Annotated in this window: 55 protein-coding genes (2 of these 55 running past the window's edge); 42 read left to right on the forward strand and 13 right to left on the reverse strand. The window is 67.7% G+C overall.

All coding sequences use genetic code 11. The annotated features are described in order from the left end of the window. From ASG64_RS15830 to ASG64_RS15895, 14 genes are all read left to right on the forward strand, one after another. On the forward strand, positions 1–542 hold the 3' end of the coding sequence (locus ASG64_RS15830) for a GcvT family protein (protein ID WP_056074545.1). Its footprint begins 1,942 nt before the window's first position; the window shows 542 of its 2,484 coding nt (coding positions 1,943–2,484); its start codon lies off the left edge, out of view; the stop codon is at positions 540–542. Then, positions 539–1,711 carry an N-methyl-L-tryptophan oxidase gene (solA, locus tag ASG64_RS15835; RefSeq protein ID WP_042572585.1) on the forward strand — a complete coding sequence of 391 codons (1,173 nt, stop codon included), beginning with the start codon at positions 539–541 and terminating at the stop codon, positions 1,709–1,711. The genes ASG64_RS15830 and solA overlap by 4 nt, the downstream gene beginning before the upstream one ends. Further along, the gene (locus ASG64_RS15840; RefSeq protein ID WP_056074547.1) at positions 1,708–2,856 is read left to right on the forward strand and encodes an aromatic ring-hydroxylating oxygenase subunit alpha; all 1,149 of its coding nucleotides are present in this window, start codon (positions 1,708–1,710) and stop codon (positions 2,854–2,856) included. Before solA ends, ASG64_RS15840 begins: the two co-directional genes overlap by 4 nt. A gap of 65 nt (positions 2,857–2,921) precedes the next feature. Further along, positions 2,922–4,415, forward strand: a complete 1,494-nt coding sequence (locus tag ASG64_RS15845; protein ID WP_156388460.1) for an aldehyde dehydrogenase family protein — start codon at positions 2,922–2,924, stop codon at positions 4,413–4,415. Positions 4,416–4,493: 78 nt separating this feature from the next. Then, on the forward strand, positions 4,494–6,053 hold the full coding sequence (locus ASG64_RS15850; protein ID WP_056074548.1) for an APC family permease: 1,560 nt from the start codon (positions 4,494–4,496) through the stop codon (positions 6,051–6,053). Further along, a complete protein-coding gene (locus ASG64_RS15855) occupies positions 6,050–7,567 on the forward strand; it encodes a GMC family oxidoreductase (RefSeq protein ID WP_056074550.1) in 1,518 nt (505 codons plus the stop codon). Before ASG64_RS15850 ends, ASG64_RS15855 begins: the two co-directional genes overlap by 4 nt. Further along, positions 7,545–9,428, forward strand: coding sequence for a DUF294 nucleotidyltransferase-like domain-containing protein (locus ASG64_RS15860; protein WP_056074553.1), 1,884 nt, complete (start codon positions 7,545–7,547; stop codon positions 9,426–9,428). The genes ASG64_RS15855 and ASG64_RS15860 overlap by 23 nt, the downstream gene beginning before the upstream one ends. A gap of 24 nt (positions 9,429–9,452) precedes the next feature. Then, the gene (locus ASG64_RS15865) at positions 9,453–10,241 is read left to right on the forward strand and encodes an IclR family transcriptional regulator (protein ID WP_056074555.1); all 789 of its coding nucleotides are present in this window, start codon (positions 9,453–9,455) and stop codon (positions 10,239–10,241) included. 108 nt (positions 10,242–10,349) lie between these two features. After that, positions 10,350–11,099, forward strand: coding sequence for a hypothetical protein (locus ASG64_RS15870; RefSeq protein ID WP_056074557.1), 750 nt, complete (start codon positions 10,350–10,352; stop codon positions 11,097–11,099). Continuing rightward, positions 11,096–13,837 carry an MGH1-like glycoside hydrolase domain-containing protein gene (locus tag ASG64_RS15875; RefSeq protein WP_231568546.1) on the forward strand — a complete coding sequence of 914 codons (2,742 nt, stop codon included), beginning with the start codon at positions 11,096–11,098 and terminating at the stop codon, positions 13,835–13,837. Before ASG64_RS15870 ends, ASG64_RS15875 begins: the two co-directional genes overlap by 4 nt. A 9-nt stretch (positions 13,838–13,846) precedes the next feature. Next, complete coding sequence (locus tag ASG64_RS15880; RefSeq protein WP_056074559.1) at positions 13,847–14,953, forward strand: zinc-binding dehydrogenase; 1,107 nt, start codon at positions 13,847–13,849, stop codon at positions 14,951–14,953. Positions 14,954–14,990: 37 nt separating this feature from the next. Then, positions 14,991–15,752, forward strand: coding sequence for a 4-hydroxy-tetrahydrodipicolinate reductase (dapB, locus tag ASG64_RS15885; RefSeq protein WP_442970423.1), 762 nt, complete (start codon positions 14,991–14,993; stop codon positions 15,750–15,752). Next, positions 15,749–16,210: a hypothetical protein gene (locus ASG64_RS15890; protein ID WP_056074560.1), complete on the forward strand. Its 462-nt coding sequence runs from the start codon at positions 15,749–15,751 to the stop codon at positions 16,208–16,210. Before dapB ends, ASG64_RS15890 begins: the two co-directional genes overlap by 4 nt. After that, complete coding sequence (locus ASG64_RS15895) at positions 16,207–16,659, forward strand: flavodoxin family protein (RefSeq protein ID WP_231568547.1); 453 nt, start codon at positions 16,207–16,209, stop codon at positions 16,657–16,659. Before ASG64_RS15890 ends, ASG64_RS15895 begins: the two co-directional genes overlap by 4 nt. On the opposite strand, the gene ASG64_RS15900 is transcribed toward ASG64_RS15895, so the two are convergent. Next, positions 16,660–17,313, reverse strand: coding sequence for a DUF3105 domain-containing protein (locus ASG64_RS15900; RefSeq protein WP_042572712.1), 654 nt, complete (start codon positions 17,311–17,313; stop codon positions 16,660–16,662). Between the two features lie 202 nt (positions 17,314–17,515). Here ASG64_RS15900 and ASG64_RS15905 point away from each other — a divergent pair, with 202 nt between their 5' ends. The 4 genes from ASG64_RS15905 (at position 17,516) to ASG64_RS15920 (ending at position 22,581) form a co-directional block, all read left to right on the forward strand. After that, on the forward strand, positions 17,516–18,745 hold the full coding sequence (locus ASG64_RS15905; RefSeq protein ID WP_056074562.1) for a winged helix-turn-helix domain-containing protein: 1,230 nt from the start codon (positions 17,516–17,518) through the stop codon (positions 18,743–18,745). 9 nt (positions 18,746–18,754) lie between these two features. Continuing rightward, a complete protein-coding gene (gene thyX / locus ASG64_RS15910; RefSeq protein WP_056074564.1) occupies positions 18,755–19,501 on the forward strand; it encodes an FAD-dependent thymidylate synthase in 747 nt (248 codons plus the stop codon). A 72-nt stretch (positions 19,502–19,573) separates the two neighbouring features. Further along, positions 19,574–20,533, forward strand: a complete 960-nt coding sequence (gene dapA / locus ASG64_RS15915; protein WP_082042796.1) for a 4-hydroxy-tetrahydrodipicolinate synthase — start codon at positions 19,574–19,576, stop codon at positions 20,531–20,533. Continuing rightward, the gene (locus tag ASG64_RS15920) at positions 20,530–22,581 is read left to right on the forward strand and encodes a ribonuclease J (protein WP_056074566.1); all 2,052 of its coding nucleotides are present in this window, start codon (positions 20,530–20,532) and stop codon (positions 22,579–22,581) included. Before dapA ends, ASG64_RS15920 begins: the two co-directional genes overlap by 4 nt. A 40-nt stretch (positions 22,582–22,621) precedes the next feature. Here ASG64_RS15920 and ASG64_RS15925 read toward each other — a convergent pair whose 3' ends face one another. Continuing rightward, a complete protein-coding gene (locus ASG64_RS15925) occupies positions 22,622–23,452 on the reverse strand; it encodes a sulfite exporter TauE/SafE family protein (protein ID WP_082518548.1) in 831 nt (276 codons plus the stop codon). Between ASG64_RS15925 and ASG64_RS15930 the strand changes: the two genes are divergently transcribed. The 3 genes from ASG64_RS15930 to ASG64_RS15945 all read left to right on the forward strand — a co-directional run bounded on the left by ASG64_RS15930 (position 23,451) and on the right by ASG64_RS15945 (position 28,228). Then, a complete protein-coding gene (locus tag ASG64_RS15930; protein WP_042572599.1) occupies positions 23,451–24,080 on the forward strand; it encodes a TIGR03085 family metal-binding protein in 630 nt (209 codons plus the stop codon). The genes ASG64_RS15925 and ASG64_RS15930 overlap by 2 nt on opposite strands. 71 nt (positions 24,081–24,151) lie before the next feature. Then, entirely contained in the window at positions 24,152–26,860 is a 2,709-nt protein-coding gene (locus tag ASG64_RS15940; protein ID WP_200933488.1) for a DNA translocase FtsK, read from the forward strand. Positions 26,861–27,121: 261 nt separating this feature from the next. Then, the gene (locus ASG64_RS15945; protein ID WP_082518549.1) at positions 27,122–28,228 is read left to right on the forward strand and encodes a TerC family protein; all 1,107 of its coding nucleotides are present in this window, start codon (positions 27,122–27,124) and stop codon (positions 28,226–28,228) included. Between the two features lie 75 nt (positions 28,229–28,303). Here ASG64_RS15945 and ASG64_RS15950 read toward each other — a convergent pair whose 3' ends face one another. Both ASG64_RS15950 and ASG64_RS15955 read right to left on the reverse strand, forming a co-directional pair. Then, complete coding sequence (locus ASG64_RS15950) at positions 28,304–28,588, reverse strand: YciI family protein (protein WP_027505116.1); 285 nt, start codon at positions 28,586–28,588, stop codon at positions 28,304–28,306. A gap of 39 nt (positions 28,589–28,627) precedes the next feature. Beyond that, positions 28,628–29,206: an amino-acid N-acetyltransferase gene (locus ASG64_RS15955; RefSeq protein ID WP_082042785.1), complete on the reverse strand. Its 579-nt coding sequence runs from the start codon at positions 29,204–29,206 to the stop codon at positions 28,628–28,630. A gap of 155 nt (positions 29,207–29,361) precedes the next feature. On the opposite strand from ASG64_RS15955, the gene pgsA reads away from it, so the two are divergent. From pgsA to ASG64_RS16000, 9 genes are all read left to right on the forward strand, one after another. Further along, positions 29,362–29,949: a CDP-diacylglycerol--glycerol-3-phosphate 3-phosphatidyltransferase gene (gene pgsA / locus ASG64_RS15960; protein WP_231568554.1), complete on the forward strand. Its 588-nt coding sequence runs from the start codon at positions 29,362–29,364 to the stop codon at positions 29,947–29,949. Between the two features lie 300 nt (positions 29,950–30,249). Further along, a complete protein-coding gene (locus tag ASG64_RS15965) occupies positions 30,250–30,612 on the forward strand; it encodes a helix-turn-helix domain-containing protein (RefSeq protein ID WP_056074572.1) in 363 nt (120 codons plus the stop codon). A gap of 152 nt (positions 30,613–30,764) precedes the next feature. Beyond that, positions 30,765–31,574, forward strand: a complete 810-nt coding sequence (locus tag ASG64_RS15970) for a PspA/IM30 family protein (protein ID WP_042572604.1) — start codon at positions 30,765–30,767, stop codon at positions 31,572–31,574. Between the two features lie 54 nt (positions 31,575–31,628). Continuing rightward, positions 31,629–32,432, forward strand: coding sequence for a phage shock envelope stress response protein PspM (pspM, locus tag ASG64_RS15975; protein ID WP_235579632.1), 804 nt, complete (start codon positions 31,629–31,631; stop codon positions 32,430–32,432). Between the two features lie 160 nt (positions 32,433–32,592). Continuing rightward, a complete protein-coding gene (locus ASG64_RS21920) occupies positions 32,593–32,766 on the forward strand; it encodes a hypothetical protein (protein ID WP_042572718.1) in 174 nt (57 codons plus the stop codon). A 30-nt stretch (positions 32,767–32,796) separates the two neighbouring features. Next, positions 32,797–33,960: a glycosyltransferase gene (locus tag ASG64_RS15985; protein ID WP_056074573.1), complete on the forward strand. Its 1,164-nt coding sequence runs from the start codon at positions 32,797–32,799 to the stop codon at positions 33,958–33,960. Positions 33,961–34,015: 55 nt separating this feature from the next. Next, positions 34,016–34,210 (forward strand): DUF3046 domain-containing protein, encoded by a 195-nt coding sequence (locus tag ASG64_RS15990; protein ID WP_042572719.1) that lies wholly within the window; start codon positions 34,016–34,018, stop codon positions 34,208–34,210. 150 nt (positions 34,211–34,360) lie between these two features. Continuing rightward, positions 34,361–35,410: a recombinase RecA gene (gene recA / locus ASG64_RS15995; protein WP_042572606.1), complete on the forward strand. Its 1,050-nt coding sequence runs from the start codon at positions 34,361–34,363 to the stop codon at positions 35,408–35,410. 2 nt (positions 35,411–35,412) lie between these two features. After that, complete coding sequence (locus ASG64_RS16000; protein ID WP_042572607.1) at positions 35,413–36,057, forward strand: regulatory protein RecX; 645 nt, start codon at positions 35,413–35,415, stop codon at positions 36,055–36,057. A gap of 4 nt (positions 36,058–36,061) precedes the next feature. On the opposite strand, the gene ASG64_RS16005 is transcribed toward ASG64_RS16000, so the two are convergent. The 4 genes from ASG64_RS16005 to gluA all read right to left on the reverse strand — a co-directional run bounded on the left by ASG64_RS16005 (position 36,062) and on the right by gluA (position 39,351). Next, positions 36,062–36,985 (reverse strand): amino acid ABC transporter permease, encoded by a 924-nt coding sequence (locus tag ASG64_RS16005; protein ID WP_082042786.1) that lies wholly within the window; start codon positions 36,983–36,985, stop codon positions 36,062–36,064. Continuing rightward, positions 36,982–37,662, reverse strand: a complete 681-nt coding sequence (locus ASG64_RS16010) for an amino acid ABC transporter permease (protein WP_042572608.1) — start codon at positions 37,660–37,662, stop codon at positions 36,982–36,984. The genes ASG64_RS16005 and ASG64_RS16010 overlap by 4 nt, the downstream gene beginning before the upstream one ends. An 89-nt stretch (positions 37,663–37,751) precedes the next feature. Beyond that, a complete protein-coding gene (locus ASG64_RS16015; protein ID WP_042572609.1) occupies positions 37,752–38,585 on the reverse strand; it encodes a glutamate ABC transporter substrate-binding protein in 834 nt (277 codons plus the stop codon). Positions 38,586–38,622: 37 nt separating this feature from the next. After that, complete coding sequence (gluA, locus tag ASG64_RS16020; RefSeq protein WP_027505130.1) at positions 38,623–39,351, reverse strand: glutamate ABC transporter ATP-binding protein GluA; 729 nt, start codon at positions 39,349–39,351, stop codon at positions 38,623–38,625. Positions 39,352–39,536: 185 nt separating this feature from the next. On the opposite strand from gluA, the gene miaB reads away from it, so the two are divergent. Both miaB and ASG64_RS16030 read left to right on the forward strand, forming a co-directional pair. Next, a complete protein-coding gene (miaB, locus tag ASG64_RS16025) occupies positions 39,537–41,057 on the forward strand; it encodes a tRNA (N6-isopentenyl adenosine(37)-C2)-methylthiotransferase MiaB (protein ID WP_056074576.1) in 1,521 nt (506 codons plus the stop codon). Then, positions 41,045–41,626: an Rv2732c family membrane protein gene (locus ASG64_RS16030; RefSeq protein ID WP_056074578.1), complete on the forward strand. Its 582-nt coding sequence runs from the start codon at positions 41,045–41,047 to the stop codon at positions 41,624–41,626. The genes miaB and ASG64_RS16030 overlap by 13 nt, the downstream gene beginning before the upstream one ends. 7 nt (positions 41,627–41,633) lie before the next feature. Here ASG64_RS16030 and ASG64_RS16035 read toward each other — a convergent pair whose 3' ends face one another. Then, positions 41,634–43,097, reverse strand: coding sequence for a DUF349 domain-containing protein (locus tag ASG64_RS16035; protein WP_056074580.1), 1,464 nt, complete (start codon positions 43,095–43,097; stop codon positions 41,634–41,636). A 193-nt stretch (positions 43,098–43,290) separates the two neighbouring features. Between ASG64_RS16035 and ASG64_RS16040 the strand changes: the two genes are divergently transcribed. From ASG64_RS16040 to ASG64_RS16065, 6 genes are read left to right on the forward strand one after another with little or no spacing between them, the layout of a single operon-like run. After that, positions 43,291–44,004: a hypothetical protein gene (locus ASG64_RS16040; protein ID WP_235579633.1), complete on the forward strand. Its 714-nt coding sequence runs from the start codon at positions 43,291–43,293 to the stop codon at positions 44,002–44,004. Further along, positions 44,001–44,918, forward strand: coding sequence for a tRNA (adenosine(37)-N6)-dimethylallyltransferase MiaA (miaA, locus tag ASG64_RS16045; RefSeq protein ID WP_056075083.1), 918 nt, complete (start codon positions 44,001–44,003; stop codon positions 44,916–44,918). The genes ASG64_RS16040 and miaA overlap by 4 nt, the downstream gene beginning before the upstream one ends. Then, a complete protein-coding gene (locus tag ASG64_RS16050; protein WP_056074584.1) occupies positions 44,915–45,745 on the forward strand; it encodes a TrmH family RNA methyltransferase in 831 nt (276 codons plus the stop codon). The genes miaA and ASG64_RS16050 overlap by 4 nt, the downstream gene beginning before the upstream one ends. Before the next feature lie 20 nt (positions 45,746–45,765). Continuing rightward, the gene (gene dapF, locus ASG64_RS16055) at positions 45,766–46,638 is read left to right on the forward strand and encodes a diaminopimelate epimerase (protein WP_056074586.1); all 873 of its coding nucleotides are present in this window, start codon (positions 45,766–45,768) and stop codon (positions 46,636–46,638) included. A 40-nt stretch (positions 46,639–46,678) separates the two neighbouring features. Then, on the forward strand, positions 46,679–48,145 hold the full coding sequence (gene hflX / locus ASG64_RS16060; protein WP_042572615.1) for a GTPase HflX: 1,467 nt from the start codon (positions 46,679–46,681) through the stop codon (positions 48,143–48,145). Next, positions 48,142–49,194, forward strand: coding sequence for a hypothetical protein (locus tag ASG64_RS16065; protein WP_056074588.1), 1,053 nt, complete (start codon positions 48,142–48,144; stop codon positions 49,192–49,194). Before hflX ends, ASG64_RS16065 begins: the two co-directional genes overlap by 4 nt. Positions 49,195–49,251: 57 nt before the next feature. Here ASG64_RS16065 and ASG64_RS16070 read toward each other — a convergent pair whose 3' ends face one another. From ASG64_RS16070 to ASG64_RS16085, 4 genes are all read right to left on the reverse strand, one after another. Continuing rightward, positions 49,252–49,509, reverse strand: a complete 258-nt coding sequence (locus ASG64_RS16070) for an HPr family phosphocarrier protein (RefSeq protein WP_042572616.1) — start codon at positions 49,507–49,509, stop codon at positions 49,252–49,254. Positions 49,510–49,582: 73 nt separating this feature from the next. Then, positions 49,583–51,619 (reverse strand): PTS fructose transporter subunit IIABC, encoded by a 2,037-nt coding sequence (locus ASG64_RS16075; RefSeq protein WP_056074594.1) that lies wholly within the window; start codon positions 51,617–51,619, stop codon positions 49,583–49,585. 35 nt (positions 51,620–51,654) lie between these two features. Next, a complete protein-coding gene (locus tag ASG64_RS16080; RefSeq protein ID WP_056074596.1) occupies positions 51,655–52,638 on the reverse strand; it encodes a 1-phosphofructokinase family hexose kinase in 984 nt (327 codons plus the stop codon). Further along, a complete protein-coding gene (locus tag ASG64_RS16085) occupies positions 52,635–53,402 on the reverse strand; it encodes a DeoR/GlpR family DNA-binding transcription regulator (RefSeq protein WP_042572724.1) in 768 nt (255 codons plus the stop codon). The genes ASG64_RS16080 and ASG64_RS16085 overlap by 4 nt, the downstream gene beginning before the upstream one ends. Positions 53,403–53,583: 181 nt before the next feature. On the opposite strand from ASG64_RS16085, the gene ASG64_RS16090 reads away from it, so the two are divergent. From ASG64_RS16090 to ASG64_RS16105, 4 genes are all read left to right on the forward strand, one after another. Then, positions 53,584–55,275: a phosphoenolpyruvate--protein phosphotransferase gene (locus tag ASG64_RS16090; protein WP_042572619.1), complete on the forward strand. Its 1,692-nt coding sequence runs from the start codon at positions 53,584–53,586 to the stop codon at positions 55,273–55,275. A 57-nt stretch (positions 55,276–55,332) separates the two neighbouring features. Continuing rightward, a complete protein-coding gene (locus ASG64_RS16095; protein WP_056074598.1) occupies positions 55,333–56,616 on the forward strand; it encodes a uracil-xanthine permease family protein in 1,284 nt (427 codons plus the stop codon). Between the two features lie 173 nt (positions 56,617–56,789). Then, positions 56,790–57,074 (forward strand): hypothetical protein, encoded by a 285-nt coding sequence (locus ASG64_RS16100; protein WP_156388439.1) that lies wholly within the window; start codon positions 56,790–56,792, stop codon positions 57,072–57,074. 9 nt (positions 57,075–57,083) lie between these two features. Then, positions 57,084–57,243, forward strand: the 5' portion of a protein-coding gene (locus ASG64_RS16105; RefSeq protein ID WP_056074602.1) for an IMPACT family protein. 464 nt of this gene lie beyond the right edge of the window; the window shows 160 of its 624 coding nt (coding positions 1–160); the start codon lies at positions 57,084–57,086; its stop codon lies beyond the right edge, outside the window.

Raw genomic sequence — 57,243 nt, forward strand, 5'->3', positions numbered from 1 at the left:
TCCGCGTGTCGTACGTCGGCGAGTTGGGGTGGGAGATCTACACCGACGCCGAGTACGGCGGCGCGCTGTGGGACCTGTTGTGGGACTGCGGGACACCGCACGGCGTGATCGCGGCCGGCCGTCTGGCATTCGACAGCCTGCGGCTCGAGAAGGGCTACCGGGCCTGGGGCCACGACATGACCTCGGAGCACACTCCGATCGAGGCGGGCGTGGAGTTCGCCGTGAAGTCGTCGAAGGACTTCGTAGGCAAGGCGGCGCTCGCGACGCGCGAGGCCACGCAGCGACTCCGCACCCTGGTGTTCGACGACGCCGACTCCGTGGTCCTGGGCAAGGAACCGGTCTCGATCGGCGACTCGGTGGTGGGATACGTCACCAGCGCGGGATGGTCGGCGACGATCGGTCGGTGCATCGCCTACGCGTGGCTGCCGATCGGCGCCGAGCCGGGCGCCGCGGTGACGGTGTCCTATTTCGACAGACAGTACGACGCGGTGGTCGCCGAGGACGCCGTCGTCGACCCCGCCGGCCACCTGATCAGGAGATGAGCACCGTGAGTTACGACGTCATCGTCATCGGCCTCGGCGGCATGGGCAGCGCCGCCGCCTTCCACCTCGCCGACCGTGGGCAACGCGTCCTGGGCCTCGAGAAGTTCACACCCGCGCACGACAAGGGCTCGAGCCACGGTGGGTCGCGCATCATCCGCCAGTCGTACTTCGAGAACCCGGCCTACGTCCCGTTGCTGCTGCGGTCCTACGAGTTGTGGGAGCAGTTGAAGCAGGAGTCGGCCCGTGAGGTCTACCGGGTGACCGGGGGACTGTTCATCGGGCGGGAAACGTCCGTCACGTTCGCCGGGTCGCTGCTCGCCTCACGCCAGTGGTCGCTGCCGCACGAAATTCTCGACGCCCAGCAGGTGCGCGATGCATTCCCCACCTTCGATCCGAACTCCGACGAGGTGGCGCTGTACGAGGCCGCCGCGGGATTCGCCCGGCCCGAGCTGACCGTGCAGGCTCACCTCGATCTGGCGGAGAACCGTGGGGCCACGCTGCGGTTCGGGGAGACGGTGCTGTCCTGGGAGGAGTCCGGGGGAGGCGTCACCGTCGTCACCGACAAGGGGACCTACACCGCGGGGCAGGTCGTCATCTGCCCCGGCGCCTGGGCGCCCGGCCTGCTCGAGCAGTTCTCCGTCCCCATCGTCGTGGAACGGCAGCTCCTGCACTGGTTCGGTCCCTCCGCGGGAACCGCCGCGTACGAGAAGAATCCGATCTTCATCCACGAGGCGACCGACGGCATGCAGGACTACGGGTTCCCCGCCATCGACGGTCCCGACGGCGGTGTGAAGGTGGCGTTCTTCCGCAAGGGAATCGAATGCACTCCGGACACCATCGACCGGACCGTGTATCCGCACGAGATCGAGGACATGCAGGCGCGGGTCCTGCAGACGGTCCCCGGTCTCGACGGGCCCCATATCCACTCGGCCACATGCATGTACTCCAACACTCCGGACGAACACTTCGTGATCGCGCGTCATCCCGAAGCCACGAATGTGACCGTGGCGTGCGGTTTTTCGGGCCACGGGTTCAAGTTCGTACCCGTGGTCGGGGAGATCCTGGCGGACCTCGCGACGACCGGTTCCACCGATCATCCCATCGCACTCTTCGACCCTCGGCGCCTCGACTCTTCGGGCCTGGACACTCAGAGAATGGTGACCACATGACGACGCTCGACACCGGAACTGCCGGAACAGGATCGCTGATCCGGACCCTGCCCGGTTCCTGGTACACGAGCGCGGACATCTTCGCGGCGGAGCAGGAGCACGTCTTCGAGGCGATGTGGTTCTGCGCCGTGCGCAGTGCCGACCTTCCCACTCCCGGCGCTTTCCGACGCGTCGACGTCGGACGGGAGAGCGTCCTCGTGGTCCGCGGGCGGGACGGGCAGCTGCGCGCGTTCCTGAACGTGTGCCGGCACCGCGGCGCGCAGATCTGCACCGAAGAGTCGGGAACGGTGACCAGGAACCTGCGGTGCCCGTACCACGCGTGGACCTATGGGCTCGACGGCAAACTCGTTGCCGCACCGAACCTGTCGTCGCTGTCCGACGCACAGGGTGCTCCGTTGAACCGCACGGAATGGGGCCTGACACCCGTCGCCCTGCGTGAATGGGCGGGATACGCGTGGTTGTGCGTCTCCGACGATCCGCCGTCCTTCGAGGAGGACGTCATCGGTGCGGTTACCGAGCGGCTGGGCGAGGCGGAGGCGATCGACCGATACGACATCGCGTCGCTGGAACTGGGACGACGCGAGACTTACGACGTGGCGGCCAACTGGAAGCTCATCGTCGAGAATTTCATGGAGTGCTATCACTGCGCCACCATCCACCCCGAACTGACGGAGGTCCTGCCCGAGTTCGCGGACGGGCTCGCCGCCCAGTACTTCGTCGGACACGGCGCCGAGTTCGGCGCCGACGTGGAGGGATTCACGGTGGACGGGTCCCCGGGGTTCGACGCGCTGCCCACGCTGACCGAAGATCAGGACCGTCGGTACTACGCCATCACCGTCAAGCCCACCGTCTTCGTCAACCTCGTGCCCGACCACGTCATCCTGCACCGGATGTTCCCGGTCTCGGCGGACCGGACCATCGTCGAGTGCGACTGGCTCTACACCGGGGACGTCGTCGCGTCGGGCAGGGACGTGAGTCGATCGGTCGAGCTGTTCCATCGCGTCAATCTGCAGGATTTCGACGCATGTGAGCGAACTCAACCGGCGATGAGCTCACGGGCCTACCGTGACGGGGGCGTGCTGGTTCCTGCCGAGCATCACATCGGCCTCTTCCACGACTGGCTCGTCGCACGACTGCAGGGGTGACCGATCGGTGAGAGGGTGGGGCAGTGAACCTGGAGAACGAGCACGACACCGACTTCGATGCCACACTGTTCGACCGCGTACTCCTCATCGGGGGTGAGTGGGTCTCCGCCACGTCGGGTGAGACACGGGACCTCGTCGACCCCGCCACCGGCAGCGTTCTGGTCGCCGTCGACGAAGCATCGCCGGACGACGCGCGCGCTGCGGTCGCGGCTGCTCGGTCCGCGTTCGACGTCGGCGACTGGCCGGCGACGCCGATGGCCGATCGCTGCGCGCTGCTCGAGCGGGTCGCTGATCTCCTGCAGCGGGACAAGGAGCGACTCTCGCTCATCGAAACCCTCGACACCGGAAAGACCCTCGCGGAGAGCCGGATAGACATCGACGACGTCACGTCGGTCTTCCGGTACTACGCCCAGCTGGCCGCCGTGTCGAGCGATCGACTCGTCGACGTCGGCAACCCCGCCGTCATCTCGCGCGTCGTGCACGAGCCCATCGGTGTCTGCGTGATGATCGCGCCGTGGAACTACCCCCTGTTGCAGATCTCCTGGAAGATTGCTCCCGCTCTCGCGGCGGGCTGCACGATGGTGCTCAAGCCCAGTGAGGTCACCCCGCTCAGTACCATCGCCTTCGCGCATCTGCTGGAGGAGGCGGGCGTGCCGGCAGGCGTCGTCAATCTGGTGCAGGGGAGCGGCGCCACCATCGGCTCGTCGCTGACCGACAACCCCGATGTCGACTTCGTCTCCTTCACCGGCGGACTTGCCACCGGCAGCGCCATCCTGGCGAGCGCCGCACCCCACGTCACGAAGGTCGCCGTGGAACTCGGCGGCAAGAACCCCCACATCGTGTTCGCCGACGCAGCCGACGAGGCGAGCTTCGACGCATCCGTCGACCAGGTGCTCACCGGTGTGTTCCTGCATTCCGGTCAGGTGTGTTCGGCGGGAACGAGGTTGATCGTCGAGAGCTCGGTGGCGGATCGATTCGTCGACGAGATCGTGCGACGGGCCGAGGCCATCAGGATGGGCCCGGGCATCGATCCCGCCAGCGAGACGGGACCTCTGGTCTCGACCACACAACGCGAGAAGATGGAGAAGTTCGTCGAGACCGCCCTCGCCGAGGGTGCCCAGCTGCGCACGGGTGGACGAGCCCCGTCCGATCCTGCGCTCGCGGACGGAAGTTACTTCCTCCCCACCGTGTTCGACCACTGCTCACGCGAGATGGATATCGTGCAGCTCGAGACGTTCGGGCCCATACTGACGGTCGAGCGCTTCGACACCGAGGCCGAGGCGCTCCGGCTGGGGAACGACACCGCGTACGGACTCGCGGCGGGCGTTCGCACCAACGATCCCGAGCGCGGCGAGCGCATGGTGCGCGGGCTGCGCCACGGAACCGTGTGGCTCAACGACTTCGGGTACTACACCGCCGCCGCCGAGTGGGGTGGTTACAAGAAGTCGGGTAACGGCCGCGAGTTGGGACCCGCGGGGTTGCACGAGTACCAGGAGACCAAGCACATCTGGAACAACACCGCGTCGCCGCGAGCGGACTGGTTCGGCGCCGGCGGGTAGGCCGGAATTCGGCAAGCGGGTAGGCCGGAGGCCGGCCGGAATCGGACGTTCATTCACTTCTCACACGAGCGAGGCGACATGGTGTCATCGACTACTCCGTCCGGATCCCCCGTACCCGGTGGCGCGTCGCCGGGCGACGGCGGTCTCGACGACTTCGGGTACAAGGAATCGCTCGACAGGAGTCTGGGCAAGTTCGCCAGCTTCGCCGCGGGCGTCAGCTACATCTCGATCCTGACCGGCACGTTCCAGCTGTTCTACTTCGGGTTCGGCACGGCCGGACCCGCCTATCTGTGGTCGTGGCCCATCGTGTTCGTCGGCCAGATGGCCGTGGCGCTGTGCTTCATGGAGCTCGCCGCGAAGTACCCGGTGGCCGGGTCGGTCTACAACTGGGCGAAACTGCTCGGCAGTCGCATCGTCGGGTGGACGTCGGGATGGCTGATGTTGACGGCGTCGATCGTCACGCTGTCCGCGGTGGTGCTGGCTCTGCAGATCAACCTGCCCAGGCTGTGGCCCGGGTTCCAGATCATCGGGGACGGCACCGGCCAGTACGACTACGCCGCCAACGCCGTCGTGCTCGGCGCGATCATGATCCTGTTCACGACGGTGGTCAACGCGGCCGGCGTGCGACTGATGGCGGCGATCAACAGCACGGGCGTGTTCATCGAGCTCATCGCTGCCGTCCTGATCGCGATCATCCTGGCTGCCAACATCACTCGCGGACCCGACGTCTTCTTCTCCACCAACGGATACGGCGCGGGGGAAAGCGGCGGATATCTGGGCGCGTTCCTCGTCGCGTCGCTCGCGTCGGGATACGTGATGTACGGATTCGACACGGCCAGTTCGTTGGGCGAGGAGACCGTCGAGCCTCGCCGCACCGCGCCGAAGGCGATTCTTCGCGCCATCCTCGCGTCCTTCGTCATCGGCGGGGCGATCCTGGTGTTCGCGATCATGGCGGCGCCGGATCTGAACGATCCCGCTCTGGGAACTCCGGAGGGCAGCCTGCAGGGCATCGTCGAACAGGTGATGTGGGGACCTCTGGGCAATGTCTTCCTGATCTGCATCGTCATCGCCGTCACCGTGTGCTCGCTGGCCGTCCACACCGCGGCGATCCGCCTGACGTTCGCGATGGCACGCGACAATGCCCTACCGTTCGGTGAGCGGCTGGCCACCGTGCACCCCAAGTACCAGACGCCGGTCGTTCCCGCGGTCGTGATCGGTCTGCTGTCCATCCTGATCCTGGTCATCAACATCGCTCAGCCCAAGATCTTCACGGTGTTGACCTCGATCGCGATCATCATGATCTATCTCGCCTACCTGATGGTCACCGGTCCGCTGCTGAAGAAGCGCCTCCGCGGAGAGTGGCCACCGAAGGATCTGAAGGAGGGTGGCTACTTCACGATGGGCCGATGGGGCCTGCCGGTGAACATCTTCGCCGTGGTCTGGGGCGCCGCGATGGCACTGAACCTGGCCTGGCCACGCGAATCCGTCTACGGCACACCGTGGTTCAACACGTGGGGTGCCTTCGTCTACATCGGAGTCATTCTGGGCCTCGGGTATTTGTGGTACTTCACCGTCGGCCGGTCCCATATCGGTACGTTGAAGTCCCACGCGGCGACCTCGAAAGGTGACGAAGTATGACGGACACCGTGTTCGACTACGTGATCGCAGGAGGCGGCACCGCAGGGTGCGTGCTGGCGGCTCGGCTGAGCGAGGACCCGTCGGTCACGGTGTGCCTCGTCGAGGCGGGACCGACTGACGTCGGCAACGACGACATCCTCGTCCTCGACCGATGGATGCACCTCCTCGACTCCGGCTACGACTGGGACTACCCGGTCGAGCCTCAGGAGCGCGGCAACAGTTTCATGCGTCATGCACGAGCGAAGGTGTTGGGCGGCTGCTCCTCTCACAATTCGTGCATCGCGTTCCATCCGCCGGCCGGCATCCTCGACGACTGGGAAGCGATGGGGGCCACGGGATGGAATGCGGCGGCCATCACGCCGTACGTCTCCCGCGTCACGGGACCGGTGACCCTGCGCGATGTGCCTCCGCTGGATCCCTGCGGTGCGGCTCTCCTCGAGTCGGCTGCCGATGTGGGACTGCCCACCGTGCAGTTCAACCGCGGTGAGACGGTGCTCAACGGCGCCGGGTGGTTCCAGATCAATTCCTCCGACGACGGCTTGCGTATGTCGACCTCGCACGCCTACCTGCACCCCATCATGGACAAGCGCCCCAACCTCGAGGTGCGTACGGGGTGCTGGGTCAGCGAGATCGTCATCGACGATTCCCTCACGGCGACCGGTGTGCGGTACCAGCGTCCCGACCTGACGGGCCACGACGTGGTCTCCGCCCGCCGCGAAGTCATCGTCACCGCCGGCGCGATCGACACACCGAAACTGTTGATGCTGTCCGGGATCGGCCCGTCCGTACATCTCCGCGAAATGGGGATCACCGTCCGCGTCGACTCTCCGGGAGTCGGCGCGAACCTCGACGACCACGTCGAGGGACTGGTGTTCTGGGAGGCTTCCCGGCCGATGGTCACGTCGTCGTCGCAATGGTGGGAAATCGGAGTGTTCGCCACCACCGAGGAGGATCTGACGTATCCGGACGTGATGATGCATTACGGCAGCGTCCCGTTCGACATGAACACTCTGCGCTGGGGCTACCCGACCACCGACAACGGCTTCTGTCTCACTCCCAATGTGACACAAGGCCGTTCGCGGGGAACAGTTCGACTCCGCTCACGGGACTTCCGGGACCGTGCGAAGGTCGACCCGCGGTATTTCACCGACTCCGAGGGCCACGACGACCGCGTCATGCTCGCCGGGCTCAAGCTCGCCCGGCGCATCGCCGAACAGCCGCAGCTGAAGGAGTGGATCGCCCGCGAGCTCGCACCGGGCCCGGACGCCGTCACCGACGACGATCTGCTCGACTACGTCCACAAGACGCACAACACCGTCTATCACCCGGCGGGGACGGCCAAGATGGGTGCATCCACCGACCCCATGGCTGTGCTGGACCCCGAACTGCGGGTGCGAGGCGTCCACAACCTGCGCGTGGTCGACGCGTCGGCAATGCCCAAGTTGCCCGCCGTGAACCCCAACATCACGGTCATGACGATGGCGGAACGGTGTGCCGATCTCGTCAGGGGCTGACCGGGCCGACATCCGACGTACGGCGGACTTCCTCGCCGCCCACCCGCCGTTCGACGCGCTGACCGCGAGCGAGCTCGAACAGCTGGCCGAGGATTCCGCGGTGAGCACCTACCGAGCGGGCGAGACCGTAGTGGGTAGCTCCGTGGACGACATCGACGCGGTCTGGGTGGTGCAGTCCGGCGAGGTCGACCTGCTGCATCCGGACGACGTCGACGGGGCCGCGCCGCTCGAGACGATCGAGCCGGGCGGCCTCTTCGGGTTCTCGGCGATGCTCGTCGGTGCGCGGACCACGTTCTGGGCGAAAGCATCGCGCGACTCCACGGTGATCAGAGTCGCCGGACCGGCCGCTCGTCCGTTCTTCGGCCGGCCCGCAGGTGTCGCCTTCCTCGCCCGCACCATCGCCGCATCCTTCGGCGGTCGGTCGATCGTCTCGCCCGTTCCGGACGGAGCGGGAGGGACCGTGGGAGCGCTCGTCCGCAGACCTCCCGTCACGGTGGAACCGGGAACGTCGATCCGGGATGCCGTCTGCGTCATGACGGAGCAGTCGTCCTCGTGTGTCGTCGTCCCGCTGCCGCGTGGACGGTTCGGCATCTTCACCGACCGGGACCTGCGGACCCGGGTCGTCGCGGTCGGGGTGTCCGTGGACGCGTCGATCGACCTCGTGATCAGCTCGCCCGCACGCTCGGTGCACGCCGATCGAACCCCGACGGGTGTGCTGCTCGAGATGCTGGAACTCGGTCTGCACCACATGCTGGTGATCGATACCAGGGGCACGTTGATCGGCGTTCTCGAGAGCGCGGATCTCCTGGCCAACTCGACCGCGAGAAGCTTCTCGTTGCGTCGGGACCTCGATGCGGCGGAGACCGAGGCGGCCCTGATCGAGGCCAGTGCAGGCATCCGCGCGTTGATCGTGGACCTGTGGACGACCGGAACGACCGCGAGCGCCGCGACCGGCATCCTGTCCGTCGTCGTCGACGCGGTGGTCCGACGTGCGGTCGAGCTCGCCATCACCGGGTCACCCGTCCCGATCACCGGGAGAGACGTCGCATGGCTGTCCCTCGGAAGTGTGGGGCGGCGCGAGGCGATGCCGTCGTCCGATGTCGACAGCGCACTGTCGTGGGCGGATACATCGAACAGTGACGCCGGCGCGCTGCGCGACGTCGCCCGTGCCGTGCACCGCACCCTCGATGCGTGCGGACTCCCGGCCGACACGAACAACGCCGTCGCGGCCAGCCCCCGGTTCTCCCGCTCCGCCCGCGAGTGGCGCACCGCGGCGCGGGGGTGGCTCGACGACCCACTCGGTGACCGCGGCATCGTCATGTCGTCGTTGATGGTCGACGGACGCGTCGTCTGGGGCGACCCCGGGCTGCACACGGTGCCCGACGCCTATTCGACGATGGCGGCCGACTACCCGGACGCGCTCCGCCTCCAACTGCGCGACGCGCTGGGAACCCGCGCACGGGTCCGATCCCTGAAGGACGTGCTCGCTCGGCGGGGCACCACGGTGGATCTCAAGTCGCATGCCGTGTCGGCGATCGTGAACCTCGCGCGGTGGGGAGGGTTGAGCGTCGGAGTCGCCTGCGCGTCGACGCCCGCGCGGCTTCGCGCCGCGGCGGGCAACGGCCTGCTGTCGGAGCGCGACGTGTCGGGGCTGACGGACGTGTTCGACCGCCTCCAGCATCTTCGCCTCGACCACCAGGTCTCCATGATCGTCGACGGACGGACACCGACGGACGTGGTGGTGCTCCAGGAGCTGACGCCGCTCGAACGCAGCCTGGTGATGGACGCGATCCGAGAGATCGCGGCAGTGCAGCGGCGCGTAGGACACGTGGCGGCCACCGTCGGACTGCCCGGTCTGTGACAGACGATAGAATCGGACACCATCATGGCGAAGACGAGCGATCCCGGTAAGAGTGCCGTCCAGTCGGTGGATCGAGCGCTCGAGGTTCTCGAGATCATCGCCCGTCACGGAAGCGCCGGTGTCACGGCCATCGCCGACGAACTCGGGGTGCACAAGTCCACCGTGTCCCGCCTGGTCGGCGTCCTCGACGCCCGTGGGTACGTCGAGCAGGTCGGCGAGCGGGGCAAGTTCCGACTCGGGTTCTCGATCGTGCGCCTTGCGGGATCTGCCACCGCGGAGAGAGACCTGTCGAAGGCGTCGCAGGACATCTGTGACCGCCTCGCCGAGAAGGTCGGGGAGACGACCAACCTTGCCGTTCTCGACGGTGATCGCGCGGTGAACATCGTGAAGGCGAGATCCGAGTCCGAAGTGGCACTGCGGACCTGGGTCGGTCAGGGAAGCCCTGTCCACGCCACGTCGAGCGGCAAGATTTTGCTGAGCGAGCTGGCGGCGGACGATCGTCGCGATCGCCTCCCGACACGACTGGAGTCGTTCACGGACACGACGGTGACGTCGTTGTCGGCCCTCGAAGCGGAGCTGGCGGCCGTTCGCGAGGTCGGATGGGCGTCGGTGCGCGAGGAACTCGAGGTGGGGCTCAACGCCGTGTCCGCCCCTGTTCGGGACCACACCGGAACAGTGGTCGCCGCGCTCAGCGTGTCCGGTCCGGCCTATCGACTGGAGCCGGAGGATTTCGCCGCGGTGGCAGCGGATGCCATGACCGCGGCGATGGATATCAGCCGTCGATTGGGGTACGCGGGCTCACAGTCCTCGTGAGTGATAACAAGGTTCGCGGCGGGTGAACCGGGCCTGAACATACTCCCGGTACGCTTTCGGAGTCCTTGACCTGATGGCCGACCGGTTCGGCAGTGGGTGGTGCCCTGTATGTCCGCTCCAACTCCCTTCGAAATCGCCGATGTCCGGCCCGCGTCGCGCGGTGTCGCGCTCTCCCGGGCGTCCGTCGTGGATGCCGTCGACCGCATCGCCCGTGTCGCTCCGGCATCCGCGGCCTTCGTCTCCGGGTCCGACTCCATCACGTACGGAGAACTCGTCGTCGCCGTGCACAACCGCGGCGCTGCCCTCGCTCGAGCACACGCAGGGGATCGCACCGGTCGGGCTCCGTTGGCCGTGGTCTCGGACGGAAGCGTCGACTCGGTCATCTCTATGATCGGCGTCCTCGCGTCCGGGCACCCACTGTTCGCCGTCGACGGTGATCTTCCTCTCGTCGCGAGGAATGCTCTCGTCGCGGCAGCCGGCGCGGTGCCCGCAGCATCGGTCATGTTCGAGGACACACCCGTACCGTCCGCTACGGATGACGGCGTCTGGTGGGAGTCGCCCGCATGGGACCGCGGAATGACCGAAGGAGGCAGCCCCACCGCCCTCGACAGCTGGCGTCCCGCTCTCGTCGTGATCGGGCCTGGAACGTCCGGTCGTGTGACGGTCACGCAGGAGGAGCTGATGCTCGCTGCCACCGACCTCGGGATGCGCGTGGGCCTCGCGCCGGGAACCGGATACGACATGTCGCGTCCGGCGTCCACGATCGCGGGATTCGTCTCCCTCGTCGCCGGTCTCGTCACCGGCTCCACGGTCGGCGCGATGCACGACGGCACCGGTGGGGGCACACTGTTGCGGTGACCGACGCCGCTCCACCGTTCAACGCACCAGACGTCGCAACGTCGCCGACCGATCCACCTCGTCATCCGACGGTGGAGCACTCCCGATTGGCGGAGTCGCCCGGAGCCCAGGGTGCGTGGCGCATCTGGGGGCCGTACCTCGCGGGTCGACAGTGGGGGACCGTGCGGGAGGACTACTCCGAGGACGGCAACGCCTGGGAGTCGTTCCCCTTCGATCACGCCCGGTCGCGTGCCTACCGCTGGGGTGAGGACGGACTCGGCGGAATCTGCGACCGGTTCGGGTTCCTGAACTTCTCGGTGGCGCTGTGGAACCGTCGCGACCCGATACTCAAGGAACGGCTGTTCGGACTCACCAACGGTGAGGGCAACCACGGCGAGGACGCCAAGGAGTACTGGTGGGCCGTCGACGGGACACCTACCCACAGCTGGATGTCGTGGCTCTACCGCTACCCGCAGGCCGAGTACCCGTACGACGAACTGCGGGAACGAAGCCTCGCCCGCAGTCGTCTGGAGCGGGAATTCGAACTGGCCGACACCGGCATCCTGGACGAGAACCGGTTCTTCGACGTCTCCATCACCTACGCCAAGGCGTCACCGGAGGACGTCTGCATCGTCATCGACGTCACCAACCACGGGCCGGACGCGGCGTCGGTGGACGTCGTACCGCACCTCTGGCTGCGCAACACATGGTCTTGGGGTCGCGACGACCGGACGGCGTCGATCGTCGACATCACGCAGGACAGCATCCCCGGGCACCTGGCGGCCGTCCGTGCCGACCACGGTTTCCTCGGCCGGTACCACCTCGCGGCGGAGGGTACGCCACGAGTTCTGTTCTGCGACAACGAGACCAATGCGGTCGATCTGTTCGGCGCCGAGAAGAACCTGTCGGAGTACACCAAGGACGGCATCGGTCGACGCATCGTCGACGGCGACGAGTCGGCCGTCAATCCCGACGGCACCGGCACCAAGTGCGCCTTCTGGTATTCCCTCGACGACATCGAGCCGGGTGAGACGCGGCGGATCAAGCTGCGACTGGGCACGACCCTTCCCGACTCGTTCACCTTCGGACCCGGGTACGACGCGGTGCTCGCCGACCGTGCGCAGGAGGCCGACCAGTTCTACGACCACGTGATCGGCCCCGACCTGTCCGACGAGGACCGGCATGTCGCGCGACGGGCCTACGCCGGCCTGCTGTGGTGTAAACAGCTCTACCGGTACGACGTTCGGGAGTGGGCGCAGGGAGACCCGGTGGGAGCGCCGGCGCCGGGATCGCGACTGGACGCATCGGCGCGTAACCATGCATGGTCACATTTCTCGCTCGCGGATGTCGTCTCGATGCCGGACGAATGGGAGTACCCGTGGTTCGCCGCGTGGGACCTGGCGTTCCACACCATTCCCCTCGCGCACGTCGACCCGGACTTCGCCAAGGAGCAGTTGGTCCTGATGTGTCGTGAGTGGGCGATGCATCCCAACGGCCAACTGCCGGCGTACGAGTGGGAGTTCGGTGACGTCAACCCACCCGTGCATGCATGGGCGGTGTGGCAGGTGTACCGCATCGACGGGCACCGTGATCGCGAGTTCCTGGTACGAGTCTTCACCAAACTGCTGCTGAACTTCTCGTGGTGGGTCAACCGCAAGGATGCCGGGGGTTCCAACATCTTCGAGGGTGGATTCCTCGGAATGGACAACATCGGAATGTTCAACCGTTCCGAACCCTTGCCGCCCGGGTTCCGGTTGGAACAGTCGGACGCCACCAGCTGGATGGCCTTCTACTGCCAGCAGATGTTCAAGATCGCGATCGAGCTTGCCCGCTACGACTCCGCGTGGGACGACGTCGCCACCAAGTTCTTCGCACACTTCCTCTCCATCGCCGAGGCCGTGGGATCGTTCGGCTCCGCGCAGATGTCGCTGTGGCACGAGGAGGACGGCTTCTTCTACGACGTGCTCGCTCCGCCCCACGGTGACGCGGTGCCGCTGCGCGTGCGGTCGATGGTGGGACTGCTGCCGATCCTGGGTGCCACGGAGATCCCGTCGTGGGTGCCGAAGGAATGTCCGGACCTGACGTCCCGGCTGCGTTGGCTGCAGCACCGCCGCCCCGACCTGGTCTCACCGATGATGTCCCGCAACGACAACGGGACCTGGCGCATGCTGCTGGCCCTCGTCGACCCGGACAGACTGCGCCGCATCCTCGAGCGCATGTTCGACTCGGAGGAGTTCCTGTCCTCGTTCGGTATCCGCTCCTTGTCCGCGTCGTACCGCGACGGCGTGAGCATGGACGTCGACGGACGATCGTTGTCCATCGAGTACGAACCCGGGGAGTCCCGAACCTCGATGTTCGGCGGAAACTCCAATTGGCGTGGGCCGGTGTGGTTCCCGGTGAACGTGCTGCTCGCCGACAAACTTCGGGCCTACGGCCGGTACTTCGGCGACACGTTCACCATCGAGATTCCCACCGGCTCCGGGAAGCAGCACACGCTGGTCGAGGCCGCCGCGATCATCGAGGGCGGACTGGCCGACCTGTTCCGCGCCGGGACGGGCACATCACCCGGTCGACCGTCGGACGGTGGCCGTATCGAATCGACCGACGATCCGTTGTGGTCGCAGCATCCGACGTTCAGCGAATACTTCGACGGGGACACCGGTGAGGGACTCGGCGCCAGTCACCAGACCGGGTGGACGGCGCTGGTAGCGCATCTTCTCAATCCCAGAGTGCCGAGGCCGCCGACGCCGCCGGGTTAACGTGACGGTATGAAGATTCGCGGTGCCGTCCTCGAGGAGATCGGTCGTCAGCGTCCGTTCGCCGAATCCCGTCCTCTGACCGTGTCCGAACTGGACCTCGACCCGCCGGGCGAGGGAGAGATCCTCGTGCGGATCGAAGCTGCCGGGTTGTGCCACTCGGACCTGTCCGTCGTCGACGGGAACCGGGTACGGCCCGTACCGATGCTGTTGGGGCACGAGGCCGCCGGCATCGTCGAGGAAGTCGGCGCCGGAGTCGATCTGGAGATCGGCACGCGCGTCGTCATGACGTTCCTGCCGCGCTGCGGGGAGTGCGCCGGATGCCTGTCCGACGGGCGCACACCGTGCGTACCGGGCAGCGCGGCGAACAACGCCGGCACCCTGCTGAACGGCGACGTCCGACTGCGGCGGGACGGCACCGAGGTCAAGCACCACCTCGGGGTCTCGGGGTTCGCGACGCACACGGTGGTCGATCGTCGATCCGTCGTCCCGGTGGGCGCCGATGTTCCCCCCGCGGTCGCTGCCGTGCTGGGATGCGCGGTTCTCACCGGCGGAGGCGCCGTGCTGAACGCCGCGTCCCCGACGAGCGGGGACACGATCATGGTGGTCGGGCTGGGCGGCGTCGGTATGGCAGCGATCCTGACCGCGGCGTCGTTGGGGCTCGGCGACGTGATCGGCGTCGACTCCATGCCCGACAAGCTCGACATGGCGCGTGATCTGGGGGCCACGGCGGTCTACACACCGCAGGAACTGCTCGAGTCCGGTGTGAAGGCGCAGATCGTGGTGGAAGCGGCGGGCAACGCGCGCGCGTTCGAGACGGCGCTGGCAGCGACGGCGCCCGGTGGCACCACCGTCACCGTCGGGCTCCCGTCACCCGACGCCCGCGCGTCGATCTCGCCACTGACGCTCGTCGCCGAGGCGCGAACCATCATCGGAAGTTACCTGGGGTCGGCCGTTCCCGAGCGCGACATCCCGACCTACGAGCAGATGTGGCGCGAAGGTCGATTCCCGGTGGAGAAGCTCGTGTCCTCGCGTATCACTCTCGATGACATCAACGAGGGCATGGACGAGTTGGCCGACGGCAAGGCGATACGTCAGGTCATCGAGTTCGACCACTAGGCTGTCCTGCGACAGTTCGAAGTGGAGGATGTTGACGGTGACAGAGGCAATTCGCGTCGGAGTGCTCGGCGCAGCCGGCAAGGTGGGACAGGCGGTGTGCGACGCCGTCGAGGCCGCGCCGGACACCGAGCTGGTCGCTCGCGTCGACAAGGGTGACCGGCTGGAGACGTTCGCGGAGAACGGCGCGCAGGTGGTCGTCGACTTCACGCATCCGGACGTCGTCATGGACAACCTCCAGTATCTCGTCGGGGCCGGTATCCACGCTGTCGTCGGAACCACCGGTTTCGACGACGAGCGTCTGGATCGTGTGCGCGGGTGGCTCGCAGAGTCTCCGACGACCGGTGTGCTGATCGCCCCGAACTTCGCCATCGGTGCCGTTCTGTCCATGGCGTTCGCGCAGCAGGCCGCGCGGTTCTTCGACTCCGTCGAGGTCATCGAACTCCATCACCCGAACAAGGCGGACGCACCGTCCGGCACGGCGTATCGCACGGCGGCGCTGATCGCCGAGGCGCGCGCGGCGGCCGGCGTGGGACCGAGCCCCGATGCGACCAGCACCGAGCTCGACGGTGCGCGCGGTGCCGATGTCGACGGTGTGCGAGTGCATTCGGTCAGGCTGGCGGGATTGGTCGCGCACCAGGAAGTGCTGCTGGGCACGCAGGGCGAGACACTGACCATCCGGCACGACTCCATCGACCGCACGTCCTTCACTCCCGGTGTGCTGCTGGGGGTTCGAGCAATCGGGTCCCGACCCGGTCTGACGCTGGGCATCGAACCGCTGATGGACCTCGGGTCGGCATGAGCAAGTATTCGCGCGTGGTGGCGATCATCGTGGTGATGGTCGTCGTACTCGGTGTCTACTTCGTCATTCTCGGAAGTCGCGGGATCGACTTCATCCAGCTCGGTGGTCCGGTCAACATCGGCCTCGGTATCGGTGTGCTGATCCTGCCGCTGCTGGGAATCTGGATCGTCGTGGCCACGCTCCGAGCCGGGTTGCGGCACCAGCATCTCGCGCGACGCATCCACGAGGAGAATCTCGAGCTGGACGTGGAGGATCTTCCTCGCCGTCCGTCCGGCCGCATCGAACGCGCAGCAGCCGATGCGTTGTTCGCGGACGTCAAAGCGGAGTACGAGAAGGCGCCGGACGACTGGCGTAACTCGTACCGGCTGGCCCGTGCCTACGACTACGCGGGAGACCGTGGGCGTGCTCGCGAAACCATGCGCCGCGCTGTCGAACTCGAGCGCGCCGAGAGCGCGTGACGCTGCTCCTGGTGGTGCACCATACGGTCTCGCCGCCGATGCACGAGATGCTCGAGGCGGTCCTGGCCGGGGCGCGGGATCCCGAGATCGACGGAGTCGACGTTCGAGTCCGCCCGGCGCTCGGGGCGACCGTCGGTGACGTCCTCGATGCCGACGCGTTCCTGTTCGGTACGCCGGCCAACTTCGGCTACATGTCCGGTGCACTGAAGCATTTCCTGGATTCCGTCTACTACCCGACACTGGGCGCCGTCGACGGGAAACCCTGGGGCGCTTGGGTCTACGGGAACAACGACACGGTGGGCGCGGTGCGGGCGCTGACATCCATCGTGAGCGGCTGGGGTCTCGAGCAGGCCGCTGCCCCCGTCGACCTGACGGCGTTCGATGCGACGTCTCGAGAGCGGCTCGTCGACCTCGGCGGCACCCTCGCGGCGACGATCATGCCTGCCTGATCATTCCGGAAGGGTCAGCGGCGACGCGGGATCCGGCGGGCCTTCGACGAACGGCGGCGGGTTCAGCGTGTCGAACGTGGAGGGCAGTGTCGCGCACGTAGCGCCGGGTTCCGGGAACGTGTTCGGGTTCAGACGAAGTGCCGAGATGAACTGGTCGATGCGCTCGTCGTCCGCGCTGTCCACGGCCAATCGGTGTCCCCAGGACTGCAGCGAGATGGTGCGGTCCATTCCGGGATACGGCGACAGCATCGTGTAAGGCGCGCCGTCGACCCTGTCGGCGAGTGCCGCGACCTGCTGGTCGTCGAGAGCGTCGGGGTCGTAGGCGATCCAGACGGCGCCGTGCTCGAGGGAGTGGACCATGTTCTCGGTCCGCACGGGTTCCGGGTACACGATCCCGGTACACGTGGCCCACGCGGCGTCGTGCCGGCCGCCCATCGGGGGTGAATAGTTATACGCCACACGGTAGTTCGCGAGCGCGTGGAACGCGGGCGGGTACTGCACCACCTCGATACCGTCCAGGGCGAGGGACGGGTCGGGATTCTCGGCGGTGGGCACCCACTCGCCGGCCGTGGGGCGCCCCTCGATCGTCGATCCGCAGGCCGCGCCGAGAAGGGCGGCCGACAGGATCAGGGGAACGAGCCTCGACCGATGCATGACCCGAGAGTATCCGTCCGGCCGGACGACCCTGCCGTTCAGCCGGTGAGTGGTGTTTTTGCTCCCCTCGCGCCCGAACACCGCGGGTTCCCGCCGATATCCGGTGTGAGAGGAGCAGAAACACCACCGGGCGATCCAGCAGCGACCTCTGTCACGGGTACCGTCCTGACGGTGAAGACCTGCTGCGAGAGGGCCGTTCCCGATGCGTGAGCTGTCCGCCGCCGCCGCGCGTCGTACTGCCGTCGCGGCACAGGGATTCGGTCGCCCGCGGTCCGGCGCGGTGTCGGGGAGGCGAGCGGTGGCGGGTGTCGTGCGCTCGACGAAGCTCCTGCAGATCGATTCGGTGTCCGCGGCGGTGCGCGCGCACTATGCGCCGGTCTTCAGTCGGATCGGACCCTATGACCGGCAGGCACTGGACGACGCGGCGTGGACCGACACGGCGCGATCACCGCGACTGCTCGTCGAGTACTGGGCGCACGAGGCAGCGTTCCTCCCCGTTGCGGACTGGCCGCTGATGCGGTGGCGGATGGACCAGTACGAGCACGGCCGGTGGGGCGGCGCTGCCCGGGTGGCCGAGCGTAACCCCGGGCTGGTGGACGAGGTGCTGGACGCGATCCGCGACCAGGGGCCCGTGACCGCGCGCGACCTCGAGGACCTGTTGGACCGTCGTCGACCGGGTCCGAAGGGTCCGTGGTGGGACCACAGCGACGTCAAGGTGGTGTGCGAGCAACTGTTCGCCGGCGGTGTGTTGTCCGTACCGCGGCGGGAGCGGTTCACGAGGCTGTACGACCTCGCCGAGCGAGTGCTGCCGGCCGACGTCGTGGGGCGGCGGGTGGACGAGGTGGATGCCGTCCGACAGCTCGTCGAGAAGTCGGCCGAGGCGATGGGCGTCGCCACTGCGGCGGACCTGCGCGATCACTATCGCCTGTCGTCGGTGCAGACCACCCGTGCCGTCGCCGATCTGGTGGACGCGGGTGTCCTCGTGCCCGTCACGGTGACCGGCTGGCGGGATCAGGCCTACCTGCACCGCGACACCCGAGTACCGCGGTCGGTCGAGACGGCAGCTCTGCTGTGTCCGTTCGACCCGTTGATCTTCGGGCGGCCCCGCACCGAACGGCTCTTCGACTTCCACTACCGCATCGAGATCTACACGCCCGAACCGAAGAGAGCGTACGGGTACTACGTCTTCCCGTTCCTGCTGAACGACGAACTCGTCGGGCGTGTGGACATCCGGGTGGACCGCGCCGCCGGAGTCCTCACCGTTCCGGGTGCCTTCTCCGAACCGTCCGTCGACGCCCGAGGAAGACGCGCCGAGGTCACGACGGCCCTCTCGGCGTCGATACGTGAGATGGCGGACTGGCTGGGTGTCGACGATGTCGTCGTCGGCGATCGGGGGGATCTCGCGTCCGATCTCGCTCGCGCGAGCGAATAGTCTTCGGGGGTGCAGAAAGCTCCGCTGTCCGTTCGGCTGATCGCCGCCACCTCGTTCGTGCCGCCACCGGACGTGCCGTGGGAGACCGACGCCGACGGGGGACAGGCCCTGGTCGAATTCGCCGGCCGTGCCTGCTACCAGAGCTGGTCGAAGCCCAATCCGCGCACCGCGACCAACGCCGGGTACCTCAACCATCTGCTGGCCGTCGGCAACTACTCGGTGCTCGAACATGCTTCGGCCAGCGTCTACGTCACCGGTATCTCCCGCTCGTGCAGTCACGAACTGATCCGGCACCGGCACTTCTCGTTCTCGCAGCTCTCGCAACGGTCGGTGTCCGAACGTGACGCGCGGATGGTCGTTCCCCCGGCTCTCGAAGCCGACCCGACGCTGAGTGACTTGTTCCAGAATGCGACCGACAGTTCCCGTGCCGCGTACGACGCGTTGTTGACCGCGCTGGAGAACGTGAGCGGTCCCGACGCGCCCGCCGTCGTGGCGGGCAAGCAAGCGCGTCAGGCTGCGCGGTCCGTGCTTCCCAACGCCGTCGAGACGCGTCTGGTGATGACGGGCAACTACCGCTCCTGGCGGCATTTCGTCGTCATGAGGGCGTCCGAGCACGCCGATCTCGAGATCCGTCGCCTCGCGGTCGAGTGCTTGCGACGCCTGAAGGATGTCGCTCCCGACGTCTTCGCGGACTTCGAGATCGAGACTCTGCCCGACGGCACCGAAGTGGCGCGGAGCTCGTACCCCGGAGAATGACGGCGCGCCCGACGAGTCGGCAGCGTCGTGGGGGTCCGGCGGTCCGAATCGGACCGGGTAACCTTCCTGACCATGACCATCGGTGACACCGCGAGGACTGTCGGCACTGCGGAGACTGTCGACCCCGCACGGCAGAAGCAGACGACGACGGCGCCCTCGCCGTTCGGAGCGGTGTCCGTCGCGATGGTGACTCCGTTCACCCCGGACGGCGCACTCGATATCGACACCTCGGTGTCCTTGGCGTCGCACCTCGTGTCGAGTGGCTGCGACAGCCTCGTCATCTCCGGCACGACGGGTGAATCGCCCACCACCACCGATCGCGAGAAGGCGGACCTCCTGCGTGCGGTCGTCGCGGCCGTGGGGGACAGGGCCCGCATCGTGGCCGGCGCCGGCACCAACGACACCGCGCACAGCATCCAACTCGCTCGGGCCGCCGCGGATGCGGGCGCTCACGGCCTCCTCGTCGTGACCCCGTACTACTCACGCCCACCCCAGGCCGGCCTGTACGCCCACTTCGTCGCCGTCGCGGACGCCACTGATCTGCCTGTGATGCTCTACGACATTCCGCCCCGCTCCGTCGTTCCCATCGAGACGGAAACGCTGCGCCGCTTGGCGGAGCACCGCAACATCCTGGCCGTCAAGGACGCCAAGGGCGATCTCGCCGCGGGCGCCGAGCTGATCGCGTCCACCGGCCTCGAGTACTTCTCCGGCGACGACCCCCTCAACCTCCCGTGGTTGTCCGTGGGCGCCGTCGGATTCGTCAGCGTCATCGGCCATCTCGTGCCGGGCAAGCTGCGCGACCTTCATGCCGCCTGGACCGCCGGCGACATCGCCGCCGCGCAGGCCATCAACGTCAGCCTGCTTCCGATCGTGCGCTCGTTCGCCCGACTCGGCGGCGTCACGGGTTCCAAAGCGGGCCTGCGCCTGCTGGGCATCGACGTCGGCGACCCCCGTCTTCCGCAAGTTCCACCGTCCACCGATCAGATCGATGCTCTCGCAGCCGATCTCCACCGTGCAGGAGTTCTCACATGACCCGTCCGCCCAGGCGGCGCAGTGCCACACGCAGCGCCGGACCTCCCGTCGAGGCGCCTCCCGAGGCACCGAAGGCACCCAAGACTCCGCCCCCCGTAGCCGACGCCCCCGCGGCGCCCGCGACACGAGCCGAGAAGGCACCGCAGACCGACCGCGCCCCGAAGTCCGACGCCCCCAAGGGCCGTCAGTCCGGCGGCGGTAACCAGTCCGGTGGCGGTAACCAGTCCGGTGGCGGTAACCAGTCCGGCGGTGGCAGCCAGTCCGGTGGCCGCGGTGGACGCGGGCCTCGCTCACGGCCTCCGCGCACCCCGCAGAGCTCGTCGGCGATCCAGCGACCCGACGCCCGCACCGCCGTCGACAAGACGCAGCGCCTCGGCGCTCCGCCGAAGGCGCCGAAGAACGGCCTCCGCGTCGTCGCACTCGGCGGTATCGGCGAGATCGGTCGCAACATGACCGTCTTCGAGTTCCAGGGCAAGCTGCTCATCGTCGACTGCGGCGTGCTGTTCCCCGAGGACGCCCAGCCCGGCGTCGACCTGATCCTCCCGGACTTCCGCCACATCGAGAACCGGATGGACGACGTCGTCGCCCTGGTTCTCACGCACGGCCACGAGGACCACATCGGTGCCGTGCCGTTCCTGCTGCGCCTGCGCCCCGACATCCCGGTCATCGGGTCGAAGTTCACGCTCGCGCTGCTCGCTGCGAAATGCCGTGAGCACCGCCAGAAGCCGAAGCTGGTCGAGGTCCGCGAGGGCGAGAGCACCGACCACGGACCGTTCGAGCTCGAGTACTTCGCGGTCAACCACTCGATCCCCGATGCGCTCGCCGTCGCGATCCGTACCGACGCCGGCGTCGTGCTGCACACCGGCGACATCAAGCTCGATCAGCTGCCGCTCGACGGTCGCCTGACCGACCTCGGAGGCTTCTCGCGTCTGGGCGACGAGGGCGTCGACCTGTTCCTGGTCGACTCCACCAACGCCGAGGTGCCGGGGTTCGTCACACCCGAGCGTGAGATCGGCGGAGTCCTCGACACCGTCATCGGCAAGGCGAAGAACCGCGTCATCGTGGCGTCGTTCGCCAGCCATGTCCACCGCATCCAGCAGGTCATCGACGTCGCGCACCGCTACAACCGCAAGGTCGCGTTCGTCGGTCGCTCGATGGTGCGCAACATGGCCATCGCGCAGGAGCTCGGCTACCTGACCGTCCCGTCCGGTGTCGAGGTCGACATGGACACCGCGACGAAGCTCGCGGACGACAAGCTGGTGCTCGTGTCCACGGGTTCGCAGGGCGAGCCGCTGTCGGCTCTGTCCCGCATGGCCCGCGGTGAGCACCGTCAGATCAACATCCGCGCCGACGATCTCGTCGTCCTGGCGTCCTCGCTCATTCCCGGCAACGAGAACTCCGTGTTCGCCGTCGTCAACGGGCTGGCCAAGCGCGGCGCCAAGGTGGTCACGCAGCAGAGCGCCAAGGTGCACGTGTCCGGACACGCGTCGGCGGGCGAGCTCCTCTACCTCTACAACGCGGTGCGTCCGACCAATGCGATGCCCGTCCACGGCGAGTGGCGGCACCTGCGTGCCAACGCCGCTCTGGCGATCTCCACCGGTGTCCCGGAGGAGCGCGTCGTGCTGGCCGAGGACGGCGTCGTCGTCGACATGGTCGACGGTCTCGCAGAGATCGTCGGTCAGGTGCCGGTCGGACACGTCTACGTCGACGGGTTGTCCGTCGGTGACGTGGGCGACTCGACTCTGTCGGATCGACTGGTTCTGGGTGAGGGCGGCTTCATCGCCATCACGATGGCCATCGACAGCGCCACCGGTCGCTCGGTGGGCACCCCCGAGGTGTCGGGTCGCGGGTTCTCCGACGACCCCGGCGCGCTCGAGGAGGCTGCGAAGCTGGTCGAGGCGGAAGTTGTGCGCCTCGCCAACGACGGTGTCCGGGACACGCATCGCGTCGCACAGTCCGTGCGTCGCATCGTCGGTCGCTGGGTCGCGGACAAGTACCGCCGCAAGCCGATGATCGTGCCCACCGTCATCGAGGTCAATCAAGGCTGATCCACCCGCTGACGCGGCCTCCGAATCATCGGAGGCCGCGTCAGGCGAGCAGGTTGTACAGGCCGATCAGGCCCAGCGCGACGATGCACAGACGCAGTACCCCCGGCGAGAGCCGACGGCCGTACCGCGCACCGACGGCGCCGCCGACCAGCGAGCTGACGGCTATCAATCCGACTGCGGCCCAACTGATCCGGTCCGACGCGAAGATGATGAACGACGCCGCGGCGACGATGTTGACGACGAGCGACAGAACATTCTTGGCGGCATTCATCCGCTGGATGTTCTCCGGCAGCAGGGCGCCCATGACGCCCATCAGCAGAATTCCCTGTGCGGCGGTGAAGTATCCGCCGTAGACGCCGACCGCGAACGTGCCGATGACCAGCAGGACGAATCGGCCGCGGCCGAGCCCCGCCGACGACTCGGACGTCTCCGACGTCTCCGAGGACGACCGCTTCTGGGCCCAGGCCTGGATACGAGGTCCGGTGACGACGAGAACCAGCGCCAGAATTAGTAGCACGGGAACCACTGCGGTGAACGTCTTCTCGGGCAGATGCTGGAGGAGCCACGCACCCAGCAGTCCACCGAGCAGGGAACCGGGGAGCTGCCATCGCAGGCGCGGCCACTGTCCCCGAAGTTCTCGGCGATAACCCCAGGCGCCCGACGCGCTGCCCGCGACGAGGCCGATGGCATTGCTCATGGTTGCCGTGACCGGCGGATACCCGAAGGCGATGAGGGTGGGGAACGTGATCAGCGTTCCCGATCCGACGATGGCATTGATGCCTCCCGCGGCGAAGCCCGCCAGCAGGATCAGCAGTATTTCGGTCACGGGCACACCGGCGACCGTACGACAGACGCTAGATTCGTATCTCATGAGCCTCGCACACGACGAACGTCTGGACCTCGCGGACACCATGGCGGAGGTCGGACCCGATGCCCCGACACTGTGCGGCGACTGGACGGTGCGCGATCTGGCGGCGCACCTCGTCATCCGCGAACGACGGCTCGACGCCGCGCCGGGCATCTTCCTGCCGCCGTTGGCCGGGTACACGCGCAAGGTCCAGGACGGTGTCGCCGCGGGGGAGTGGGTGTCGCTGGTCGACGACGTCCGCACCGGTCCTCCCGTGTGGTCCCCGTACAAGTTGCTCGACGCGCAGGTGAACCTGGGCGAGATGTTCGTCCACCACGAGGACATCAGGCGCGCCGGCACGGCGGCGCCGAGCCCTCGGGAGTTGAGCCCCGAGATGCAGAGTGCGCTGTGGGGTCTGCTGGGACTGCTCGGCCGCATCGCCTACCGGAGTGCTCCGGTCAGGGTGGCGGTCGAGACCCCGGACGGTCGGCGCCGAGCGTTCGGCAAGAAGTCGGCGTCGCGGACCGTGACGCTGCGCGGCGAACCGGCGGAATTGGTGCTCCACGCCTTCGGGCGCGACGCGGTCGTGCTGGAGTTCGACGGTGAAGCGGAGGACATCGCGTCGGTGAAGGGTCTCGACCGAGGCGTGTGACACCGACCCGGGCTCGGTGTTACTGGTGTTGCGGATGGTCCTGATGGTGTCGACCGACTAGCCTGACGGTCATGGCAGGCAAGACGAGTACGCGCGCGTCCCGATCCGGGAGTACCGGATCGACCAGGGCAGGCACAGGCAAGAGCAGTGCCACGTCGACAGGACGCGGGCGGACGGTCACCACGCCGCGCAAGCCCACCGCACCACGGCAGTCCGGTGCCCGGCAGTCGGCTCCTCGCACCTCGTCGGGGACGCGGGCGCGGCCCGCCGCCAAGCGGTCGTCCGTATCGCCGGGCATGGCTGCGCTGAACTCGATGGGTCGCGGTGTCGGCAAGGGCTGGTCACTCGCTGCCCGCGGACTCGGAGCCACCACGCGCACCGTCGGCAAAGCAGCGGACATCGAGCACGGACACCGTCGGGACGGGCTCGCGCTGGGCGCTCTCGCCGTGAGCGTCGTCGTCGCGGCCGGACTGTGGTTCTCCGCAGGTGGGCCCGTCGGAGAGTGGATCGAGATCGGGTTGCGCGCCGTGGTCGGCAGCGCAGCCGTCGTTCTGCCCCTGCTCGGTATCGCCGTCGCCGTGGCGCTGATGCGCACCGAGCCCAAGCCGGACACCCGGCCACGTCTCGTACTCGGTTCCGTCCTCGTCGGACTTCCCATGCTCGGGTTGTGGCATCTGGGCGCAGGATCTCCCGACGACGCCACCGGACGCGCGTCGGGCGGTGGTTTCGTCGGATTCGTCGTCGGTGGACCTCTCAGCAGTGGTGTCACGGTGTGGTTGGCGGTGCCGCTGCTGCTCCTCGCAATCCTGTTCGGAGTCCTGCTTCTCACCGGTACGACAGTCCGCGACATCCCCGCGCGGCTGCGGACGCTGTTCGGCACTCGCGACCGCGGTGACGAGTACGGCGAGTACGACGCTCGCTATGACGAGGGTTACGACGACGAGTTCGCACCCGACGGCTACGACCGGTCCTACGACTCCTACGGTTCGGACGACAGCCGGGACGACTACGACCCGGCGCTGTTCGACGCCGACGGATACCCGGTGGACGAGAAGCCGAAGACTCGGCGCCGTCGAGGTGCTGCTCCGGTCGATCCCGACGCTGCCTATCCGGTCGACGAGCCGACCGAGTACGTTCCCGTGGCGCCGCCTGCTGCGAAGGCGAAGCCCGTACCGGCCCCGACACCCCCTCCGGCCCCGAAGCCGAAACCCGCACCGGTCGTCGCGGCCACGCCGCCGAAGCCCGCGGACGAGGACAAGCTGGTCGTCGACCGGGTCGTCGACGGCGACTACGTCCTTCCGTCGCTGTCGCTGCTCATCGCCGGGGATCCGCCCAAGACTCGGAGCCAGGCCAACGACACGATGATCGAGGCCATCTCCGAGGTTCTCGAGCAGTTCAAGATCGACGCGGCCGTCACCGGGTTCACCCGTGGACCCACGGTCACCCGGTACGAGGTCGAGCTCGGCCCCGGCGTCAAGGTCGAGAAGATCACCGCCCTGGCGCGCAACATCGCCTACGCCGTGGCCACCGACAACGTCCGACTCCTCGCCCCGATCCCCGGCAAGTCGGCCGTGGGCATCGAGGTGCCCAACTCGGACCGCGAGATGGTGCGCCTGGCGGACGTGCTGACCGCGTCGTCGACGCGCAAGGATCATCACCCCCTGGTCATCGGCCTCGGCAAGGACATCGAGGGCAACTTCGTCAGTGCGAACCTGGCGAAGATGCCGCACCTGCTGGTCGCCGGCTCGACGGGCTCGGGTAAGTCGAGCTTCGTCAACTCGATGCTCGTGTCGCTGTTGGCGCGCGCGACGCCGGAAGAGGTCAGGATGATCCTGATCGACCCGAAGATGGTGGAGCTCACGCCGTACGAGGGCATTCCGCACCTCATCACCCCGATCATCACGCAGCCCAAGAAGGCCGCCGCGGCCCTGGCGTGGTTGGTCGAGGAGATGGAGCAGCGCTACCAGGACATGCAGGCCAATCGGGTTCGGCATGTCGACGACTTCAACAAGAAGGTGAAGTCGGGGGAGATCACCGCACCGCTCGGCAGTGAGCGTGTCTACAAGCCCTACCCGTACATCCTCGCGATCGTCGACGAGCTCGCCGACCTGATGATGACGGCGCCTCGCGACGTCGAGGAAGCGATCGTGCGGATCACGCAGAAGGCCCGCGCGGCCGGTATCCACCTGGTTCTGGCGACGCAGCGACCGTCGGTCGACGTGGTGACGGGCCTGATCAAGACCAACGTGCCCTCGCGCCTGGCGTTCGCGACGTCGTCGCTGACCGACTCGCGCGTGATCCTGGATCAGCAGGGCGCCGAGAAGCTGATCGGCATGGGTGACGCGTTGTTCCTGCCGATGGGCGCCGGCAAGCCCACCCGTCTGCAGGGTGCGTTCATCACCGACGAGGAGATCACGGCCGTCGTCGACTTCGCCAAGAACCAGGCGGAGCCGGAGTACCAGGAGGGTGTGACCGCGCAGAAGGCCGCGGAGAAGAAGGACGTCGACGCCGACATCGGCGACGATCTCGACGTGCTGCTCCAGGCTGTCGAGCTGGTGGTCACCAGCCAGTTCGGGTCGACGTCGATGTTGCAGCGCAAGCTGCGGGTGGGTTTCGCGAAGGCCGGCCGTCTGATGGACCTGATGGAGACCCGAGGCGTCGTCGGGCCCAGCGAGGGATCGAAGGCTCGTGATGTTCTGGTCAAGCCGGACGAGCTGGACGGCTTGTTGTGGTCGATCAAGGGCGGAAATCCTGCCGAATCGGACAACCCGGACGAATGATTGTGGTCTGATGTGAATTGACTCTCAGACTGCCTGAGTTTTACCTGTGCATTACCTTCAGGGGGCGCAAATCGCTGCTCGGCTGTGGCACTCTTGTCCACAGGAGGGGAGTATCCCCAGCTTGCGAAGGACCCGTCAGCACGATCGAGCCCTGCCTCGATCCGGGTCATCGGCAGTATCGACGGTCACGAGACATCACCGTTCGACACTGTGGGAGAGACCTCCGGAGCCCAACCATGGACTACCGGAGGTAGTTGCCACATGAATGTCTCACCCACAGTCTGGATCGTCACCATCGTGGTGATTCTCGGACTTTTCGTCTTCGACTTCTTCGCTCACGTGAAGACGCCCCACGAGCCGACCTTCAAGGAATCGGCGACGTGGTCCGTCGTCTACATCACGATCGCCATCATCTTCGGCGGCATCGTGTTCTGGCAGTACGGCGCAACCTTCGGCGGTGAGTACTTCGCCGGGTACGTCACCGAGAAGGCGCTCAGCGTCGACAACCTGTTCGTCTTCCTCATCATCATGACGACGTTCGCCGTGCCGCGTCAGTACCAGCAGAAGGTGCTGCTCATCGGCATCGTGATGGCACTCGTCATGCGCGGTGGCTTCATCGCCCTCGGTGCCGCGGCCATCAACAACTTCAGCTGGGTCTTCTACCTCTTCGGTGCATTCCTCATCTACACGGCCTACAAGCTCATCAAGGAAGCCGGGGAAGAGGAGGAGAACGAAGTCCAGCAGGACACCAAGATCATGAAGTTCGCCAAGAAGATCCTCCCCACCACGGACGAGTACCACGGTGATCGTCTGACGGTGAAGATCGACGGCAAGCGCGTGGTCACCCCGATGCTGCTGGCCCTGGTCGTCATCGGCTTCACCGACATCCTGTTCGCGCTCGACTCGATCCCGGCCATCTACGGCCTGACCACCGAGCCTTACATCGTCTTCACCGCCAACGCGTTCGCACTGATGGGTCTGCGTCAGCTGTACTTCCTCATCGGCGGACTGCTCGATCGCCTGGTGTACCTGTCCTACGGTCTGTCGCTGGTCCTCGCGTTCATCGGTGTGAAGCTGGTGCTGCACGCCCTGCACGAGAACGAGCTCGGCTTCATCAACGGCGGCGAGAACCTGAAGGTGCCCGAGATCAGCACCGGCCTCTCGCTCAGTGTCATCATGGGCATCCTGATCGTCACCACCGTGGCTAGCCTGCTCAAGACCCGCGGCGATGCGAAGCCCGCGGCGAAGGGCGACCAGACCGGAAGCCCGGTCCTCGGCGACGACGACACCACGGCCGCCTCGACCGGCACGACGTCGACCGGCACCACGTCGACCAGTGTCACGGACACCGAGCGCGACTCGCGCTGATCCGTCCCGCACGACGACAGCCCGGCACCGAGAGGTGCCGGGCTGTTCGCGTATCCGGTGGGTGCGGGGCTCGGGTCACTCCGCGAGGACGCCCATCACCGGCTTCCACTCCTGGATCGCCACGGCGTCGACGAGCTTCTCCACCGCGAACGGGTCCTCGGCGAACAGCGTGCCCACCTGGTCCGCGCTCTCACCCTTGACGATGATGGTGGCGCCGCTGTCGTCCGCGTACGGCCCCGCCACCACCACGATGTCGCGAGCGAGCAGATCCCGCAGCCAGTCGCGGTGCTCGGCACGGACGCGGTCGCGTCCCTCGGCAGTGGCCGACGAGTACGTGTAGTTGACGAGGAAGTGGGCCATCGATGTTCTCCTGCGGTGTGTGATCGGGTGGTGGGGGAACTAGAGCGTGAGCAGCATGCGAGTGTTGCCGAGGGTGTTCGGTTTGACGTAACTGAGGTCGAGGAACTCCGCGACACCGGTGTCGTAGGACCGGCACATCTCCGCGTACACCTCGGCCGTGACCGGAGTGCCGTCGATCTCGGAGAATCCGTGGCGTGCGAAGAACGGAACCTCGAAGGTGAGGACGAAGATCCGGGACAGCTGGAGTTCGCGCGCGACGTCGACCAAGGTCGACACGATGAGGTGGCCGACTCCGTGTCCCTTGACCGACGGGTCCACCGCGACGGTGCGGATCTCGCCGAGGTCCGCCCACAGCACATGCAGCGCGCCGCACCCGGCGACGACACCGTCGACCTCGGCGACCCAGAACTCCTGGACCGCCTCGTAGAGGGTCACCAGGTTCTTCTCGAGCAGGATGCGACCGGCGTAGATGTCGATCAGCCGTTTGATCTCCGGGATGTCGGAGGTGCGCGCTCGACGCAGGTGTACGCGATCGGTGGCCGCTGCAGGGGCGTCGCTGACGTCGTCGTGGTCGTGCGCCGCCCGTGAGTCCGTGTCCGGATCGAGGTCGGAAGTCATGGGGTGAACAGTAGTCATCGGACGTACCGATATTGTGACCGTGTGTCGCGCGCCGGTTACTCACATCACGCCTCCCGAGCGGACGCGTCGACGTGAGCGCGCAGTACGACGTCGGTCGTGGTCCCGGTGACGCGTCGGCTCCCGGTGCAGATGCCGTGGTCGGGTCCAGCCCGGTGGGTGCGGCCCCGCTGCTCAATATCGCCAACGTTCTGACCGTGCTGAGGATCGCGCTCGTCCCGGTGTTCCTGTGGGCGCTGTTCGCCGACGGAGGCCACGACACGCGGTGGCGGTTGGCCGCCTTCGGAATCTTCGTCGTCGCGGCGATCACCGACCGCGTCGACGGTCAGCTGGCGCGCAAGCACGGGTTGGTCACCGAGTTCGGCAAGATGGCCGATCCCATCGCGGACAAGGCGCTCATCGGTGCTGCTCTCGTCGGTCTCTCGCTGTTGGGCGACCTGCCCTGGTGGATCACCGTGGTCATCGCTGTCCGCGAGATCGGGATCACACTCCTACGGTTCGCGGTGCTGCGGCACGGCGTCATCCCTGCCGGTCGCGGCGGCAAACTCAAGACGTTGGTGCAGAGTGTCGCGATCGGCATCATCGTGCTGCCGCTTCCGGACGCGGTGATGCCGGCCGCGATGGTCGTCATGATCGTGGCCGTGGTGCTCACGGTCGTGACCGGGCTCGACTATCTCGTGCAGGCCGCGCGTCCCCGTGTCCGGTCGACTCACGACGGCCGATGACCGATCCGCTGTCGCGGGTCCGAATCCCATGACGATGCGGATGTGGGAACCGTTCGTACCGGGTACACGATCCGAACGGCTCGGGGCGGCCGTGTCGGACGTCCTACGGCGCGTGCGGGTCGCGCGAGCGGGTTAGGGTGCTTCCACCGGTGACGGTGAGGGAATCTCTTTCCGTCGCGGGAACCGATCGGGTCCGCTCGGCGTTGTAGTCACTGATGGAACAGCACGTCTCGAAGGAACAGCACGTCTGGATGGCACGACACGTCCCGACACGTTGGGACACGATGAAGGAGGGGCCACATGGCGCTGCTTTTGCGTGAGGCACTCGGCGACAGTCTTCGCCGCACGCGGGTCGCTCAGAGCCGCACGCTGCGTGAGGTCTCCCATACCGCCCGGGTGAGTCTCGGTTATCTGTCGGAGGTCGAACGCGGCCGCAAGGAGGCGTCGAGCGAACTGCTCAACGCGATCTGTGACGCGCTCGCGGTTCCTCTGTCGACCGTTCTGTTCGACGTGAGCGAGTCGCTGACCGACACCATGGCGGGATCTGCGGGTGCAGTGGACGCCGCACCGGCGCGCGACGCCGCCTCGTCTGCCACCCACATCTCCGACGACACTCGTGTGGTCATTCCGGCTCCGAGCGCTCGGGCACTGGCCGCAGCCTGATCGGATATGCCGTACCGGTCGGACTGTCCGGTTCGATAGAGCACCATTACGGGTACCGAGTACAGACACACTCTCTCGACACGAACTACCGGCGGTGACGGTCGCCAGCCGGGTCGCGTAGGCGGCGTATCTCATGGAGGCAGGAAGAACCGATGGCCAATCCTTTCGTCAAGGGCTGGAAGTATCTGATGGCTCTGTTCAACTCGAAGATCGACGAGAAGGCGGACCCCCAGGTCCAGATCCAGCAGGCCATCGAGGATGCGCAGCGCCAGCACCAGGCTCTGTCGCAGCAGGCCGCCTCCGTCATCGGAAACCAGCGTCAGCTCGAGATGAAGCTCAGCCGCCAGCTCGACGAGGTGGAGAAGCTGAACGCCAACGCGCGTCAGGCCGTCACCCTCGCCGACCAGGCCAACGCGGCAGCCGACGTCGAGAAGGCCACCCAGTACACCAATGCCGCCGAGGCATTCGCCGCCCAGCTCGTCACGGCCGAGCAGAGCGTCGAGGACCTCAAGGTGCTCCACGACCAGGCGCTCCAGGCCGCGACGCAGGCCAAGAAGGCTGTCGAGCAGAACGCGATGACGCTGCAGGCGAAGGTCGCCGAGCGCACCAAGCTCCTCAGTCAGCTCGAGCAGGCCAAGATGCAGGAGCGCGTCAGCGAGTCGCTGCGGTCGATGGATTCCACGCTGTCCGCGCCGGGCAACACGCCCAGCCTCGACGCTGTCCGGGACAAGATCGAACGTCGGTACGCCAACGCGCTCGGGTCCGCTGAACTCGCCCAGAACTCGGTCCAGGGCCGCATGATGGAAGTGCAGCAGGCCAGCGTCCAGATGGCGGGTCACAGCCGTCTCGAGCAGATCCGCGCCTCGATGAAGGGCGACTCGCTGACCTCCGGCGACACCGCGTCCCTGCAGAAGAACGCCGCGCCCTCGCAGGCGATCCCCGAACCTCCTCAGGCCAACTGAGTCGGCTGTCGGGGCCGATCAGCTATGTCCGGGCACCGTTTCCAGCATCCGTGGGTGACGCAGGCTGCCGACGCTGCGTCCTCCCGGGTCTCCCGTTCGGGTTCTCGTGGTGCCCGTGCGCTCGGTGCGATCGAGGCCACGCGTCCCATCCTCGACGCGGCTCGGTCATGGAACGACCCGCGTCGTAAAGCGGAACGCAAGCGTCGCCGGGTACGTCGACGAGCACGAATCTTCGGCGCTGCCTCGGGCTCGACCGGTGTCGCGACCATGACGGTGGCGGCGACGTCCGCTCCGGACTGGCTGATCGTGGGCGGTACGGGCACCACTGTTCTTCTCGGGATACCGGCGGTGGCTGCCGTGGCGGCCTACCGACGGCTACGCACCACTCCGCTTCCCCCGTCGGCGCCGGCGCGTCGCGCGTTGCCACCGGTCGGGTCGGCCGCTCGCGCACCGGTCGAACGTCTTGCCGCGTCGGAGCGAAGCCTGCACGAACTTCTCGGGATACTCACCCGGTCGGGTGTGGTCGCAGCCGAGGACGTCGACGACACCGCACGTATCGCGGCTGCGGCCTCGGCGTCGCTCACCGCCGTGGCCCACGACATCGTTGCGATGGAACGAGCCGCGGTGGGCAGTACCGGCGCTGCCGTCCACCTGTCGACGTCCATATCGTCCACGGCCGCGAGGTTGGCCGACGGCGTGCAGCAGTACGACGGCCTGGTCGCCGCTGCCGCCCTTCTCACGACGCCCGGTGCATCGGGGTCGCTGTCCGCCCTCGACTCGCGCCGCGACGCCTTGCAGTTCGCCTCGGACCGCCTCGAGGGTTGGGCCTACGGCCTCGAGCGTCTCCAGCGCCCCTGACCACACCCTGAACCGTCTCGGGGTGCACCCTGGTATCGACCCTGAAGTTGTTGCCGGAAGCGTGTTTTCGACGATCTGCTCTGGCACTGTCGGAATCACCGGTGCACGGTCGGCGAGAACGCCGAGACGTCGTGACACCGTCGTCGATCAGGAGAAGCCCATGTTCTGGAAAGTTCTCGGAGTCATCATCGCGGTGTGGATCGCCGTCATCGTCCTCGGCGCGATCGTCAAGGCACTGTTCCCGCTGCTGGCCCTCGCTGTCGTCGGCACCGCCGCCTATTTCCTCTTTCGCGCCATCTCCGGTGACCGGGACTCTGCGAAGTCCACCTTCTGACGTCCCGCAGCCCTGACATAGGGTCGTGCGATGCGAGTGGCGGTAGTGGCAGGACCTGACGCCGGGCATGCGTTTCCCGCCATCGCCCTCGCCCGGGCACTGGCCGCCGCAGGCGACGACGCGGTGGTCTACACCGGCCGCCGCTGGCTCGACGCAGCGCGCGACGCGGGCGTCGACACCCGGTCGTTGCCCGGACTCGAACCACGGCCCGAGGACGACGACGCGGACGCCGGACGGCGCATCCACGAACGCGCTGCGTACATGTCGACCCAGCTCGTGCCCGTCCTGTCCGACCTGGGACCGGACCTCGTCGTCTCGGACATCCTGACCGCCGGAGGGTCGCTGGCAGCGGAACGCCTCGGTGTGCCGTGGGTCGAACTGGCCCCGCACCCGCTCTATCGACCGTCTCGGTCGCTGCCCCCGATCGGGAGTGGACTGGCGCCCGGCACCGGGATCCGCGGGAGGTTGCGCGACACGGTCATGCGCGCCTTGACCGCTCGATCGGTGCGGGCCGGGCTCGAGCAGCGTTCACGGGCGCGGGAATCGGTGGGACTCCCGTCCGTCGACCCGGGTCCGGCTCGTCGACTCGTCGCCACGATCCCGGCTCTGGAGGTGCCGCGTGTCGACTGGCCGGCGGAAGCGCACGTCGTCGGGCCGTTGCTGTGGGAGCCCACGTCGGCGGTCCTGGAACCCCCTGTCGGGGACGACCCACTGGTGATGCTGGCGCCGTCGACGGCTGCGACGGGCGCCGTCTCGATGATGGACGCCACGCTGGATGCGCTGGCTCTGTCGCGAGAGAGCGGTGCACCGTGCCGCCTGGCGATCAGCACCGTCGATGACGTGCCCGCGGACCTGCCACCGTGGGCCGTCGGCGGCCTGGGACGGCAGGACGAACTACTGCGTCATGCGTCCGTCGTCGTGTGCGGCGGAGGTCACGGCATGCTGGCCAAAGCGCTGCTCGCGGGTGTGCCCGTCGTGGTGGTTCCGGGCGGCGGAGACCAATGGGAGTTGGCCAACCGGGCGGCACGGCAGGGGAGTGCCGTCATCGTGCGGCCGGTGTCGGCGGATGCGATATCGGACGCCGTGCGGACCGTGTTGAGTGATCCGGCCTACGCCGCGGCGGCCACGAGGGCGGCCGACGGTGCACGGGCAGTGGACGACCCGGTCGCGGTCTGTCGAGGAACCTTCGCCTGATTCACCGACAGGCGGCCGGATACGGCCGTGGGAGATGTCCGGTTACGGTGGACAGGTGCGCCTGACCGACTTCCACGAACGAATCGCCCAGCAGTTCGGAACGGTGACCGGCGACTCGATGCTGGTCGACCATCTCCTGCTGAGCCTGGGCAACCGCACCGCCGCACAGGCCATCGAGGACGGCGAGGATCCGCGCGATGTCTGGCGCGCTCTGTGCGCAGAATTCGACGTGCCGCGCTCTCTCTGGTGACCGCGCGGCGTGTCGCCCACTCTCGAACACCTGTTCGCTTATAGTCGACCCAGAGACGAGGAGAACCGCCGCGGCGGTTCTTGTCGGTACCCCCCTCTACCTTGGCGGCAGACAAGCAGGGGACAAGAACTTTTCGAGAAGGAGACCATCATGGCTGCAGCTGCATACGATCGGGACAAGGCGCTCGATCTCGCGCTCGCGCAGATCGACAAGAACTTCGGCAAGGGATCGGTCATGCGCCTCGGCGACGAGGCCCGTGTGCCCATCGCCGTCATTCCCACGGGCTCCATCGCGCTGGATGTCGCACTCGGCATCGGTGGGCTCCCGCGTGGACGCATCGTCGAGGTCTACGGCCCGGAATCATCGGGTAAGACCACCGTCGCGCTGCATGCTGTCGCGAACGCGCAGGCTGCCGGCGGAATCGCCGCCTTCATCGACGCCGAGCACGCGCTCGACCCCGACTACGCCGCCAAGCTGGGCGTCGACACCGACGCGCTGCTGGTGTCCCAGCCCGACACCGGTGAGCAGGCTCTCGAGATCGCGGACATGCTGATCCGCTCCGGTGCCATCGACATCCTGGTGGTCGACTCCGTGGCCGCCCTGGTTCCCCGCGCCGAGATCGAGGGCGAGATGGGTGACAGCCACGTCGGTCTGCAGGCCCGCCTCATGAGCCAGGCGCTGCGCAAGATCACCGGTGCCATCAGCTCGTCCGGCACCACGGTGATCTTCATCAACCAGCTGCGCGAGAAGATCGGCGTCATGTTCGGCTCGCCCGAAACCACCACGGGCGGTAAAGCTCTCAAGTTCTACGCCTCCGTTCGCCTCGACATCCGTCGCATCGAGACGCTGAAGGACGGCACCGACGCAGTCGGTAACCGCACACGCGTCAAGGTGGTCAAGAACAAGGTGTCGCCGCCGTTCAAGCAGGCCGAGTTCGACATCCTGTACGGCAAGGGCATCAGCAAGGAAGGCTCGCTCATCGACATGGGTGTCGAGCACGGCTTCGTGCGCAAGTCCGGCTCGTGGTTCACCTACGAGGGTGACCAGCTGGGACAGGGCAAGGAGAACGCTCGCAAGTTCCTGCTCGAGAACACCGATATCCGCGACGAGATCGAGAAGAAGATCAAGGAGAAGCTCGGCATCGGCGCCGACGTCCGTTCCACCGACGAGGCTGCCGCAGCAGCTCCGGTCGAATTCTGACAGTGAACGGCAGGGAGTCGTCGGACTCACGTGAACCGGGCGCCCGACGACAGTCGGGCGCCCGGTCCCGTTCCGGAGAGCGGTCGAGGAAGCCCGCGGAGCAGCCGGGCGGCGGCACCGCCGTCCAAGCCAAGGATGCGGCGCTCCGGCTGCTCACCGATCGTGCGCGGAGCCGCGCCGAACTCGAGCAGCGTCTGACCGCGAAGGGTTTCACCGAGGACATCATCGCCTCGGTGCTCGATCGACTGACCGAGATCAGGCTGGTCGACGATCGCGACTTCGCGCATCAATGGGTGCAGTCACGGCACACGTATTCGGGACGCGGCAAGCAGGCGTTGCGCACCGAACTCCGAACCAAGGGAATCGAACCCGGTATCGCCGCCGAAGCGCTGGACACCATCGAGCCGGAGGACGAGCGTGAGCGCGCCCGCGACCTGGTGGTCAAGAAGCTGCGGGCTCCGGCTCTGCGGTCGAGTCTCGGCGACGACATCGAGGACCCGCGGGAACGCCGTGCACAGCGGGACAAGGTAGTTCGCAAGCTCGTGTCGATGTTGGCGCGCCGAGGCTTCGCCCAGGGAATGGCGTTCGAGGTGGTCAAGAACGAACTCGAGGCCCTCGGAAACGATTCCGAAGGCCTCGAGTACTAGAACGTCAGATCGTCGCGCCACCCATGGCGGCGCCCTGATCGACAGGTACCGGACTCTTCTTCGCCCGGCGTAGTCGCTTCTCGACCTTCGTGGCCAGGTAGGTCAACAACGAGTTCAGGATGATCATGATGATCGCGACGATGATCAGCGCCGGCAGGAAGTTGCCGTAGAAGGCACCGACCTGCTGTCCCGACCGGACCACCTCGACGTAGCCGATGATGTACCCGAGCGCGGAGTCCTTCAACGCCACCACCATCTGCGAGATGATCGCCGGCAACATCGCCGTGACCGCCTGTGGAAGCAGGATCATGCGCATGATCTGCCCCTTGCGCAGACCGATCGCCATGGCGGCCTCGGTCTGCCCCTTGGGCAGCGACTTGATGCCGGATCGCACGATCTCCGCGATCACGGAACCGTTGTAGAGCGTCAAGCCGGTCACCACTGCAGCCAGAGCGAGGTAGCGGGACTTGAACACCTGGTACTCGGCGAAGAACTGGTACAGGAAGATCATCAGGATCAGCACCGGGATGGCGCGGAACAACTCGACGAAGAATCCCGCGACCAGTCGCACCGGCCGGTGGTCGGACAGGCGAGCGATGCCCAGGACCGCGCCGAGGATCAGCGCGAACACGATGGACAGGAACGCGGCGATCAGCGTCCCCTGGATGCCGGGGATCAGATATGTCGTCCAGGTCGAGGACTCGGTGAAGGGGCTCCACTTCTCCGACGTCAACTGGCCCTTCTCGTCCAGCTTCGCGTAGATCACGTAGGCGACCAGCAACACCAGGACCGCTACCACCGCGGAAATGATGTGGTTGCGGACCTTCGCGCGTGGGCCGGGCGCGTCGTACAGAACGGTCGCGCGTTCGGCCGAGGCCACCTTCTTGGGGGGAGCCTCCGTACTCAGAGGTGCGTTCGCTGTGGTCATCGGGCAACCGCCAATCGCTTACCGAGGTAGCCGAAGAAAAGGCCGGTGGGGAAGGTCAGGATGACGAATCCGAGGGCGAAGATGCCGCCGACGACGAAGATCGCCGCCTCGTTCTCGATCATCTCCTTCATCAGGATCGCCGCTTCGAGCACGCCGATCGCCGCGGCGACCGTCGTGTTCTTCGTCAGAGCGATCAGCACGCTGCCGAGGGGTCCGATGACTGCCCGGAACGCCTGAGGCAGCACGATGAAGCGCAGGTTCTGCGAGAACGTCAGACCGAGCGACCGTCCGGCCTCCGCCTGGCCGACGTTCACAGTGTTGATGCCGGACCGCAGCGACTCGCACACGAACGAGGCCGTGTAGATGCTCAAGCCGAGGACGGCGAGTCGGAAGTTGTTGTCCGCCTGCCCCGTCGGCGACGCCTGATCCGCCAGCGAGATGCCGAGGGTCTGGTAGAGCCCGAACGCGCAGAACAGCAGGATCAGCGTGAGGGGGGTGTTGCGGAAGATGGTGACGTAGGTGGCACCGATCCATCGTGCGACGGGAACGGGGGAGACCCGCATCGCCGCGAGCAGGGTGCCGAGGACGAGAGAACCGACGGCGGAGAGCACCGTCAGCTTGATCGTCATCCAGAACGCGTCGAGGAGGTCGGGCGCGTAGTCACTCAGTATGTCCACCGGTGACTCCTTCCGGGAGCGGTGACGAGTCGAACGGGCGGTTCACCGGTGTGAACCGCCCGTTCGGGTCTCGAGGAAAGAGAAGAGAATCAGTAGCGATCGACGGTCGGGGTTGCCGGCAGCGGGTAGCCGGACGGTCCGACGGTGTCCTCGAACGCCTTCTGCCACGAGCCGTCGTCGATCATGGCCTGGATGGCGTCGTTGATCTTGGTGCGCGTCTCGTCGTCGCCCTTGGCCAGGCCGATGCCGTAGCGCTCCTCGGTGAACGGCTCGCCGACCACCTTGAGCTCACCGGGGTACTGCGCTGCGTAACCGGCGAGAATGATGTCGTCGGTCGTGACAGCGTCGACAGCGCCGTTGCGCAGAGCCTCGACGCAGGCGGAGTAGGTGTCGAATTCCTGGAGCTGGACGTCCTGCGCGTACTGGTCCTTGACCTTCTGCGCGGGGGTGGATCCGGACACCGAGCACAGGCGCTTGCCGCCGCTGAGCGACTCGGGGCCGGTGATGTCGGTGTTGGCGTCGGCGACGAGAAGCGACTGTCCGGCGACGAAGTACGGTCCGGCGAAGTCCACCTTCTCCTTACGGGCATCGGTGATCGAGTAGGTCGCGACGACGTAGTCGACTTCGCCGTTCTCGATCAGCGTCTCGCGCTGGGCGGACGGCGACTCCTTGAACGTGATGTTCTCGGGCGTCACGCCGAGCTTGCCGGCGACGTACTTGGCCACCTCGACGTCGAAGCCGGTGAACGAGCCGTCCGGGGTGCGCAGACCCAGACCCGGCTGATCGAACTTGATGCCGACGGTCAGCTTGCCGCTCTCGGCGCTGGACGATGCGCTGGTGGCCTCGTCGCCGCCACACGCGGTGGCGGCGAAGGCGAGCGCGAGTGCGGCGACGCCGACACGGGCGGTACGGGTGATTCTCATCGAGATCCTCCAGAAGTTGTGACGAGCGGGTGGGAGATCAGTGACTCAGGATCTTGCCGAGGAAGTCCTTGGCGCGATCGGACTTCGGTGTGGTGAAGAAGGTTTCGGGATCGGTGTCCTCGACGATCTGACCGTCGGCCATGAAGATGACGCGGTCGCCGGCGCGGCGGGCGAAGCCCATCTCGTGGGTCACCACGACCATGGTCATTCCCTCCTTGGCCAGCGAGGTCATGACGTCGAGCACCTCGTTGACCATCTCGGGGTCGAGGGCGGACGTCGGCTCGTCGAAGAGCATGACCTTGGGATTCATCGCGAGGGCACGAGCGATGGCGACGCGCTGCTGCTGGCCGCCGGAGAGCTGTGCGGGGTACTTGTCCGCCTGGTTGGCGATGCCGACGCGCTCGAGCAGACGCTGCGCTGTCTTCTCGGCCTCGTCCTTCTTCATCTTGCGGACCTTCGTCGGTCCGAGCATGACGTTCTCTCGAATCGTCTTGTGCGCGAAGAGGTTGAAGGACTGGAACACCATGCCGACGTCGGCACGCAACGCGGCGAGCGACTTGCCCTCGGAGGGGAGGGCCTTGCCGTCGACCTCGATGGTGCCCTCGTCGACGGGCTCGAGCCGGTTGATGGTGCGGCACAACGTCGATTTACCCGACCCGGAGGGGCCGAGGACGATGACGACCTGGCCGCTGGGAACGTCGAGTTCGATGTCCTTGAGGACGTGCAGATCACCGAAGTGCTTCTGCACGCCGTGCATCGCGATCATGGGGGCAGACGATGCTGTGGACGAGCGATGTTCGCGCTCGCCGTCAGGGTGGGTCATGGCGATGACCCTAGAGGTAGTTTCCACCGCCATCGTTCGTTTCGGTCGCGGGACCGCAGATATGTAATGGAAACTTTACTCGGACCGCTCGGTCGGGCCAGGTGAGCTGCCGCCGTACCCTGGAGGTCGTGGACACGATCGACCTCGTTACTCGGCGCACCTACGACGTGCGCACCTACGGCTGCCAGATGAACGTGCACGACTCCGAACGACTGTCCGGGCTCCTGGAGGAAGCGGGCTACTCGAAGGCTCCTTCCGGTACGGCGCCCGATCTCGTCGTCTTCAACACGTGCGCCGTGCGCGAGAACGCGGACAACAAGCTCTACGGGAACCTCGGTCAGCTGCGGCCCGCCAAGGACGACAACCCGGACATGCAGATCGCCGTGGGTGGATGCCTCGCGCAGAAGGACCGCGACACGGTGGTGAAGAAGGCGCCGTGGGTGGACGTCGTGTTCGGAACGCACAACATCGGCTCCCTCCCGGCTCTGCTGGATCGGGCGCGGCACAACCAGCGCGCCGAGGTCGAGATCCTGGAGTCGCTCGAGGCGTTCCCGTCGACGCTCCCGGCGAAGCGCGACTCCGCCTACTCGGGGTGGGTGTCCATCTCCGTGGGGTGCAACAACACGTGCACGTTCTGCATCGTGCCCGCGCTGCGCGGGAAGGAAGTGGACCGCCGGCCGGGCGACATCCTCGCCGAGGTGCAGGCGCTGGTCGACGAGGGCGTCCTCGAGGTGACCCTCCTCGGCCAGAACGTCAACGCCTACGGGGCGTCGTTCGCCGATCCGGAGCAGCCGCGTGACCGCGGAGCCTTCGCCTCTCTGCTGCGCGCGTGCGGAGAGATCGACGGGCTCGAACGCGTCCGCTTCACCTCGCCGCACCCGGCCGAGTTCACCGACGACGTGATCGAGGCCATGGCGTCGACACCCAACGTCTGCCCGACGCTGCACATGCCGCTGCAGTCGGGTTCCGATCGCATTCTTCGGGCGATGAAGCGTTCGTACCGCAAGGAGAAGTTCCTCGGCATCATCGAGCGTGTGCGCACCGCGATTCCGCACGCGTCGCTCACCACCGACATCATCGTCGGCTTCCCCGGCGAGACCGAAGAGGATTTCCAGGAGACCCTGGATGTGGTGCGCCGCGCCCGCTTCAGCAGCGCGTACACGTTCCAGTACTCCAAGCGTCCCGGAACCCCCGCCGCGGACATGGCCGATCAGGTGCCCAAAGCCGTCGTGCAGGAACGCTACGAGCGGCTCGCCGCTCTGCAGGAGGAGATCTCCCACGAGGAGAACCGCCGCGTCGTGGGCACCGAGGTGGAACTGCTCGTCGCCGACGGCGCCGGCCGGAAGAATGCGGCCACCGAGCGGATGAGCGGTCGGACCCGAGACGGTCGGCTCGTCCACTTCCTTCCGACCGGAGCCGTCGACAGGTCGATCCGTCCCGGAGACATCGTCGTCACGACCGTGACCGACGCCAAGCCGTACCACCTCGTGGCGGATGTACCCGTGCGTGTCCACCGCCGCACCACGGCGGGAGATCGCCACGAAGCGGGCACCATGCCCAAGACAGCACCGGTCGGAGTCGGGTTGGGGTTGCCGTCCATCGGCGCGCCCGCGGCCGAGCCGGTCACGACGATGGGATGTTCACTGTGAGTACAGATCCGACAGTCGGGTCCGATACGGCCGCCGCGGAGAAGAAGATCTCCGGGCGCATCGATCCCGGTGTCCGCGCGGTCGTCGTGGCCGTCGTCGTGCTGTTGCTGCTGCTGTCCTTCGCCCTGCCGCACACCGGCGCCGCGAACGCGTGGGACGTACTCGTCCACGACGACGACGCGGTCGCCGAGTCGGTGGCGCTGCCCTCACGCATCTTCGTGTGGCTGACCCTGGTCTTCGCGGTCGGCTTCTCCGCTCTGGCGCTGGTCACGCAGCGATGGGCGCTGGCCTGGGTAGCGCTCTACGGCTCGGGAGTCGCCACGGTGCTCGGTGTTCTCGCCATCTGGTCACGGCAGACGGTGCCGGCCACGGTAGTCGGTGCGGGACCCGGAATCGGCCTGGTGCTGGGCTGGCTGCTCGTCATCGTGCTCGCGTTCCACTGGTTCAAGGTGGTGTGGAACCGGTCCAACGCTCAGTGGGCTGCTGCGGCTGCGCGACGTGACGCCGCCGTCATGGACGACGCGCGGCGCGAGAACGTGCTGGACACGTCCCGGCGCCGCGCCGACTGATCGTCCGTCAGAGTTCGCCGAGTGCGCCCTCTGCGGCGTCCGCCCATTCCTGCCACTGGCGAGCCTGGGCGCGAGCCTTCTCGGCGTCCTTCGCCTTGCCCGCTGCCTCCGCCTTCTGGGCCTGCTCCTCGAACTGCGCCACGCGCTCCGTGAACTGAGCTGCGCGGGCCATCGCCTCGGGATCGGTGCGCCGCCATTCCGAGTCCGCGGCGTCGCGCACACGCTTCTCGATCGCCCGCAGCTTGCCCTCGAGGTCGTGCATCTTCTCGCGCGGGACCTTGCCGATGGCGTCCCACTTGTCCTGCAGGGTGCGCAGAGCGGCCTTCGCGGCGTCCATGTCCTTGGCCGGATCGATGTGCCCGGACTCCGCGAGCAACCGCTCCTTCGCCTCGGCGTTGGCCTCGAATTCGGCGTTCTGCTCGGACTGAGCTGCGTTGCGCGCAGCGAAGAAGACATCCTGTGCGCCCTTGAATTTCTGCCACAGCGTGTCGTCGGCGTCGCGCGGCGCACGTCCGGCCGCCTTCCACTCCGTCAACAGATCGCGGAACACCTGCGCCGTACCCACCCAGTCGGTGGACGACGACAACTCCTCGGCCTTGGCGACGAGCTCTTCCTTGCGCACCTTCGCGGAGCCGCGCTCGCGATCGAGATCCGCGAAGTGCGCACCGCGACGGCGGTTGAACGCCTCGCGGGCCTTCGAGTACCTCTTCCACAGGACGTCGTCGACCTTGCGGTCGACGCCGCGGATGGTCTTCCACTCCTCGAGGATCAGGCGCAGCCGATCTCCGGCGGCCTTCCACTGCGTGGACTCGTTACCGATCGTCTCGGCCTCCGCAGCGAGAGCCTCCTTGCGCGCGGTCGACTCGGTGCGCTCGGTGTCCTTGCGCTTGCGGTGCTCCACGGCGACGAGGTCGGCGTGCTCGATGACCGCCTGCAGCCGAGCCGCCAAGGCATCGATGTCGCCGATCACCGCAGCCGTCGGCAACGTCTCGGCCAGCGACACCGCGGCCGACTTCGTCTTCTTGGCATCGCCCGCGCCGGACGTGAGCCGCGCTTCGAGAAGAGCTACCTCGGTGGCGAGGTCGTCGTATCGCCGACCGAAGTGAGCGAGGCCCTCCGCGGCGTCGCCGGCCTGCCACGACCCGACGGTGCGCTCGCCGTCCGCGGTGCGGACCCACGCCGAGCCGTCCTCGTCGACGCGACCCCACCTGGCGGGGTCCGTCACGACGGGGGTGACGACGGGATGCGGCGCGTGGTGTGCGGGCACGTGAGGGGTGGGGTGAGACGGAGACGACTCGGTGCCGGAGGACCCGGGGCCCGACGAGTCCGCTGCCGGTTCGGTGCGGGGCGTCGCCGGTCGGGGTGCACCACCGGGGCGTGGTCCCGGTCGCGGGCCGGGCCTGGGCGCGGCCGACGGTGTCGCGCCCGTGGTGTCGGACGTCGCGGGCTCGGGTGAATTCGTGTCGGTCATGGTGTTCTCCGTCTCTGCCGCGCGTCACGGCTGCCTGGTACGCATGTCATCGGATGGCCGGCGAAGACCTCCGACGAGGTCGGCGGCGTGTCGACTCGCCCCCATTCAACCCCCTCGACGCCGGGACGACCATCGAAACACTGTCGACGGCGACAAAACGGCCGCCCGAGACCGGTCGACTACCGTGGCGTCCGTGCTGTCCGCCGTTGCCGTCGTCCCCTCGACTCCACTGTTGTCCGAGGCCCTCGCGGGCGCTGCGAGCGCCGAACTCGCCGATCTCCGCGCGGCGGTGCGAGCTGCCGGCGACGAGCTCCGGAGCGCATCGCAGACGTGGATCGCCGTCGGGTCGGCCGCGGCGACGTCGGTCGTGGATGCGTCGTCCGTCGGAACGTACGTCGGTTTCGGTGTGGACGTGGTGGTCTCGCTGTCGCCGGCGCAGGGCGAGCCGGATCGATCGATGGAGCTCGCTGCCCTCACTGCGGGACTGGTGCGCGGTCGGTGCGCTCCGGATCGGTCCGTCCCGACGTACCTCGTCGCGGTCGATGCGGACGCCGAGGAGTGCGCTCGCGTCGCGGCGTCGGTCCGCGCGGCGATCGACGAGGCACCGGGTCCGGTGGGCCTGTTGGTGATCGCCGACGGCTCGACGATGTTGACGGACAAGGCACCCGGTGCTTTCGACGACCGTGCCGAGGGCCTGCAACGCGTGATCGACGACGCCGTGGCGACAGCGGACACCGCGGCGCTGGGCGCTCTCGATATCGAGCTCTGCCGCGAGCTGGGGGTGGCAGGACGAGCAGCGTTGCAGGTCGCGGCCGCCGTCGTCGGGTCCACCTCCGCGACGGCCCGCACGCTTTACCGTGATGCGCCGTACGGCGTCGGCTACCACGTCGCGGTGTGGGCGGCGTGACGGCGCCGGTCGCGGTGATCGGCCCGACGGCGACGGGAAAGTCCGCGCTGGCGCTCGATCTCGCCGAGCACCTGGGCGGACACATCGTCAATGTGGATGCGATGCAACAGTATCGGGGTATGGACATCGGTACGGCCAAGACTGCCGTCGCGGAGCGGCGAGGGATCCCGCACCACCTCCTCGACGTTCTGTCCGTCACCGAGACCGCCACGGTGGCGGGGTACCAGGACGCCGCCGTGAGCCGGATCGAGGATCTGCTCTCTCGCGGCATCGTGCCGGTGATCGTCGGCGGTTCCATGATGTACGTGCAGGCCCTGGTGGATCAGTGGCAGTTCCCGGCAACGGATGCAACGCTCCGAGCGTCCCTCGAGGAGCGGCTCGCCGCCGAGGGTGTGACCGCCCTGCACGACGCGCTCGCACTCGTCGATCCTGCTGCGGCGTCGTCCATCCTCCCGACGGACGGTCGGCGGATCGTGCGGGCGCTCGAGGTGGTCGAGCTGACCGGGCAGCCCTTCGCCGCGTCGGCACCCGTCATCGGTGCGCCGCCGCGGTGGGGCACGGTCCTGCTCGGGATCGACCGCGAGACCGAGGAATTGGACGCACGTATCGCTCGACGCACCGACGAGATGTTCGCCGAGGGATTCGTGGCGGAGGTGGAATCGCTGGTGGACTCCGGTCTCCGCGAGGGTGTGACGGCTCGCCGCGCGATCGGCTACTCCCAGATACTCGACCTCCTGGACGGCGCGATCGACATCGATCGGGCACGCGAACTGACGTTCGTCGGTACCCGACGCTATGTTCGGCGCCAACGGTCCTGGTTCCATCGGGACCCGCGCATCACGTGGTTGCGCGGAGGCGACGCCGATCTGCTCGGCGCGGCATTGGGGCACATCGGAAGGTCGGAAAATGCATGAGTGACTCGGTGGTCATGTCGCGTGGAGCACGGTTCCAGCAGTGGCAGTCCTACCTCGTGACGCGGAGCAAGCGGTCGAAGGCGGGGGTCTTCCTCGTGCAGGGAGTGCGCCCGATCACCGTGGCGGTCGAGCAGGACTGGCCGCTGGAATCGGTGCTGTACCGATCGGGCGGGTCGTTGTCGGCGTGGGCGACCGCGACCGTGGACACGTGCCGCGCCGCCGGTGCGGACGCCGTCGCCGTGGCTCCCGAACTCATGGCCGAGTTGGGGGAGCGGCCGGACCAGCCGCCCGAGGTGCTCCTCGTCGCGCACTCCCGGCTCGAGGACCTCGCCCGGTGGACACCCGACGGTGACGCTCCCGTCGTCGTGGCGTTCGACAGACCGTCGTCACCCGGCAACCTCGGCACCCTCATCAGATCATCCGACGCGTTCTCCGCGGCCGGAGTGCTGGTCAGCGGCCACGCGGCCGATCCTTTCGATCCCGCCTGCGTCCGCGCGACCACAGGATCGCTGTTCGCGATGCCCGTCGCATCGGTCCAGAGCCCGGACGAGGTGCTCGCCTTCGTCCGACGGCTCCGCGACAGGGGCACCCCGATGACCGTCGTCGGGACCGACGAGAGCGGTGAGGTCGCGATCGACGAGCACGACTTCACCGGAGGCACCGTTCTGGTGGTCGGGAACGAGACGCGGGGGATGAGTGCCGCATGGCGCGACGCGTGCGACGTCGTGGTGTCCATCCCCATCGGTGGGTCGGCGAGTTCGCTCGGCGCGCCGTCCGCCGGCGCGGTGGGCCTGTACGAGATCGCCCGGCAGCGCCTTCGGCGCTGACCTGATGGGAGACTGGACGCATGCAGTTCACCAAGGGACACGGGACGCAGAACGACTTCGTCGTGCTGCCGGACCCGGATGCGCTCCTCGATCTGACCGTTCGTCGTGTCGCGACACTGTGTGACCGTCCTGCGGGCATCGGAGCGGACGGTGTCCTCCGGGTCGCACGCAGCGGCGCGTTGGTCGAGCGCGGAATCCTCGATGCGCTGCCCGACGGTGTCTCGTCCGACGACTGGTTCATGGACTACCGCAACGGCGACGGATCGATCGCGGAGATGTGCGGCAACGGTGTGCGGGTCTTCTCGCACTACGTGCGCGCATCGGGTCTGGTCACCTCCGACCGGTTCGTGGTGGGTTCGCGAGCCGGCGGGAAGCCGGCGGTCGTGCATTCCCACGACGCCACCGACGCCGAGGTGACGGTCGAGATGGGCGCCGTGCGGGTGTTCGAGTCCTCGGAGGCCGTCGTCGGCGAGCGGACGTTCACGGGCCTGGGAGTCGACGTCGGGAACCCCCACCTGGTTTGTGTGTCCGCGGACCTGGAGGGCGACGCGCTCGGATCGCTGGATCTGAGCCGTCAGCCCGGTTTCGACGAAGCCGTCTACCCGCACGGTGTGAACATCGAGTTCGTCACCGTCCCGAAGGACGGCCACGTGAGCATGCGAGTCCACGAGCGAGGCGTCGGAGAGACCCGGTCGTGCGGGACCGGAATAGTCGCCGCAGCGGTGGCGGCCCTGCGCCACGACGGGTCGGGCGACGGAGAGCTGACCGTGCACGTCCCCGGGGGGACGGTGTCGGTGCGCGTCTCGGACGGAGCGGCGTGGATGCGCGGTCCGTCGGTTCTGGTGGCCTCGGGCGAGATTTCCGACTCGTGGTGGGTAGGCCTCGAACAATGACAGTGCGCAACGGGGGTTTTTCGTGGATCATGGATCTCGTATGACGACAACGAATGCATCGGCCCCGAAGTCCGACACGACAGCGGCCGACACGACAGAACCCCATTCCGAGCACGACGCCGAGTGGTCCACCGGCGACATGCAGCTCGACGACCGCAGCGCGCTCAGACGCGTAGCAGGTCTCTCCACCGAACTCACCGACGTCACCGAGGTCGAATACCGCCAGCTGCGCCTCGAGCGCGTCGTGCTGGTCGGTGTGTGGACCAGCGGTTCCGCCGAAGAGGCGGAGTCGAGCATGACCGAACTCGCAGCACTGGCCGAGACCGCAGGGTCCGAGGTGCTCGAGGGACTCGTCCAACGACGCGACCGCCCCGATGCGTCCACCTACATCGGTTCGGGCAAAGCGAAGGAACTGCGCGAGGTAGTCATCGCTACCGGCGCCGACACCGTCGTCTGCGACGGTGAGCTGACCCCCGCGCAGCTGACGGCGCTGGAGAAGATCGTCAAGGTCAAGGTCATCGACCGGACTGCACTGATCCTCGACATCTTCGCTCAGCACGCGTCGTCCCGTGAGGGCAAGGCGCAGGTCGCTCTCGCTCAGATGGAGTACATGCTTCCCCGACTCCGAGGCTGGGGTGAGTCGATGTCGCGCCAGGCGGGTGGTCGCGCCGGCAGCAACGGCGGCGTGGGTCTGCGTGGTCCCGGTGAAACGAAGATCGAGACCGACCGACGACGCATTCGTGAGCGCATGGCCAAGCTGCGTCGGGAGATCCGCGGGATGAAGCAGGCGCGCGACACCAAGCGTGAGCGTCGGCTGACCAGCAACGTGCCGTCCATTGCCATCGTGGGGTACACGAACGCGGGCAAGTCCTCGCTGCTGAACTCGCTCACCGGGTCCGGTGTGCTGGTGCAGAACGCGCTCTTCGCCACGCTCGATCCGACCACTCGCAAGGCCACCCTGGAGGACGGACGCGAGTGCGTCCTCACCGACACCGTCGGATTCGTGCGGCATCTGCCGACGCAACTGGTCGAAGCGTTCCGGTCGACCTTGGAAGAGGTCACCGACGCCGACCTGCTGCTCCACGTCGTCGACGGTTCCGATCCTCTGCCGGTGGGTCAGATCGAAGCGGTGCGGGAGGTGATCGTCTCCGTCGTGCGCGAGCAGAACACGGTTGCTCCGGAGGAGCTGATCGTGGTCAACAAGATCGACGCCGCCGATCCGGTGACGCTCACTCAGCTCCGCGGGCTGCTTCCCGGCGCGGTGTTCGTGTCGGCGAAGACCGGTGAGGGCATCGAGGAGCTGCGCACACGTCTCGGTGAGCTGGTGCGTCCGCCCGAGGTCTCGGTCAGCGTGCTGGTCCCGTACGACCGGGGTGACCTGGTGTCGCGGATCCACGCGGACGGCCGCATCGCGAGCACGACCCACGAGGACGGAGGCACACGCATCGATGCGACCGTGCCGACGGCTCTGGCGTCGCAGCTCACGAGCTTCGCGTACAGCGCTTGACGCCCCGCGTCGTCCCCGTCCTGTGCGCGGCGGCAGTGACGCTGCTCGTGGCGTCCCCGGCCGCGGCGCAGACGGATGACGGCGGCGCCGAGCAGTACTGTCTCCCCACCGATCCGGGTCTGTCGGAGCTGTCCGGTCTGACCGTTCTCGACGGGTCGCTGTACGGCATCGGCGACAGCGGCGCGGACGATCGCGTCGCCCGGATGGATGCCGAGTGCGCTGTGGCCCAGTGGCTTCCGAACCCCGTCGATCCCTACGACGTGGAGGATCTCTCCTCCCACGACGGGTCGCTGTGGCTGGCCGACATCGGCGACAACGACCGACGTCGTGACGCTGTGGCGTTGACGCGCATGGATCCGGCGCAGGGCGGTGCGGGTGAACTCCACCGCCTGACCTATCCGGACGGGGCGCACGACGCCGAAGCGTTGCTCATCGGTGGCGACGGCCGACCCGTCGTCGTCACCAAGGACGGTCTCGGTACCGGCGGTGTCTACACCACGGACACGCGGGTGTCGGATCTCGCGAGTCCCGGCCCCACCCCCTTGCGACGCGTCGCGGACTTCGCCCCGGCCGCCACCACCAGCCCCGGCGGCCCGCCGCTTCTCGACGGCAGTCGACTGGTGACAGGTGGCGCCGTGAGTTCCGACGGGACGGTCGCCGCGGTGCGTACCTACACCGATCTCTACCTGTGGCCGGTGTCCGACGGCGATGTCGCACAAGCTCTGTCGACAGCACCGTCGTCCGTGACCGCGCTCCCGCCGCAGCCGCAGGGTGAGGCCCTCGCATTCACCGAGGACGGCGACCTGCTGCTCGGCTCGGAGCAGGGTGTCGACACGGCAGCGGCGCTGCCCGCGGTGCTCTTCGTCAGGGACGCGGTGTCCCTGGCCGGATCCGCCACGTCTGCCTCCGACCCAGAGCAGATGTCGACGGACGCCCCCGCCGAACCCACCGGGTCCATCCTGATCCCGTTGATCGCCGCTGCCGCGTCGGTAGGCGTCGTCGTGCTGGTCACGGCCCTGCTGGTACGTCGCCTCTTCCGGTCCCGCTGACAGCAGTCGAGCCCCACTCCGGGTTCGGAGTGGGGCTCGGCTGCTGTGCCGGTGAGGTCAGGCGTCGAGATCCGAGGCGACGAGGCCCGCGATCTTGTCCAACGTCGCCTGGTCGTCACTGGTGATCGTCACCTCGGTGCCCTTGGTGGCTCCGAGCGTCATGATCATCAGTGCCGATCCTCCGTCGACGGCCTCTTCGCCGTCGACCTCGAGGGTGACGTCGACACCGGAATCGGCGACTGCTTCGGCGATGACGGCGGCGGGGCGAGCGTGCAGGCCGATGGCGGATCCGACTGCGACCGTGGTGCTGGGCATCGTGGTGATCTCCTTCTTCGTCTGGTGAGTGCTGCTGTCGATAGTGCCAGCTGCGAGGGTGCTGACGTGGGTGTCAGGCTGCGACGGCGACCGGCTCGTCGATGATCTCGGCGGGCTTCTTGCCGGCGAACTGCTTGGCGGCAGTGATCAGGGCCGCGGAAACCGCGGTGCCGATCGCCAGTGCCAGCAGGAACAGGAAGAAGTTGTTCATGGCGAAGAACACGAGCAGTCCGCCGTGGGGCGCGCTGAGCGTGGTGCCGAAGGACATGATCAGCGCACCGGTCACGGCACCGCCGGCCATCATCGAGGGGATGACGCGCAGCGGGTCGGTCGCGGCGAACGGGATCGCACCTTCGGAGATGAACGCAGCTCCGAGAAGCCATGCAGCCTTGCCGTTCTCACGCTCGGCCTCGCTGTAGAGTTTCGGACGCAGGGTGGACGACAGAGCCATGGCGAGTGGGGGAACCATGCCGGCAGCCATGACGGCGGCCATGATGCGCAGCGATGCCTCGTTGTCGACGCTGAGGCCGGCGGTGGCGAAGGCGTAGGCGGCCTTGTTCACGGGTCCACCGAGGTCGAAGCACATCATGAGACCCAGGATGATGCCCAGGATGATGACCGACGAGCCCGAGAGACCGTTGAGGAAGTTGGTCAGGCCGGTGGTGATGGCGGCGAGCGGGCGACCCAGTACGAGGAACATCAGACCGCCGACGACGAGGGTCGCTCCCAGCGGGATGATGACGACGGGCATCAGGCCACGCAGCCACGGCGGCACCGCGATCCGGCTGATCCAGAGTGCGACGAAGCCGGCGATGAGACCACCGACGAGGCCACCGATGAAGCCGGCGCCGACGAACAGGGCCACCGCACCGGCAGTGAAGCCGGGGGCGATACCGGGACGATCCGCGATGGCGAAGGCGATGTAGCCGGACAGGGCCGGGACCAGGAAGCCGAAGGCCAAGCCGCCGAGCTGGAACAGCACCGCGCCGATGAAGATGCGGAGTCCACCGTCGGGCAGGTTGGTCAGGCTGTTGTTGGTCATGATGTCCTCGGCGACACCCTTGATCTCGTATCCACCGAGAAGGAAGCCGAGGGCGATGAGGAGTCCGCCGGCAGCGACGAACGGAATCATGTAGCTGACACCGGTCAGCAGGATCTGGCGCAACCGGGTGCCCCAGCCGAGACCACCGGCAGCGGCGGCAGCCGACGCTCCCGGTGCGGTGCCCGAGACACGTGCGGCATTCGGGTCACCGCCGGCGCGCAGAGCCTCGGCGACCATCTTGTCGGGCTCGTTGATCGCGCGCTTGACGCCGGATTCGATGACGGGCTTGCCCGCGAAACGCTCGCGACCCTTCACGCCCACGTCGGTGGCGAAGATGACGGCCTCGGCGGAGGCGATGAGTGCCGGGTCCAGAGCAGTGGAGCCGCTCGAGCCCTGCGTCTCGACGTGCACGGTGACGCCCGCACGGTCGCCGGCGTCCTTGAGGGAGTCGGCAGCCATGTAGGTGTGAGCGATGCCGGTGGGGCATGCGGTGATCGCGACGATGTGCTTGGCAGCGTCCGCCGTGGCGGTCGGAGCGGGAGGCGCGGTCTTCGTGGTGGTTACGGGGGCAGCGGCCTTCGGGGCTTTCGGGGCCAGGACGCCCTCGACCAGTGCGACGACGTCGGCGGGGGTGGCGGCCTCGCGCAACGACGTCACGAACGCCGGCTTGACCAGGGCGCGTGCCAGCGAGGACAGCAGCTTCATGTGTTCCGCGCCTGCGCCGTCCGGTGCGGCGATGAGGAAGACGAGGTCTGCGTCGCCGTCGGGTGCGCCGAACTCGACCTTCGGGTTCAGTCGGGCGAAGCCCAGCGATGCCGTGGTGACGGCGGCGGACCGGCAGTGCGGGATCGCGATGCCGCCGGGCAGGCCGGTGGCCGACTGCGCCTCACGAGCCATCGCGGCGTCGCGCAGGGCGTCGGCATCCGATGCACGGCCCGCATCGGTGAGGACGCGAGCGAGGCGGGCGATGACATCGTCCTTCGTCGAGCCGAGATCGGCGTCGAGCAGGATGAGGTCCTCGGCGATGATGCCGGGCTTGGCATCGTGAGCCGTGGTGGGACTGGACATGTCGTTTCCTCTGTAGGTGAAGTGGAGCGGCGGGATCAGGACTGGGGTACGGCGGGTGACGAGTCGAGGGTGTGAACGGGAACGGCGGTGATGTCGACGTCGGACGGCGTCGGCAATCGGGTGCCGGGTAGGGCCGCGGCTGCGGATCCGTAGGCGACGGCCCGGGCGAGTCGACCGGCACCGTCCTCGCCGTCGAGATCGGCCAGGATGTATCCGGCCAACGACGAGTCGCCCGCGCCGACGGTGCTTCGCGGGGTGATCGGGGGAGGGGTGGCGAACCACGACCCTGTCGCGGTGACCAGAACGGCCCCGGACCCACCGAGTGTCGCCAGGACGGCAGCCACTCCGCGGTCGACGAGCACGCGCGCGGCCTCGACGGTGGGGTACGGGTCACCTTGTGCGGCACTGGCTTCGAGCATGGCGCCGTCGTGACCGGTGAGGTGCGCGAGTTCTTCCGCGTTCGGCTTGATCAGATCGGGTGCCGTCGACGGGAAGCCGGCGGCGAGCGCGGTGAGGGGATCGTCGGAGGTGTCCACGGCAACCTTCGCCGACACCTCGCGAAGCGCGGTGACCAGGCGGCCGTACCAGGTGGCGTCGACTCCCGGCGGAATCGAGCCCGACAGGACCACCCAGTCCGCACGCTGCGCCAGATCGAGTACCGACGCCATGAGCGCGTCGACGGTTTCGGGAGCGAGGCCGGCGCCCGGCTCGTTGATCTTGGTCGTCGTGCCGTCGGGCTCGCTGATGGTCAGGTTGGTGCGTGCGATACCCGAGGTGGGCACCGCGTGGTAACGCACGCCCAGGATGCCGAGAGCTCCGAGCAGCGGATCGGTCCCGCTGCACGGCAGCACGGCCGTGGCCGTTCGACCGGCGGACGTGACGACTCGCGCGACGTTGACGCCCTTACCGCCGGGTTCCGTCGTGGTCGTCGCGCTGCGGTGCACGGAGCCGCGCACGAGCGGAGCGTCGAGAGTGACCGTGCGGTCCATGCTGGGGTTGGCCGTCAGGGTGAGGATCATGCGACCACCACCTCCAATCCGTGTTGCTGCAGACGGGTGCAGTCGGTGTCGGTGATGCCGTCGTCGGTGACGAGGACGTCCACACAGTCCAGTGCGGCGAAGGACATGAAGAACTGGAGGCCGATCTTGGCCGAGTCGGTGACGACGACGACGCGATCCGCGGACCCGACCATCGCGCGCTTGACGGCGGCCTCGTCGGTGTCGGGGGTGGAGAGGCCGTGCGCGACGCTGATCGCGTTGGTGCCCATGAAGGCGACGTCGACGCGAACGGTTCCGAGGACGCGGAGTGTGTCCTCGCCGACGGTGGCCTGGGTGACGCCGCGGACCCGACCACCGAGCAGGTGCAGGTCCAGCGAGGGCACCGCGGCGAGTCGGGTCGCGATGGGCAGCGAGTTGGTGACGACGGTCAGGTCCGAGTCGACCGGGATCAGCGCGGCCAGACGGCCCGTCGTAGTGCCCGCGTCGAGGGCGATGGACCCACCCGCGGGCGGAAGGAACGCGACGGCTGCAGCAGCGATGCGGTCCTTCTCCCTGGTGCGGGTGTGCTCGCGCTCGGCCATACCGGGCTCGACGGCGGTGACCGACGTGGCGGGAACTGCGCCCCCGTGGACGCGGCGTACGACACCCATGCGGTCGAGCGAGGCCAGGTCGCGACGCACCGTCTCGGTGGTCACCCCGAAGGTGTCGGCCAGGTCGGCAACGGAGACGCGGCCGCGTTGACCGATGAGGCCGGCGATGGCGTTCTGGCGTTCCTCTGCGTACATCGTGTTCACCGCCCCTCCGTCCGACCCGTTGTTTCACTGTTGGTTTATGTTGTTTTACGCCCGTCTCTGTTGACATGTCAAGAGGTTCGAGTAATCTGAATCACAGAAGTTGTCGCGGGAGACGCGACACACAGCGGTCGGCGAGACGCCCCCGCACCCACTCGGTAGCAGGAGGAACCAGATGACGGGATCGGTCACCGTGAACGACGCACAGCCGACGGCGCACGTGCAGGGAACGCCGGTCGTGCCCGGGGTCGGATACGGGCCCGTCGTCCGCCCGGCACCGCGACCCTCGCGGCCCGACACGGCTACCGAGATCGCCGAGGACGCACGCGACGCGGAGAAGGAGCGCTTCCGTGCCGCGGCAGCCGAGGTCGGCCGACGCCTGCAGGCTCGCGCTGCGCTGGCGACAGGATCGGCCTCCGAGGTACTCGCCGCCAACGCCGCGATGGCCGAGGACCGCGGGTGGATCGGCGCCGGCGTCAAAGCCATCGGCAAGGGCTCGGACGCCGCCTTCGCCGCTGTCACCGCGACGGATCAGTTCGTCGCGATGTTCGCCAAGCTCGGTGGCCGGATGGCCGAGCGCATCACCGACCTCATGGACATCTGCGACCGCGTGATCGCCGAACTGTCCGACCTCCCCGAGCCGGGCATCCCCACCCCGTCCCAGCCGTCCGTGCTCCTGGCGGACGACCTCGCGCCCGCCGACACCGCCGGTCTCGACGCGTCTCTCGTCGTCGGACTGGCGACCTCGCTCGGCGGCCCCACCAGTCACACCGCGATCATCGCCCGCCAGCTCGGTATTCCGTGCATCGTCGCGGCGACCGGCCTCGACGACGTCGCCGTCGGAACGCTCGTCATGGTCGACGGCACCACCGGGCGCATCGACATCGAGCCCGATCCGTCGACAGCGCGTGCCGCCGTACAAGATTCGTCCGTGCACCTCGCCGAGGTCGCCGGCTGGAGCGGTCCCGGACAGACCTCCGACGGCCACCGCGTCGACATCCTCGCCAACGTGCAGGACGGCGCGGGAGCACGAGCGGCCCGGTCCACCGCCGCCGACGGTGTGGGCCTGTTCCGCACCGAGCTCAGCTTCCTCGACCGCGACGTCGAGCCCACCGTCGACGAGCAGGCCTCCATCTACGCCGAGGTACTCGACGCCTTCGACGGATCGAAAGTGGTCGTCCGCACGCTCGACGCCGGTTCCGACAAGCCGCTGCGCTTCGCGAACCACGCTGACGAGGCCAACCCGGCGCTCGGCGTCCGCGGCATCCGGATCGCCGAGGGCAACCGCGGCATCCTGCATCGCCAACTCGACGCCATCGCGGCCGCCGCGGCGTCGACGGCGTCCTCCCCGTGGGTGATGGCCCCGATGATCGCCACGTCCGCCGAGGCGCAGGCCTTCGCCGCCGACGTGCGCGAGCGCGGACTCACTCCCGGCGTCATGATCGAGGTCCCCGCCGCAGCGCTACTCGCGGACCGCATCCTCGATCACGTCGACTTCCTGTCCATCGGCACCAACGACCTCGCGCAGTACACGATGGCAGCCGACCGGATGTCCGCCGATCTCGCGGCGCTGACCGACCCGTGGCAGCCCGCTGTTCTCACGCTGGTCGCGCACGCAGCGAAAGCCGGTGCAGCAGTGAACAAGCCCGTCGGGGTCTGCGGTGAGGCCGCAGCCGACCCGCTTCTCGCCTGCGTCCTCGTCGGCTTCGGGGTCACCTCGCTCTCGGCAGCGTCGGCCGCCGTCGCCGGTGTCGGTGCGAAGCTCGGCACGGTCACCCTCGACCAGTGCCGCGCGGCGGCCGAGGCCGTTCTGTCCACCTCGAGCCCCGCCGAAGCACGTCAGATCGCGTCCAGCCTGCTGGGGTGACGAGGCCCGACCCCCTTCGACCGGCCTCCGGCCTTCCCGCGTGACATCATTTCCGCCGTGACGACAACTCGATCCAGGCAGTTCTTCCCTCGCTGGTCCGTCCATGGCGACGGTCGCACCGTGGCACCCGACGCCGTGGTCGCACCGGACGAGCGGTTGTCCTGGCCGCGCACGGTGGGAATCGGGATGCAGCACGTCGTCGCGATGTTCGGCGCCACTCTGCTGGTTCCGACGATCACCGGGTTCCCGGTCACGACGACGCTGTTCTTCTCCGGACTCGGTACCGCCCTGTTCCTGCTGATCACACGCGGCCGGCTGCCCAGCTACCTCGGGTCGTCGTTCGCCTTCATCGCACCGCTCGCCGCCACGGCGGGCGACGGTGCTGCCGTGCAACTCGGCGCAGTCCTGGTGGTCGGCGTCGCGCTGGCCGCCGTGGGCGTCGTCGTCAAGATCGCGGGCAGCAAAGCCCTCGACGCTGTGATGCCTCCGTTGGTCACCGGCGCCATCGTCGCGCTGATCGGCTTCAACCTCGCGTCCACCGCCACGACGTCGTACGAAGCTCAGCCGCTGGTGGCCACCGTGACGCTGGTCGTCGTCCTGTTGGTGACCGTCGCGGTTCCGGGGCTCATCGGGCGCCTCGGCATCCTGGTCGGCGTCGTCGTGGGGTGGGTGTTCGGAGCACTGACCGGTGCGGTGGACCCCCTGCGGATGGATGCCCTGCGCGAGGCGTCGTGGTTCGGTGCTCCCGAGTTCACCGGCCCGACCTTCCAGCTCTCGGCCATCCTGGTCGCGTTGCCCGTCGTCGTGGTGCTGGTTGCCGAGAACGTCGGACACGTCAAGGCCGTCGCCGCGATGACCGGCAGGCCTCTCGACGACGTCGCCGGCGACGCCCTGATCGCGGACGGTGTCGCCACGGCGCTCGCCGGAGCAGGTGGCGGATCAGGCACCACGACCTACGCGGAAAACATCGGCGTCATGGCCGCGACGCGCGTGTACTCGACCGCCGCCTACTGGGTTGCTGCGATCACCGCGCTGGTCCTGGCGTTCTCGCCGAAGTTCGGCGCCCTCATCTTCACCGTCCCCAGCGGAGTCATCGGCGGCGCGACATTGGTGCTGTACGGCTTGATCGGCCTTCTCGGCGTCCGCATCTGGCAGGAGGCGGGCATCGACTTCACCAAACCCGTCAACCTCATGGTCGCGGCCGCAGCACTCGTCGCCGGTGTCGGTGACCTGACGTTGACCATCGGGTCCGTCGAACTCGGCGGAATCGTGTGGGGCTCGCTCGGCATCCTCGTCGCCTACCCACTGCTGCGTGTGCTGTCGGAGCGCCGACGAGACTGATCGGTCCGTGAGACGCTGAGGTGGTGAGTCACCCGCCGCTGGAGCCCATGCGCCCCGTCAGTGTGGCGCCCGACCAGTGGCAGTCCGTGCCTGCGTGGAAGACACTGCTGGTCCTCGCAGTGTCTGCCTCGGCAGCCGCGTCAACGCTCGCGCTCCCGAATACTGCTGCGCGAGTGACCGTTGCGGCTGTTGCCGTGATCGTCGCCGTGGTTCTCGCCGTTGCGTCGACGAGGCGGACGGTGCGAGAGAGCGGTGACCAGCGCATCTTTTGGTTGCGAGGGCCTGCGGTGCGTCGCCGTGACGTCGATCTGCTGCAAAGCTGCAGTGGATCTGCTCTGTTCGTCGGAGCCTTGGCGCTGAATGCCGTTCCGGGTTGGTACTGGTGGGTGACCGCGACGGTCGTCGTCTGGGTTCTGCCGCCTCTCGTCCTGCAGGCCCGCCACAACCGTCGGATCTAGGCTGCCTTCGTGCCGCACACCCTCGTCTCGCCCCGACCCGTCGATGCGGAAACGGTGATCGAACGGAGCCGGTTCCTCGCCCGTGTGGTCGCTGTCCGCACGGAGTCCGCGGCGCTCGAGGTGGTCGCCGCGGTGACTGCAGAGTTCCCCGACGCCGGCCACCACTGCT

Source organism: Rhodococcus sp. Leaf247 (genome assembly GCF_001426185.1).
GTDB lineage: Bacteria > Actinomycetota > Actinomycetes > Mycobacteriales > Mycobacteriaceae > Rhodococcoides.

Coding starts and splice junctions, on each gene's coding strand:
- ASG64_RS15905 (WP_056074562.1), top strand. CDS start 17,516: ATGCGTGAGCTGTCCGCCGCCGCCGCGCGTCGTACTGCCGTCGCGGCA.
- hflX (WP_042572615.1), top strand. CDS start 46,679: ATGACGACAACGAATGCATCGGCCCCGAAGTCCGACACGACAGCGGCC.
- gluA (WP_027505130.1), bottom strand. CDS start 39,351: ATGATCGCGATGCACGGCGTGCAGAAGCACTTCGGTGATCTGCACGTC.
- dapF (WP_056074586.1), top strand. CDS start 45,766: ATGCAGTTCACCAAGGGACACGGGACGCAGAACGACTTCGTCGTGCTG.
- ASG64_RS16080 (WP_056074596.1), bottom strand. CDS start 52,638: ATGATCCTCACCCTGACGGCCAACCCCAGCATGGACCGCACGGTCACT.
- ASG64_RS15930 (WP_042572599.1), top strand. CDS start 23,451: ATGAGCCTCGCACACGACGAACGTCTGGACCTCGCGGACACCATGGCG.
- ASG64_RS15950 (WP_027505116.1), bottom strand. CDS start 28,588: ATGGCCCACTTCCTCGTCAACTACACGTACTCGTCGGCCACTGCCGAG.
- ASG64_RS16050 (WP_056074584.1), top strand. CDS start 44,915: ATGAGTGACTCGGTGGTCATGTCGCGTGGAGCACGGTTCCAGCAGTGG.
- ASG64_RS16085 (WP_042572724.1), bottom strand. CDS start 53,402: ATGTACGCAGAGGAACGCCAGAACGCCATCGCCGGCCTCATCGGTCAA.
- ASG64_RS15840 (WP_056074547.1), top strand. CDS start 1,708: ATGACGACGCTCGACACCGGAACTGCCGGAACAGGATCGCTGATCCGG.
- ASG64_RS16035 (WP_056074580.1), bottom strand. CDS start 43,097: ATGACCGACACGAATTCACCCGAGCCCGCGACGTCCGACACCACGGGC.
- ASG64_RS15965 (WP_056074572.1), top strand. CDS start 30,250: ATGGCGCTGCTTTTGCGTGAGGCACTCGGCGACAGTCTTCGCCGCACG.
- ASG64_RS16005 (WP_082042786.1), bottom strand. CDS start 36,985: ATGACCACAGCGAACGCACCTCTGAGTACGGAGGCTCCCCCCAAGAAG.
- ASG64_RS16070 (WP_042572616.1), bottom strand. CDS start 49,509: ATGCCCAGCACCACGGTCGCAGTCGGATCCGCCATCGGCCTGCACGCT.
- ASG64_RS16090 (WP_042572619.1), top strand. CDS start 53,584: ATGACGGGATCGGTCACCGTGAACGACGCACAGCCGACGGCGCACGTG.
- ASG64_RS16015 (WP_042572609.1), bottom strand. CDS start 38,585: ATGAGAATCACCCGTACCGCCCGTGTCGGCGTCGCCGCACTCGCGCTC.
- ASG64_RS15865 (WP_056074555.1), top strand. CDS start 9,453: ATGGCGAAGACGAGCGATCCCGGTAAGAGTGCCGTCCAGTCGGTGGAT.
- ASG64_RS15945 (WP_082518549.1), top strand. CDS start 27,122: ATGAATGTCTCACCCACAGTCTGGATCGTCACCATCGTGGTGATTCTC.
- solA (WP_042572585.1), top strand. CDS start 539: ATGAGCACCGTGAGTTACGACGTCATCGTCATCGGCCTCGGCGGCATG.
- ASG64_RS15890 (WP_056074560.1), top strand. CDS start 15,749: ATGAGCAAGTATTCGCGCGTGGTGGCGATCATCGTGGTGATGGTCGTC.
- ASG64_RS15955 (WP_082042785.1), bottom strand. CDS start 29,206: ATGACTTCCGACCTCGATCCGGACACGGACTCACGGGCGGCGCACGAC.
- ASG64_RS15985 (WP_056074573.1), top strand. CDS start 32,797: ATGCGAGTGGCGGTAGTGGCAGGACCTGACGCCGGGCATGCGTTTCCC.
- ASG64_RS15880 (WP_056074559.1), top strand. CDS start 13,847: ATGAAGATTCGCGGTGCCGTCCTCGAGGAGATCGGTCGTCAGCGTCCG.
- recA (WP_042572606.1), top strand. CDS start 34,361: ATGGCTGCAGCTGCATACGATCGGGACAAGGCGCTCGATCTCGCGCTC.
- ASG64_RS15855 (WP_056074550.1), top strand. CDS start 6,050: ATGACGGACACCGTGTTCGACTACGTGATCGCAGGAGGCGGCACCGCA.
- ASG64_RS15925 (WP_082518548.1), bottom strand. CDS start 23,452: ATGAGATACGAATCTAGCGTCTGTCGTACGGTCGCCGGTGTGCCCGTG.
- ASG64_RS15870 (WP_056074557.1), top strand. CDS start 10,350: ATGTCCGCTCCAACTCCCTTCGAAATCGCCGATGTCCGGCCCGCGTCG.
- ASG64_RS16075 (WP_056074594.1), bottom strand. CDS start 51,619: ATGTCCAGTCCCACCACGGCTCACGATGCCAAGCCCGGCATCATCGCC.
- ASG64_RS16030 (WP_056074578.1), top strand. CDS start 41,045: ATGTTCACTGTGAGTACAGATCCGACAGTCGGGTCCGATACGGCCGCC.
- ASG64_RS15920 (WP_056074566.1), top strand. CDS start 20,530: ATGACCCGTCCGCCCAGGCGGCGCAGTGCCACACGCAGCGCCGGACCT.
- ASG64_RS15850 (WP_056074548.1), top strand. CDS start 4,494: ATGGTGTCATCGACTACTCCGTCCGGATCCCCCGTACCCGGTGGCGCG.
- dapA (WP_082042796.1), top strand. CDS start 19,574: ATGACCATCGGTGACACCGCGAGGACTGTCGGCACTGCGGAGACTGTC.
- ASG64_RS15970 (WP_042572604.1), top strand. CDS start 30,765: ATGGCCAATCCTTTCGTCAAGGGCTGGAAGTATCTGATGGCTCTGTTC.
- ASG64_RS21920 (WP_042572718.1), top strand. CDS start 32,593: ATGTTCTGGAAAGTTCTCGGAGTCATCATCGCGGTGTGGATCGCCGTC.
- ASG64_RS15900 (WP_042572712.1), bottom strand. CDS start 17,313: ATGCATCGGTCGAGGCTCGTTCCCCTGATCCTGTCGGCCGCCCTTCTC.
- ASG64_RS15940 (WP_200933488.1), top strand. CDS start 24,152: ATGGCAGGCAAGACGAGTACGCGCGCGTCCCGATCCGGGAGTACCGGA.